The sequence below is a fragment of the Sphingopyxis sp. H050 genome, assembly GCF_001468265.1.
Classification (GTDB): Bacteria; Pseudomonadota; Alphaproteobacteria; order Sphingomonadales; family Sphingomonadaceae; genus Sphingopyxis.
The window spans coordinates 1-57,113 of sequence record NZ_LNRZ01000012.1; the positions used below are offsets into that span (position 1 = coordinate 1).

The following is a 57,113-nucleotide window of genomic DNA, read 5'->3' on the forward strand; positions in this document are numbered from 1 at the left end:
TATCCCCGATCTCGTCCGACACCCGCCACCCCGCTCAAAGAGCGGCAATCATCCCGGCGAATGCCCGGCATGCAAGGCGGCCGTCAGACCCCGCTTACCTCGATTTCGCCCTGCTTGCGCCGGATTAGATGGCCTACGCGCGCCATCACGATTTCGCGCGCATAGACGTCGATTGTTGGGGGTGTCATTTGCAGCTCGCACCGCGGCGGTCCGCGCGATTGGGCGCGGATGGGCAAGCGGTGTTCGCTGTAGTGCCGCGGAGCGGCGATCAGCAACTGTCCGACACGCGGCCGGACCTACATGATGCCTGGCAGGATAATCCCCGAAATGGCCGCCAGTCGCTCCATTCCGTGAGACGGATTATGCCAGAATCTGGGAGCCCCGGCAAGCAGGTCCTGCCCAGCGCCTATAGGCGCGCCGTCGCCTCAAGCTCTGCGATCTTGTCCGAGCAGGCCTGATGGACCACGCGACCGAGCTCCTCCACGCGCTCGCCGAGCCACGCGAGTTCCTCTTCGCTGATCCGATAGTGCTTTGAGTATCTTGCCTTCGTGTACGCTTCTTTCAACTTCTGGAACATCGACCTCTCGCGATGGGTCCCCTCCGGCCAGATGCCGTAAAGCCGTCGATCAAGTCCCTCTGCGAGCGAACGCAGGAAGGCGATGTTATGGTTGTAGGGCGTGTACAACGTCAGAGTGAGCAAAAGGCCCTGGTACAGTCGTTCCGTCGCTTGATGGAGGTCAAAGGCAGCGTATTTAAGCTGATTGTCACCAACGCTCTTTCGAGCGCGCTCGAGAGAATAGTGAGCCGCCGGCATGTACTCGTCGAAATAATCCTTTGCGGCGGCCCACGCTTGGCTTGGCGTTTTCGGCTTCGGGTTGGCCAACTCGCTATCGTCAGCTTCGTAAAGCGCGATCCCATCCTTCGCGACCTCCATAAAGAAAACGCGGCCATGCGAGAGTCCGTCATTCACCTCATGCAGGCTGTGGACGATGAAGTTGACCGGCGTGTGGAGCGTCTTTTCGATCGTGTAGGCACGAATAAGCCGTTCCTCGGCGGTCGCCCAATAAGCGGCGCGGTCGGTCATCTCCTTCTGGCTGACGATGACGAGGATGTCATAGTCGGATTTATACTGGTTCGCCGACAGCGGCGCATCGACCCAGTCGCCTCGCGCGTGGCTACCGAACAGGATGATCTTGAGGATGCGGGCACCCTTGCGCGGCCCGGTCGCATTCTCGGTCGCGCCCCGAAACTCCTCGAAGATCGTCTCGACGATCCGTTCAAGCTCGCGCTGCTTGGCGGCGGGAAGATGGGTGAGATCGGTACGCATGTAGCGGAATCTTCGGGAAGATCGAGCGCTTTGGCAAGAGCTAAAGCCCCATGCCGGGCAACGAGGCCGCCGCTTGCGAGACCGCAGCGCTGATCCCCTTGTCGGCTGCGGGAGCCGCGATGGCTGCCTGTGCCATGGCAGCTTGCGCGACAGGTGCCTGTGAGAGCGCGGTCTGGACGACGCCGGCGCGCTCGTTGATCGCCGAGGTCAGTTTCGCACGATCATCGGTGACGATCGTCGCCGACTCCTTTGCGCGCGAGATGCCGACATAGAAGCTTTTCTGGTCGACCAGATTGGTCGCCTTGCTGTCGGCGTGGATTATGACATAATCGGCGGTGCGTCCCTGCGCGGCAAAAGCGGTATCGACATAAGCGTGGGCGATATGCCGGTCGCGCGCGGCATCGAGGTCGAGCGTCTGCACCTGTCCGCGCGCGCCAAGCACCGTCGCCGTCCGCGCCTGCTCGTCAATTGCGGCAATTTCGCCGCGCGCGCCATTGATCCGCCCAGCCTCGCGATCGTTACGGGTAAAGCGGATGCTGTCCCCAGTCCTGAGGTCCATATTCTGAGGCGCGAACACCTGCGCCTTGCCGGCACCCCATTGGCGAAGCCGCCAGTCGACCTCGCGCCCATCCTCGGACCTGAGCGCAATGGCGGCTTTCGCCCGATCGACGGCTTCGACACGATAGGCTTCGCCCCGCGCGACGCCCTTGTCGGCATAGTCGCGCATGAAGCGCACGACATCGCCCCGGTCATAGCTCAGCGGATCGCGCGCCTCGGCGCAGGTGAGCCCCTTGTTGACGAGACTGTCCACGGCGACGGCGGGACCGGAAAGCGCGCCTGTCCTGACGAGCGCTCCCCTTATGTCGGCTGTCAGCGCATCGCGCCCTTCGCGTGAAGGCTCGATGACAAGCGTTCGCGCCCGCTCAGCCTTGTCGAGCTCGGCATAACGCTCAGCGATGGCGGCGAAGCGATCAGTGCGATCGGCATGTTCGACGATCTGGCCGCCGCCGCGATCGAGCGCGGCGAGCGCCTTCTTCGCATCGCCCTCGATCGACGCAAGCACCGCCTCCTTGGTGGCCGCATTGCTCTGCCGAACTATCTCGCCGAGCGTGGCGGTTTCCATACCGGCGGTCTGGAGCTGCGCAAATGCCGCGCCGGCCTCGACCGATCCGAGCTGCTTCACATCACCCACCAGGATGACGCGGGCATTATGCTGCTCGGCAAGGCCGAACAGCCGCGCGGTATCGCGCGCGGACAACAGCGAAGCTTCATCGACAATCCATGCGACGGGCTGACCGTGCGCCGAATCTTCCGGCACGAGCAAATGGCGCGCCACCGTATCGCCGCGGGCGCCAAGCGCTTCGCCGAGTGTCATAGCCGCCGATGCGGTCGGCGCCAGCGCGACCACCGACACACCCCGCGCTTCGGCCTCGCGCGCGAAGGTGGCGAGTACCGTCGTGGTCTTCGCGGTCCCGGCATAGCCCTGTACTGCGGTGATGCGATTGCGGCTGGTAAGGAGCTGCTCGGTCGCGGCCTTCTGGTCATGGTTCCAGCCAAAGCCGGACCGCTCCGATTGCGCCGCCGCTGCCGCAACCGCCTTGGCGGCGGCAAGCGGCGAGGCGATCGGCGCTAGCGCACTGCGTCCGTGGGTCTCGATCCGAAGCAGCGTCTTCTCGGCCGCGATATTCTGGCGAGTTGTGAACCCGGCAAACGTCGCACCGCGCCGATCGACGAAGGTACGGTCGACCAACTCGCGCTCCTGCGCAGCCCGCCCTATCGCTTCGCCAATCTCGGCATAGCCGACCTTCCCAAGTCCAACCCGCCCTGCTTCTTCGTGGAGCGCCGCGACCGCAAACACCGACTGCCGCTCGCCAAGCTTGTCGGCGGCATGGGCGACGGCGCGATCGGCGATCGATGGATCGGGAAGATGAACGCCGCTCGCGGCCCTAGCCTCGGCCGCGCGCACCAACGCGAGCCGGGCCTCGGCATCGAATCCCGCCCGGTCGGAAGTCTCGCGCCAGTCGGCGACAAGCGCGCCATGGTCGGCTGCAACCTTCGCCTGCCGCGTGTCGAGCGCGGCGACTTGTTTTTCGGCGGCGCTGGCGTCCTCCCGCGTCGTTCCCCGTTCGCCGAGCGCTGCTTCGATCGCCGCGCTTCGCGTACTGAATGCCGCCATGACGTCGGCCGAGACCCCCTTGATCTCGAACATCGACTCCTTGCTCGGTGCAATCTCGTAGCCGAGTTCGCGGACCTTCAAGGCCAGTTCCTGCCGGTAGATGGCGCCGATCTGCTTCTGGAGCTGATAGATGGCGCGCGGTTCCAAGCTCCGCCACGATCCATCCTCACCCTGCGTCGCGTTCATGATGACATTATGGGTATGAAGCTGCGGGTCCTGCGCGCGGCTCGTCCCATGCTGAAAGCTGGCGACGACGAGATTGCCGGTGGCCTCACGCGTCACGTTGCCGCCGTGCCGGACGCGGGTCGCGGCCATATGCGCCTCGACATGCGCGAGCGCGGTCTTCACCGCCTGCCCATGTGCCTCGATCAACCGCCGGTCGCCGGCAACCTCGGCCATGATCGACACCGACTTTGGCGCACTCAGCGTCACATCCCAGCCGGGGCGATGTTCGAGCTGGCCGTCACGAACCGTGCCGAGCTGCTGCCCCGCGACCTTACCGTCGAGCAGTTCCCGAAATCGGTCGCGATCGACATCGCCCGACAGCCCAAGTTCCTCGGCGCCCTTGCCGTGCCATTCGGACGGCGACAGCCCGCCCTCGGCATAATAATCATCGGCCTCATAATAGCTGCTCGCCTGCACCGAACTGGTCAGCGCCGATACCGACGCGACCATCAGATCGGTCCACCATCGCCCGCGGGCGGGGGTGCCGGCGGCTTCTTCCTTGGTTTCGGCTTTTCAGCCGCCGGACGGGCATCGGTGGCAGCATCCTCGGGCTTCTCCGGCGCAGGCGCTTCAATCGATCGGTGCCAGAGGGTCGTATCCGGGTTTGCCGCGACGAAGGCAGGCTGGCGCGGCTCGCCGCGTTTCTCGATATGGTCGGCGGTGAGCACGATGCGCGCGACTGGGAGCCCGTCCGGGAACAGCAAATAGCCCTCATAGCGCGCTAGGCGGAGTTCGCTTTCGAACACGGCGGGCCGGGTTTTGCGCTGGCGGCCGAGCGTCATCCGCGGCTTGTCGTCGCCATCGCCTAGCGCGCCGGTCATGGTCTGGATCTCGACCTCGCAGGTGCCGATCGTGTCGCTCGCCCAGCGGCGGGACTCGCCGTCGCCCATCTGGAGGAACAGCTTGGTGTTGCAGCAGCCGAGCATGGATTCGGCGAGATCGTCGCCGTAGCGATGCCGCATCTGGCCCACGCCCTGAAAGGTCAGCACGACCGCCGCCCCGAACTTGCGGCCCTCGGGCAGAAGGCGGGTGAGATTGTCGACGCGGGGCAGGTCGGCAAGCTCGTCGAGCAGGAACCAGACGCGCCGGTCGGATGACGGAGCGAGGCTGAGCATGGCGCTCGCGGCGCATTCGAGCCAGCAGGCGAGCAAAGGCTTGATTGCCGCAAACTGCTCTTCCTTTCGCGGTACGAAGATCCAGGGCTTGGACCCCTTCGTCTCGTCAAGCCCGGCGATGAAGTCGCGGAACGAAAAGGCCTTCTCGCCTTCTTCGGGCATCCGAAGGAACTGGATCAGGTTCGCGGCCTTCGCGAGCATGAACAGCACGCTGCCGGTAGCGCGGTCAGCGTCGTCGGAGAATGTCCGCGCCGACGACGTGTCCTTGAGCCAGGTCTTCAGCTTGTCCTTGTTCATCTTCTGCAGCGCTTCGAGCAGGTCGGGCAGCGTGCATTTCTTCTCTTTCCAAAGTTCCCGGATCATGTTGGCGACGAGGATGCGGCTGGTTTCCAGCCAGACGTCGTCGTCCTGCTTCCCGGTTTCGGTAACGAGTTGCTGCGCGATGCGATCGGCGTCGGCCGGATGCGCGATCTCGGCGAAGGGGGACCAATAGACAGAGCGGGCATCGAACGGATTGATGATGATGTCGCCGCACTCGGGCCGGAAGTAATGGGCGATGAATTCGCCGCTGGTGTCATAGACTAGGGCCGCCTCGCCGCGCGCCGCGATCCCGTCGAGCAGCTGGCGCAGCACCGTCGTCTTGCCGCTGCCCGTCGTGCCGACCATTGCCATGTGGCGGGTTTCGAGGCGGCGGGGAAAGGGGACGGGACCGATCGCCAGCGGATGCGAACCGGCTTCGGCTCGCGCCAGCTTCACAAGTTCCTTCTCGCTCGTCACCTTGGTGCCGTCAATCACGCGGTCGCGGAGCGCGCGTTCACGCCTGCGCGCGGAGGCATCGCGGAGCAGGAACATGCCCGACAGCCACGCGACAAACCCCAGCACGGCGCCGCGCATGACAAACGACTTGGCAATGCTCGCCCGGGTAACCCAATAAGGATCGGTCGCGACTGTGCGGGCGGGGGTCAGATAGTCCGTCCCTTCATACCGGACCACAATCCCGGGATCGCCGCCGTCGCCTGCAAACCATGACAGCATCTTCGCGTGATAATGGGTGCCGGTGTCCCGAAGGATGCTCGGGTCGAGCATCAGATAGGGTGCCGCCAAACCGCCGAGCGCGATCGATGACAGCATGACGGCAACATGCCGTTTGAACCGCCGCGTCTGGCTGTAGCGAAGATGACGCCGCAGCGTCTCGGCATGAAGCCGGAGATCATGAGGCTCGCTCATGGCCGTTCCTCCGCTGTCGCCCGTTGCCGGTGATAGGCCCGTTTCGTCTCGGCGGTTATGACTTCGTCACTCTTGCCGCCGCCCATTGCCGCGCTGCGCGCATAGCAATAGGCAGCGCAGGCCGTGTGCAAGGTGCGGTCGAGCAGGCGTTCGACATCGGCGAGGCGCGTGCTGATCGACGCTACCTCGGCGATAAGTTCGCGATCGTCTGAACTGCTGACCGTGGGATTTACCTGCCCGTCGATCCCTGTCTTCACGCAGCGGCGGAGCATCGCGTAAACCGTCTTGCCCTGCCGCTCAGCGAGCGCGCGAAGCGCCGTGTCGAGCGCCGCGGGCAGGCGGACGGAATGTTGGACGGTCTTCATCCCACCGCCTCCCTGAGGGTGCGGATCGCACCCTCGAATTTTGGCGGAAAGGCGTCGCTTGGGCGAAGCAACGGCGAAGCGCACTCTAATCGCACTCTCGAAAAGTGGCGGAAAAGCTGGATGCACCCGTGCGTGAGGTGTGTATCCAAATTACGGGTCCGATGCGTAGCATCGCGGCCCTGCAACCTTGCCGCCAAAGCAGTCGTCTCAGACATGATCCGAGCCCTCCTTGTGGGGAGCCGCGATCATGCGATCCTGATCGGAGATGTCGCCCCTTGCCGCGATCATCGTCTTGGCCTTGCGATCGGCAGCCTCGCGATCAAACGCTACTGGCGTCATCGGACATTCGCGCAGACCGTTATCGGCAACCCACGCTTGAATGGCCCGCTCGATCGCCGCCCGCATTTGAAAATGAAGATCGCTGGCCTGATAAGGATCGAGGTGGGCTGTGACGCCGGAGCTGAGAACGAGACCACCCAGCGGGAAAACATGGTTGCCTGCCCACTGGTAGGGACCATCGATCCGGCAGAAGCTGGTTTCGCCGTCATAGAGAGCGAGAGGCGGGCGCTCCGCCCGGTTCCACGGAGCTAGCGCGGAGCGGTAGGTGTCTCCGTCTTCACCATCAGCGATCAGCTTCTCTATGAGCGGAATGACATAGTGTGCGTTGTATCGGTCGACGGCGAAACGCAGCGTGACTTTATGGTCAAAGCGGAAGAAATTGGTGAGCCGGTCAACGGCCTTGCGCAGAATGGACATGCGGCATCCTTTCAACAAAATGGAATGTGTCGGTGGGATGGTGCGCGACGTGTCGCCCTCCGTGGGATCAGGCCTGAGCCTGATTCTGGGTCAGCCGTCTGATCGACGCGGTGGTGATCAGCGTCCGCGTTCCGATCTTGAGGGCATCGACCTGACCGGTCTTGATTAGCTTGTAGATAGTGCTGCGGCCGACGCCGAGTGCCTTGGCCGTGCGGTTAATCGAGTATGCGAGTTCATCCATTGTCGCCTCCGTTGGAGTGCCGCGATGCGGCGGGCGACAGGCTCATTTGCAGCTAAGCGCCGACAATTCCAACAGCTTATGGATGCATCGGAAATCTGCCGTTCGTGGCTGTTCCCCAGTAATTGGCTTCGATCAGAAACCACGCAAATGCGTTATTCCTCGGTAACTCAGGGTTGGATTAAGACGAACGATTTTTCGCGATCGTCTCCAGAATTTGGTTTGCGTAAGGCGCCAGCTGCGTCTCACTGGGCACCTTTAAGCGCCTGCTGCGATACCAATCTTCGAGAAGCCCGATGATTTCCCTCTGATTGCCGCGCTTCGTCGATATGTCGAGCGCCCGCACCTTAGGGTGATCAATCAGCGCGATGATCGCATTGGTGTGATCGTACTGCTTCGGCGCTCCCTTGCGACTCGGTTTGGCCTTGGCGTCAGCGATCAGGTTGTCGGCGTCCGCTTCAAGGAACAATTCGCGGTCGAACCAGAGACCCGCAGGGCCGAAGAGCGCGTTGCGGATCGTGCTGCCCTTGGCCACATGGGCGGCGCGAAGCTTTCCGAAGAAATAGCGATGGTCAACGTAGCGGCGTGCGCCGTTTCGGGTGAGGTAAAAGGCGCGCGGCGACGTTTCGAGTTGAAGGATGGCGAACAGTCGTTCCAGATTGCGGACAGCAGAGTCTCCCGGGTCCGCATAGACAGGATTCTGCGGTGTAGATGCCTGCATCCCGCCGTACTGAAACACGCGCCAGGATGCGCCAACCGCGATCATCAATCCAGAACAGCCCAATCCAATCAGCCTGACTGCATCGGCGCCGGGCGCCTCATCGAAAGTGAGGGCGATTCCAGGAAGAAGTGTAACGGTAGTGGCGAAAGCGGTGGCCGCAAATGAGGTGGACCAGATCCAGTATCGTTTCTGGATGGCGCGCGAGGCATCTGCCGTGATGCGGTCAAGCTCAGCGAGGCCAGTCCGCTCATCGGTGTTGATGAAGCGGGCTGCAACCCTGCGGAGCGGCAAAACTTCCTTTCGGTCCTCCACCGGGCTCTCCTCGGGCAAGAGATAATACTGCCGTGAAGGAGAGCCAATTACAAACACTTGCTCGTAATCAAAATATAACGCCAGACAGCGATGGAGGTCTCGCAGCCGTGGTAGCCCGGTGGTAGCCGGGCGAAAAATGCATCAAACCGCGCAAGACGCGGCGCGGCCTAAATAGCTGAATTTATAGCAAAAACTGGAGCGGGCGAAGGGATTCGAACCCTCGACCCCAACCTTGGCAAGGTTGTGCTCTACCCCTGAGCTACGCCCGCTCTGGCGGCTGGAAACGGGTGGCTCCCAGCGGGTGAGGCGGGCGATTAGCACCGGCTTCTGGAGTCGGCAAGCCCTGTTTGCGATTTTCTGCGAAGGGTTGGCATATCGCCGACAAATCCCACATAAGCAGATATATCCCTATCAAGGAGCTTGAATCCCGTGGCCACGCTCGGTCTGAACCCGCAAGAGAAAGAAGCCGTCGAAGCGTTCCGCCGCGACGTCGTCGAGCCGTCGATGACGAAATTGGTGATTCTCGATTTCTGGGCCGAATGGTGCGGGCCGTGCAAGCAGCTCTCGCCGGTGCTGGAAAAGGTTGCCGACGATTATGCCGACAAGGGCGTCGTGCTCGCGAAGGTCGACGTCGACACGAACCAGTTCATCGCGTCGCAATTCCAGGTGCAATCGATCCCGACCGTCTATGCGATTTTCCAGGGCCAGCCGGTCGCCAACCTGACCAATGCCCGCAGCGAAAGCCAGTTGAAGGCGATTCTCGACCAGCTGCTCGCGCAGCTGCCGGTCGAGAGCGAGGCGCGCGATCTGGCGGCCGAGATCGCGCCGCTGATCGAAATGGGCGAAGGCGTGCTGGCCGAGGGCGACGCTGCGCGTGCGGCCGGTATCTTCAGCCAGATCATCGAGATGGCGCCCGGCAGCGCCGCGGCGCAGAGCGGGCTGATCCGGGCGCTGTTGCTCGCGGGCGATGTCGATGCAGCGCAGGCCGCACTCGACGCGGTGCCCGCGGATATCGCGGATGACGCCGCGATCGCGCAGGCGAAGAGCGCGCTCGCGCTGGCCGCCGATGCGCCCGACCTCAGCGAGCTTGCGGGCTTCGAAGCCGCCGTTGCCGCGAACCCCGACGATCATCAGGCGCGCTTCGATCTTGCCGCGGCGCAGATCGGCGCAGGGCAGCGCGATGCCGCGGCGGACAATCTGCTCCACATCGTCGCGGCCGACCGCGAATGGAACGACGGCGCGGCGCGCGCCAAGCTGTTGTCGCTGTTCGAAGCCGTCGGGCTTGAGGACCCGTGGGTCGCGGCGCAGCGTCGCCGCCTGTCGCTGATCCTGTTCGGCTGATGGGCGAAGCCGCGCCCCTGACGATTCAGCGGATCGCGATCTTTCCGCTGCCCGGTGCGGTGCTGTTTCCGGGGCTGCACCTGCCGCTGCATATCTTCGAGCCGCGCTACAAGGCGATGGTTCAGGAGGTGCTCGCACGCGACCGGCAGATCGGGATGATCCAGCCGCGCCAGCTTCCCGGCGAAGAATTTGTAGAGCCGCCCGCGCTCTATGACATCGGCTGCGTCGGCCGGATCGTCGATGTCGAGGCGCTCGACGAAGGGCGCTTCAACCTTGTCCTCGAGGGCGTCGCGCGCTTTCGCGTCCGCCGCGAACTCGACGTCACGACGCCCTTCCGGCAGGTGGAGGCCGAAATCGAGATCGAGGCCGAAGACGACGCGGTGCTGTCGAGCATCGAGCGCGCCAGCCTCGAGCGCGAAGCGAAGCGCTTTGCGGCGCGCCAGGGCTATGTCGTCGACTGGGATTCGGTCGGCCAGCTCGACGATGCGACGCTGGTCAATGGCATCGCGCAGGTCGCGCCCTTCGATGCCGCGGCGAAGCAGGCGCTGCTCGAGGCGACGCCGATCGACGCCCGCGCCGAGCTGGTCGTCCAGATGATGCAATTCTTCGGCCGCTTTGACGGCGACGACGGGCGCGCGACGCTGCAATAGGAATTGGCAATCGTCAGTGCGGCTTGGCGCCGGCGATGCGCGCCATATCGGCGAAGGCGCGGCGGACGATGTGCCGGTCGGCCTCGCCGAGCCGCTCGATCAACGCTTCGGTGTGCAATAGCTGGCGGCGGATCAGCGCGCCTTCGCCGCGAACTTTCGCCGCCACGCGATCGGGCGCCGCGGAGCCGCGCGGCGTCCGCAGCAGGACCGCCTGCCGGCGCGACGACCAGTCGGCGACAAGCCGATCGGCGACGAGGCTGGCGAGTTCGTCCGACGCCGCCTGCTCGGTCGCTTCCTCGGCCGCCGGATCGGTGAGCCATTCATCGACGCCCTCGTCGGCGAGGGCTTCGTAGGACAGGATCGCCTGTACCTGCCGACGTCCGGCACACCGCTGGTCGCCGTGCAGGCGGAGGCGGAGCGCCTGGAGCTCGGCGCGCAGCTGCCAGTTCACATAGGTGGTGAAGCGCGCCCGCGCCGGATCGTAGCGCTCGGCGGCGCGGTAGAGCGCGACCCAGCAGACCTGCTCGGCGTCCTCGGCGACGTCGGTCAGGCCATAGGCGCGGGTGAAATAGCGGATGCGCGGCGCGGCGAGCGACGCGAGACGCGCAAAGGTGCGATCGACCTTCGCGCGCGCCCGCGCGCCCGGCGCATTTTCGAGCGCGGTGCGCGCCTCGATCAATTCCAGTACGGCGGCTTCGAGAGCATCGGTTTTGGCTGACATGATCGTTCCCCATCACGGCGAGCCACAGCGCCCGCACGCCAAGCGATAGGTCGGCGTTGGTTAGCGGCGCGATGTCCGCGGCCTAAGGGAAAATACCTAGATTTCGGCGCCCGCGAGCAGGCGGGGCAGGTCGCCCGCCTCGCCGCGCGCCTCGTCCATGAAGAAGCGCTTGAGCATCGGCATGTGCTGCACCGCGCCAAGCCCCGCGCGGCGCACGGCCGAGGCGGTGCGCCCCGGGATGCCGAACAGGCGCGTGAGCCCGTCGGTCGCGAGGCTGACCATCAGGCTGTCGAGCCCGCGCCAGCGCTGGTAGCGCGCGAGCAATGCCGCATCGCCGAGGTCGAGCCCGAGACGCGCGCCCTCGACGAGGACTTCGGTAAGCGCCGCGACATCGCGCAGGCCGAGATTGAGCCCCTGCCCCGCGATCGGATGAATGCCGTGCGCCGCGTCGCCGACGAGGACGATGCGGTCGGCGACGATCGTCGCGCTGTGGTGGAAGCCGAGCGGATAGGTCATCCGCGGCGCGACGAGGTCCATCGATCCGAGCAGGTCGCCAGCGCGCTTTTCGAGTTCGGCGGTGAAGCCGCGGTCGCCAAGCTTTGCAAAGCCCGGCCCATCCTTCTCCGACACCGTCCAGACGAATGCCGAGCGGTGACGGCCCTGGTCATCGTCGACAAGCGGCAGCAGCGCGAAGGGGCCCGATGGGAAGAAGATTTCGTGCGCGACGCCGCCGTGCGGCTTCGAATGCGCGACCGCGCCGATCATCGCATGATGATGGTACGACCAGTTGGCGATGCTGAAGCCCGCCGCCTCGCGCGTCGGCGAGCGCCGCCCCTCGGCCACGATCAGCAAGGGCGCCGCGAGTTTCGTGCCGTCGCCGAGCGTCAGCGTGACGCCATGCGGCCCGATGTCGCGGTCCGCGACCTGCGACGGCATGAACAGCCGCACGAGCGGCGCCTCGCCCAGCGCCGCCGCGAGCGCAAGGCGAAGCTGGCGATTTTCGATCATCGTTCCGAGCGCGCGATCCTCGGGCGACGTCACGAAGTCGAGTTCGCCCGCCTTTCCCCCGTCGCTGACCTTGATCGCATGGATCGGGCAGCCGTGCCCGGCGAGGCGGTCGGCGAGGCCCAGCACCTCGAACATCTGCCACGTCGCGCTGGCGATCGCCGAAGCGCGGCCGTCGAAGTCCGGCGCGATCGTCGCGACCGGATCGGCGGGATCGACGATCTGCGACGACAGACCGTGATGCGCGAGCGCCAGCGCGAGCGCCTGGCCGACGAGGCCGCCGCCCGAAATCAGGACATCGCTGCGCAACGTTTCGCTCATGCTGTCGCCCTAGCGCGCGGCGCGCCGGTTGGAAAGGCTGTGCGCAACGCGCGGGGCCGCGCTTGACGGCGAGTCCGGCGCATGCGCATATCGCCGTGGTTAATCACGAGGGACCCCAGAAGACCTATGGCAAGCCGCAAGGCCATCACCGCAAAGGCCGATTGGCGCACCGTTTTCCGCCAGAGCATCGCCCGGTCGCTCGTGATCGCGGCGGCGGTCGTGCTCGCGGCGTTCACGCTGTTTCTGACGTTCGCGCTGCTGACCTATGACAGCACCGACGCGGCGCTCAACACCGCCGCGAACGGCAATGCCGCCAATTGGATGGGCAGCGCCGGGGCGTGGTTCGCCGACCTGGGCCTGTCGATCGGCGGGGCGCCGATCGCGCTGCTCCTGCCGCTGCTCGGCATTTTCGCGTGGCGGCTGTGGACGCGCGAGCCGCAACCCTATTGGGTGCGCCAGCTTGGCTATTCCTTTGCCGGCATCCTGTTCGTCGGGCTGGGCGCCGAACTTTGGGCGCCGGCCAGCGGCGCGACGATGCCCGCGGGCTGGGGCGGGATCATCGCGCTGGTCGTCGGCGGATCGATCACGCCGCTGTTCGAACTGGCGGGCGATCCGGCGTCGGCGCTGATCCGCTTTGCAACGATCCTGTTGCTTATCGGGATCGGACTGTGGCTCGCTGTCCGCGCGCTGCGCCTCGAAAAGGGCTGGGCCTCGCGGCTGAGACTGCCCGCCGCCGAAAGCAGCAGCCGCGTCGTCGAACCGGCGCGCACCGCGCCAGCCGACGCCAAAGGTCCCAATTTGATGGAGCGCGTCATCCGCCCGCGCCCGCGCGCCGAGCCGAGCGACCGCGCGCCGCCCGAAATCGCCGAGCCGGTCCAGCGCTCGGCGCCGTCGAAGCCCCGGGCGAAGCCGCAGAGCGAGCTGTTCACCAACTACCAGCTGCCCTCGATCGACCTGCTCGCCCCCGCACCCGACCGTCCGGCGGGGCAGATCGACAAGGCGGCGCTCGAACGCAATGCGCGCCTGCTCGAATCGGTGCTCGAGGATTTCCAGGTCAAGGGCGTCGTCACTGCGGTGCGCCCCGGCCCCGTCGTCACCATGTACGAGCTCGAACCCGCGCCGGGCACCAAGGCGAGCCGCGTTTCGAACCTGGCCGACGACATCGCGCGCAACATGTCGGCGCTGTCGGCGCGCATCGCGCCGATCCCCGGCCGCACCGTGATCGGCATCGAACTGCCCAATGCGCACCGCGAGGCGGTGGTGCTGCACGAGATCATCGGCAGCGCCCTGTTCCAGGACCAGACCGGGGCGCTGCCGATCATCCTCGGCAAGAATATCAGCGGCGATGCGATGATCGCCGACCTGGCCCCGATGCCGCACCTGCTGATCGCGGGTACGACCGGGTCGGGTAAGTCGGTCGGCCTCAATGCGATGATCCTGTCGCTCCTCTATCGCCTCGGTCCCGACCAGGTGAAGATGATCATGATCGATCCCAAGATGCTGGAACTCAGCGTCTATGACGATATCCCTCACCTGCTGGCGCCCGTCGTGACCGAGCCCAAGAAAGCGATCCGGGCGCTCAAATGGGCGGTCGAGCAGATGGAAGACCGCTACCGAATGATGTCGTCGCTGTCGGTGCGCAACCTTTCCTCGTACAATGACAAGGTGCGCGGCGCGCTCGCCAAGGGCAAGTCCTTGGGCCGCCGCGTCCAGACCGGATATGATCCCGACACCGGCCAGCCGGTCTATGAGGAAGAGACGCTCGATTACGCCCCGCTGCCACAGATCGTCGTCGTGGTCGACGAACTCGCCGACCTGATGATGACCGCGGGCAAGGAGGTCGAGTTCCTGATCCAGCGGCTCGCGCAAAAGGCGCGTGCCGCGGGCATCCACCTGATCCTTGCGACGCAGCGCCCGTCGGTCGACGTCATCACCGGCGTTATCAAGGCGAATTTGCCGACGCGCATCAGCTTCAACGTCACCTCGAAGATCGACAGCCGCACCATTTTGGGCGAGGCCGGCGCCGAGCAGCTGCTGGGCAAGGGCGACATGTTGTACGTGCCGGGCGGCAAGCAGATCACCCGCATCCACGGGCCGTTCGTCTCCGACGACGAGGTCCGCGCGGTCGCCGATCACTGGAAGGGTCAGGGCCGCCCCGATTATATCGAGAGCGTGACCGAAGACCCCGAGGACGGCGGCTTCGCGATGGAGGGCGCGCCCGCGGGCGGCGACAGCGCCGAGGATCGCATGTACGCCAAGGCCTGCCAGATCGTCGTCGAAAGCCAGAAGGCGTCGACCAGCTGGCTCCAGCGCCAGCTGCGCATCGGCTACAACAGCGCCGCGCGCCTGATCGAGCGGATGGAAGAGGAAGGGCTCGTCAGCCCGCCGAACCATGTCGGCCGCCGCGACGTGTTGACCGACCAATATGGCCAGCAGCGGTGACGGAACCCCTGACCGTGTTCGCGACTTGAACAGCGTCTAACGGCCGGGTTCAGCGCGGGTTCAATGCCTGCCTGCCACGACCGAGGCCGACAAATCAGAGTGAGACCCCGATGATCAAGACCAAGCTGACCCGCCTTGCCGCTTTCACGTTCGTTCCGGCCCTCGCCGCGGGCCTGGCGATCGGCGTCCCCGCCGTCGCGCAGTCGGCGAGCGCGCTGGCGTCGGTGCAATCGCACCTCAAGGCGACGAGCTCGATGACCGCCGACTTCGTCCAGACCGATCGCAACGGCCAGCGCCTGTCGGGCAAGCTGACGCTGAAGCGCCCAGGCAAGATCCGCTTCCAGTATCAGAAGGACGTCCCGCTGCTGATCGTCGGCGACGGCAGCCGCCTGACGATGATCGACTATCAGGTGAAGCAGGTGCAGAGCTGGCCGGTGAAGAATTCGCCGCTCGGCGCGCTGCTCGATCCCGATCGCGACCTCAGCAAATATGCGAAGGTGCTGCCGACCGGCAGCAACGACGTGCTGAGCGTCGAGGTGAAGGATCCGAAGCGCCCCGAATATGGCACGATCACGATGGTGTTCATCCGCGACGGGTCGGCGCCGGCCGGGCTGCGTCTGCGCGGCTGGGTCGCGCTCGATTCGCAGAACAACCGCACGCGCATCGACCTCAGCAACCAGAAGTTCAATGTCGCGGTCGCCGATTCGGCGTTCAAATGGACCGATCCGCGTCCGAACCGTCGCGGCCGCGGATAGCGACCTGAACGAAATCGACGCGAGCGCGCAAACTTTTCGCGGCTGCCGCGCTCTTTTTCCGGATCAACCGTCGTCCAGCATCGACGAACTGCATTTTCGCCGCGAAGCCGCCATTTTCCGTTCAGCTTGGCGACAGGGAAAAGCGTCTATTCCGGTTCTCGAAGACGCCAACACGGCCTCCGGTTTCTGGGTTTCCCCCTGTTGCCCCATCCGGATCGCCCGGTGTCTTCATTCAAGAGCGTGACGAACGCTGACCTTGAACCCCCGTTCCACCGCCCCTGGAACGGGGGTTTATGTTTTTGGCGGTGCGCCGTTGCGCACCCTAGCGTGCGCCGATAGAGCCTTGGCATGAGCACCATCAGCATCGCCTCGTGGAACATCAACAGCGTCCGCGCGCGGATCGGCATCGTCGAGCGTTTCCTGCGCGAAGAGGCGCCCGACGTGCTCTGCCTCCAGGAGATCAAGGTCGAATGCGGCCTGTTCCCCAAGGCCATGTTCGAACAGCTTGGCTATACGCACATCGTCACCCACGGCCAGCGCATGCATCACGGCGTCGCGACGATCAGCCGCATCCCGCTGGCCGATGTCCGCAAATATGACTGGCAGGCGAACGGCGAGGCGCGCCATATCGGCGTGACGCTGCCCTCGGGCGTGCGGCTCGACAATGTCTATATTCCCGCCGGCGGCGACATTCCGGACCGCGAGATCAACCCCAAATTCGGGCAGAAGCTCGATTTCTTCGGCCGCATGACCGAATGGTCCGCGGCGCTCGTCGACACGCCGACCATCCTGACCGGCGACTTCAACGTCGCGCCGCTGGAAAGCGACGTCTGGAACCACAAGGCGCTGCTCGACGTCGTCAGCCACACGCCGATCGAGGTCGAGACGCTGGCGCGGCTGCAGGCGGCGTCGAACTGGGTCGACCTCGGCCGCCATTTCATCGAGGCGCCCGCGCCGCTCTTCACCTGGTGGAGCTACCGCGCGAAGGATTGGGAAGCGTCGAACCGCGGCCGCCGCCTCGACCATATGTGGGTGACGCCGGACCTGATGCCGAAAGCGGTCGCGCACCGCATCGTCCAGCCCGCGCGCAGCTGGGAGCGGCCGTCCGACCATATTCCGATCGTAACGGAGTTCGCCTTTTGAGCGACGCCGCCGACCCTGGCGGCGCCCGCCGGGCCGCGCGCGCGATCGATGCGCTGCGCCGCGGCTGGCCGTTCCGCGTGACCGGGGCCGATGGCGCGCTCGACCTGCTCGCGGTCGAAAGCGCGCGCGACGCGGCGCTCGCCGACTTCGGCAGCCACGATGTCCTGCTCTCGGGCGAACGCGCGGTGACGCTGAAGCTGACCAATCAGCGGGTCGCGGCGACGCCGGGGCCGGTACGGCTGGCGAGCGCCGGCGGCACGGTCGCCGCGGCGCTGGCGATCGCCGATCCGGCGCTCGACCTCGCCCATCCGCTGAAAGGGCCATTCCGCACCGTCGCGACCGGCGGCGAGGCGGCCGCCGCAACCGCGATGACAATGGCGCGCCACGCCGGGCTGCTGCCCGCCTTTTTCGTGCGGGATGCTGTCGGCGAGGCCGAGACCGAATGCAGTGTTGAGGACGCCGCCGCGCTGCTCGACCCCGGCCGGCTTGAAATCGCCGCGCACGCGCGCCTGCCCGTCGAGGCGAGCGAGAGCGCCGAAATCGTCGCGTTCCGTTCGCCCGAAGAGGCATCGGACCATGTCGCGCTCGTCATCGGCAAGCGCGACGGCAACCCGCCGGTCGTGCGCCTGCACAGCGAATGCCTGACCGGCGATGTGCTCGGCAGCCTGAAATGCGATTGCGGACCGCAGCTCCACGCCGCGCTGCACGCGATGGCCGATGCACCCTGGGGCGTGCTGCTGTACCTGCGTCAGGAAGGACGCGGGATCGGTCTCGTCAACAAGCTGCGCGCCTATGCGCTGCAGGATCAGGGCTATGACACGGTCGACGCCAACCTGCGGCTCGGCTTTCCGGTCGAGGCGCGCGACTTCGCGATTGCGGGGCGGATGCTCGAATTGCTCAACATTCCGCGCATCCGGTTGATGACGAACAATCCCGAAAAGGTCGCGCGGCTGGAGAAGGAAGGCGTCGAGGTCGTCGAGCGGATCCCGCTCGCGCTGCCGACGAACAAATATAACGAGCAATATCTCGCGACGAAGCGGGACAGGACGGGGCATCAATTGTAACAGCCGCCGCCCCCGCGAAGGCGGGGGCCGCTATCGGCGTTGCTCTAGGCTGCCTGCGGCCCCCGCCTGCGCGGGGGCGACGATCTGTTTAGTGCACGAAACGCGCCACCACATCGCGGTAGCTGCGGCTGACCTTCACCTGCGCGCCCGAGCCGAGCACGAGGAAGCATTCGCCGTTGGTGTGCGGCTTGACCTGCTTCACCTGCGACAGATTGACGATGGTCGAGCGATGCACGCGCTGGAAGTTGCGCGGATCGAGGCGCTTTTCCAGATCCTTCATCGTTTCGCGCAGGATCAGCGAGTTGTCGGCGGTATAGATACACATATAATCGCCCGCGGCGTCGATGCGTTCGATGCTGTCGACGTCGACGCGGAAGATCTGGCCGCGATCCTTGATGTTGATCATCTTTTCATAGCGGTCGGCGGCGTGCGCGTCGGGCTGGATTTCGGCGTCATAATCGTCGGCGGCTTCGGGCGCGACCTCGGCCAGCACCGTCTTCAACCGTTCGACCTCGGCAGCACCGCGCTTTTCCGTGAGCCGCTGGCGGACGCGGTCGAGCGCGTCGGCGAGCCGCTCGGGCTCGACGGGCTTGACCAGATAGTCGACCGCCTGCGCCTCGAACGCGCGGATGGCATGGTCGGAGTAAGCGGTGACGAACACCACCAGCGGCGGCTCGACCTCCATCAGGCCCTGAATGACCGAAAAGCCGTCGAATCCCGGCATCTGGATGTCGAGGAACACGAGGTCGGGCTTGTGCGTCTTGATCTTGCGGATGGCCTCGCGGCCGTTCAGCGCGGTGTCGACAACCTCGACATCCGAATGCGCTTCGAGCCGCAGTTGCAGGCCCTGAGTCGCCAATTTTTCATCATCCACCAGGATGGTTCTGATCGTCATGTGCGTTCGGTTCCAATCGTCATTTGCCCGTCGGGCTGGAACGGAAACTCGATTACCACCGTAAATCCGCCTTCAGCGCCCGTCTGGACGTCGAACCGGTGCTGATCGCCGAAAGCCTGCGCCAGCCGGTCCCTGATGTTGGCTAAACCCACGCCGGTCGATTCCGTTGCAACGCCAGTGGTGGGGTCGGCGCCCTCCCCTGACAATCCCGAGCCGGTATCCGACACGGTAATCCGAACATTTTGACCGGCAAGTTGAGCCGAAATCGTGATGTCGGCGCCCTCTTCCTGCGGGGTGACCGCATATTTGATGGCGTTTTCGATGAGCGGCTGGAGGAGGAGCGACGGCAATCGCGCCCGCGCGCAGCCGGGGTCGATATGGAAATGCGGCCGCAAACGGTCCTCGAAGCGCATCTTTTCGATATCGAGATAGAGCTTCAGCGTCTCGATCTCCTGCGCCAGCGTCACCTGCGCGGTCGGCTCGTTGGCGAGCGTGTAGCGCAGGAAGGCGGACAGGCGCGACAGCATCGCATTGGCGGGTTCGGACTGTTTGAGCAGCACGAGCGTCGAAATGCTGTTCAGCGTGTTGAACAGGAAATGCGGATTGAGCTGGTAGCGCAACATCGCGAGCTGCGCCGAGGCGGCCTGCGCCTCGAGCCGGAGCATGCGGTCCTGCTGTTCTTCGAGCTGGAGGAAATAGTTGATCGCGAAATAGAGCGCCGACCAGGCGCCGAGCGAGGTCGCGTCGATATAGATGGCGCCGAGGAGCAGGCTGGTGAAGCCCGCTTCGCTGAGCGGATTCTGGATCTGCGCGACCCACGCGTCGATGAAGGCCCAGAGCGCCGTCGCGATCGCGGCGAGCCCGAAGCTGACCCCCCACATCAGGATCGGCCGGCGATTGATCAGCGCGCGGTAGCAGACCGACAGGATCAAGGTCAGCGAAAAGCCGGTGATCGCCGAAATCGTCTGCGGGATCAGGAAGGTGAAGGGCTGGCCGTTGGCAAGGCCCGAAACGCCGCGCAGCCCGAGCCACGCCGCCCAGCCGAGCAGCTGGAGGTTCCAGAAGGCGCGCACCTTGTTGCCGAAAAAGGGTTCGGGATTCGAGAATCCGAACAACGGCGGCGAGGAGGGCTGGCTAGAAACGGTCAGCGCCAAGGCGCGGGACGCCAAAAGGCTATTCGGCCGCGACGGGCGCCATGCGCACGCGCGCCTGGCCGAGCGGCTGCAGTTCCGACCGGTGCTTCCACACCAGTTCGCCATAGGTCAGCGTGCGGCCGTCGTGCGCGGTGATCGTCACTGGGCCGATCGGCTGTTCGTCGGTGGTATCGACGAGGACAGGGGTCGACGGCACGCCGGCGCCCCATTTTTCGCCCCACTGGCGCAGCGCGATCATCGCGGGGAGCAGTTCGATGCCCTTTTGCGTCAGCTGATAGCGAACCTTGCGACGATCCTCGGCCATCACTTCGCGCGCCATGATGCCATGGTCGACGAGCCGCGACAGGCGGTTCGACAGGATGTTGCGCGCGATGCTGAGCTCCTGCTGGAACTCCTCGAAATGATGGACGCCGTTGAAGGCGGCGCGAAGGATCATGAACGACCAGCGCTCGCCCATCGCCTCGAGCGCAAGCGGCAGCGCACAATTGTCGCCATAAATGTCGTTCAATGGTTCGCGTAATTTTCCCATAGGCGATGCCCTAACGTAAATTTGCCCTTCGCACAAAAAAATATGCGCGCTTGGTTGCATTTTGCAACCCTCCTCCCAATTTACCGACTGCAACCGCAAAAGGTTGCATCCGGCCCGGCCGACAGGGTGGTTCTCTCCCTTCCCTTGCTCCTTCCGACCGCGCCGCAACAGGCCGCCGCCCGTCTCATTCTCCCGGGGACGGACGGCGGCCTTTTCTCATTGGCGGCGGGCAAGTTTTGCATTGCAATATCGCCGACATGAACGACATTGGATACGATGCTCAGACAGTATGAACTTGTCGAGCGCGTGCGCGCTTACGATCCCGACGTCGACGAGGCGTTGCTGAACCGCGCCTATGTCTTCACGGTCCAGAAGCACGGCAGCCAGAAACGCGCGTCGGGCGACCCCTATTTCAGCCATCCGGTCGAGGTCGCGGGCATTTTGACCGACCTGCACCTCGACAGCGAAACGATCGTCACCGCGCTGCTCCACGACACGCTGGAGGATACGCTGACCACCCCCGAGGAGATCGAGCGATTGTTTGGCGCCGACGTCGGGCGGCTGGTCGATGGCGTGACCAAGCTCAGCAAGATCGAGGCGCAGACCGAGAATGAGCGCGCCGCCGAGAATCTGCGCAAGTTCCTGCTCGCCATGTCGGACGACATCCGCGTGCTGCTGGTCAAGCTCGCCGACCGGCTGCACAATATGCGGACGCTGCACTTCATCAAGAATCCCGACAAGCGCCGCCGCATCGCCAAGGAGACGATGGATATCTATGCGCCGCTCGCCGAGCGGATCGGCATGTATGAATATATGCGCGAGATGCAGCTGCTTGCGTTCCGCGAGCTCGAGCCCGAGGCCTATGCGACGATTACCGGCCGCCTCGCCAAGCTGACCGCGGGCGGCAAGGACAAGGTCGCCGCGATCAGCCGCGAGTTCAAGGAATTGCTCGCCAAGAACGGCATCGAGGCCGAGGTCTCGGGGCGCGAGAAGCATCCCTATTCGATCTGGCGCAAGATGCAGGAGCGGCACGTCAGCTTCGAGCAGGTAACCGACATCATCGCCTTTCGCATCATCACGCCGACCGACGCCGATTGCTACGCCGCGCTGGGCATCCTTCACCGCAAGTGGAAAATGGTCCCCGGCCGCTTCAAGGACTATATCTCGACGCCCAAGCGCAACGGCTACAAGTCGCTGCACACGACGATCATGCATCAGCAAAATATGCGGATCGAAATCCAGATCCGCAGCCTGGGCATGCACCAGCAGTCCGAATTCGGCCTCGCCGCGCACTGGGCGTACAAGCAAGGCGGCACGGTGCCCGACGGACAGGCGGGGTGGATCCGCGACCTGCTCGAAATCCTCGAGCAGACGCACGATCCCGACGAGTTCCTCGAAAACACGCGCATCGCGATGTACCAGGATCGCATCTTCGCTTTCACCCCTAAGGGCAGCCTGCATCAGTTGCCGAAGGGCGCGACGCCGGTCGATTTCGCTTATGCCGTGCACACCAAGCTCGGCGACCGCACCGTCGGCGCCAAGGTCAACGGGCGGCTCGTGCCGCTGCGCACCCAGCTCGCGAACGGCGATACGGTCGAAATCCTATCCTCGGACAAGCAGGTGCCGCAGCCGGCCTGGCTCGGCTTCGCGGTCACCGGCAAGGCGCGCGCGGCGATCCGCCGCCATGTCCGGTCGAAGGAAAAGGTCGAACTCGCCGCTTTGGGCCGCAAGATGTACGACGAGATCGTCGCGCGGCTGCCCAACAAGGTCGGCGACAAGGCCCGCGCCGCGGCGCTGACGCGGCTCAAGCTGGAGGACGATGCCGCGCTCTATGTCGGAATCGCCAAACAGCGTTTCAGCGACAATGCGGTGCTCGAGGCGCTGGTCCCCGGCATCACCGCCGAGATGAAGACCAAGCCGGGCAAGCTGGCGCAAGGCGCAGCGGTCTCGATCGCGGGGCTGACCCCCGGCGTCGCCTATCAGCTCGCCGACTGCTGCCACCCGGTGCCCGGCGACCGCATCGTCGGCCTCGCGCGGCCGGGCGAGGGGATCGAGGTGCATGTCATCGACTGCCCGAAGCTGGCCGACGGGATCGACGCCGACTGGATCGACCTGCGCTGGCAGGAGGATAGCGAGGGCGGCAACGCGCGGCTGTGCGTGGTGATCCTCAACGAGCCCGGCACGCTCGCCGAAATGTCGGGCATCCTCGCCGCCAATTCAGCCAATATCACAAACCTGCGCCTGTCGAACCGCGAAGGCGGCTTCCATACCTATGACGTTGTCGTCGAGGTGCGCGACGTCCAGCACGTCATGCGCATCCTGTCGGCGCTGCGCGCGTCGGACAATGTGGTGCAGGCCGAGCGGCTTTAGTTCGCGTAGAGCAGAGGCGGGCGCCACGCGGCCTGGTCGACCTCGTCGCGGACCTTGTAGACCTGGCCCTTGCTGTTCAGGAACAGCTTCTCCATCTCCGGCCGCGTGAACGGGCGCGAGCCGAGGCGGCCGAAGACGGCGATCTGGCCGCCGCTCTCGTCGACCGCGCGGTCGCGGTCGAGGCCTTTGGACAGCGCAATCGCCGGCGACGGCGTCTTGGCCCAGGCGATCAGTTCGGGCGTCGGTTTCGGCGAGAAGCCGTAGAGGCCCGGGTTGTCGGGGCTGGTCAGCTGGAGCACCTTGATGCCGTTCCGGCCGTCCGCGACATAGGCGAAGAGCGAGGCGTTGGTCGACGCGACGATGACATCCTCGGCGTCATTCAGCTTGCCGTCGAAGGTCAGTCCGGGCCAGACGACGGGCGCGGCAGGGCGCGTCACGTCGACGATCACGAGGCCGTCCTGCTTCGCCGCGACATACATATAGGTGCGCGCAAGATAGATTTTGCGGGCGTTGGCGATACGGACGGTGCCTGCGGGGACCGGCACCGGCTGCGCCATGTTGGTGATGTCGAACAGGCTGACGCCCTCGGCATTGGTGACCCAGAGGTAGCGGAACTGCACCGCGCTGGCGCGCGCATCGCTGAGCGGGAGCTGCGCCGTCACCTTGGGCTCGAGCGGCGTCGACAGGTCGAGCACGGCGAGCCCGGCGTCGGTGGTGATATAGGCATAATTGCCCGCGAGCGTCACATGGCGCGCGCCGGCCAGCACATTGCCCTCGTTCCAGGTCAGCGCCCGGGTCAGCTTGTTGTTGCGGAATTCGCCGTCGGCCATCGTGTCGATGTCGACGAGGATCAGCCCCTCGACGCTGTCGGTGATCACGGCATAGCGATAGAGCGGGTGGAAGGCCTGCTCCTGATTTTCGGGGAAATCCTTCACAATATGGTCGTTGCGCGAGATGCTGATCGGCTGGGTGGTGCCGATCGCCATGCAGGTGGCGTTCGTCGTCTTGACATGCGTGTCGTGGCCCATCGGCGAGAAGGGCGCGCGGACGATCCGTTCGGAGAAGCCCTTGTTGCCGATCGACGCGACGTCATAGACGCGGAAGCCGCCCTTGCCCTCGGCGACGAACATATATTCGCCGCGCTGTTGCAGGCAGTTCACCCGGCCGCTGGTGTCCTGCGCGATGTTCGCGAATTCCTCGAGCGCATATTTTTCGCCCGAGATTTTCTTGTCGAACACCTTGCCGCGCACCCAATTCTTGAGCTCGCGGCCGTTCCGGTTGACGTGCATGTCCCAATAGTCGGGATAGGCATATTTTTGCAGATAGCTGCCGATCACCGCCTGCGGCTCGTCCCATTCGGTGACGCGCGTCGCCTGGAAGCTGTCTTCCTGCCCCGACCAGACGTTGAGCCCGACGAAGTTCACGAAGTTGGTGCCCATCAACATCAGCTGCGACATGATCGCGTTGTTGTCGTCGGCCGCCGACAGGTGGCAGTCGGTGCACTGCTTGGTTTCCTGACGGCGGACGGTGTGCGGGAAGTGCGGCGCGAAGGCCTGGCTCGAAAAGCCCGCCGACGAGATCGGCGGCTGCTGGATATAGATACGCTCGCGGTTGAGGTTGGTCGAGGACAGCACCAGCGCCGAGGTCGATCGCACCGGGGTGATGATCCCGCGCACCTCGCCGTTCGGGCCGGGTTCGCCCGGCTTGGTCGTCATGTGGCGGCCGAGCTGGAACATCTCGTCGCGCGCCACCTGCGGGTTGTAGGTCGCGAAGTTGCGCGTCTCCTCCCCCTCGAAATGGTGCATCTTGGTCTTCCAGTTCGCCTCGATCGGCAAATGACAGCCGCCGCAGCTGGTGGTCCAGGACAGGTGACAGGTGAAGCAGGTCATCTTGTCGTCACCGTGCGCGCGATCCTCCTTCGCGACGCCGGGGCCCCATTCGAACTTGCCGTCGTCGCTCCCCGCGCGCGCCATCAGCTTGGCGCGCGCCGCCTTGGCGTTGAAATGCGGTCCGGGGGTGACGGCCTGTTTGACGAGGCTGACCTGCCATTCGAGCTTCGGATCGACGATCGAGCGTTGGATCAGCCCGGTGACTTCGCCGTCGTCATTATATTGGAATTCGAAGCGGCGGCGGCCGTCGCCGTTGCGCAGCAATGCCAGATTGGTGCCCTGCGGCCGCGCGGCGACGTTCGAGGTGAGGAGGTTCGGCAGGGCGTCGGCGGTGCCGTGGCAATCCTTGCAACTGATCTCGACCGCGTTCGCGACCTCGCCCTGGATATAGCCATTGCCGTGGCTATCCTGCGCAAAATGGCAGTCGGCGCACTGCATGCCCTTTTCGGCGTGAATGTCCATCATATGGACCGCCTTGCCAGGGTTGAGACCCGGCGGCACGAACTTGCCCTCGCGCCCGTCGGCAGTCGCCGTCGTCAGGCAAAGGTCGCGTTCCTTGGGGTCGCTGTAGCGGCTGCAGCTCTTGCGCCATTTTTCAGGATCGTTCGGGTCGACGATGTGCGCCGTGTCGGTGCCATAGGTCGACATATTGCCGTCGGCGTCGAGCAGATTGCCGTTGCGGTCGCGTTTGAAGATGCCGCGGAAGTTCCAGCCATGGCCGTGGTAGTCGGCGAACTGGGTGTTCTGGTTCGTGTCGTTGACGTCATAGACGTCGCGCAGGAACTCGACATCGCCCCACAGCCCGCGCGTCGCCGCCGCCTCGGGGTTGCGTTCGAGGACCTGGTGAACCTCGGCCGCGGTCGGATAATGCTGTTGCTTGAACTTTTTCTGATAGTCGGCGTCGCTCATCCCCGGCGGGCGCGGCGCGGTGTTGTTCGGCCCCGGCCACATCTGCGGCGCGTCGGATTCATAATCCCACATCGTATAGCCGAGGTAGGAATTCAGGAAGATGTTCGGCTGGTGCATGTGGCACGTCATGCACTGCGACGTCGGGATCGCGCGCGTGAAGGCGTGGCCGATCGGATGGCCCGATTCGAGGCGGTCCTTCCTGGGCTTCGCCTGCGTCCCCGCCTTGGCATCGGCGGGATCGACGAGCGCGCCATGCTGGTCGGGATCGGGCGCATGCTTCGCGCCGTCGCCATGATCCGAACCGCCGCCACCGTGGCCATCCCCGCCATGTCCGTGCCCGTCGTCGGCCTTGTACTTGCGGTCCTTGATCGTCGGGTCGACCGTCGCGGTCTCGCCGTCGCGGCCGTAGTCGGCATAGATCAGGCTGTGCCGCGGTTCGCGGTCGTTGGCGTAGATGACGTGGCAGCCCGCGCAGCCCGAATGACGATAGTCGCCCGGCTGGTCGTTGGTGCCCATGAACCACATGAAGGGGTCGTTGAGGCGCGTCTTGTGGATGTTGAGCACGGGAATCGCGACGCGCAGGCCGGTGCCGGGGCCGCGGTTCGACTGTTTGAGGTCCGGGCGGCCGGGTTCTTCGAGCCGCTGGATGCTGCCCGTCGGGTTCGGCAGGCCGATTTCGGCGAACTGGGTGTTGACGTTGCGGCCGCCGCGCTCGAACACGCGGAAGACGTCGCCGGGCGGGATCACGCTCCAGCGCGGTAGCGGATACATTTTGGCCAGCGCGCCGCGCTTGCGTTCGTCCTCGGTCAAAATCTTGTCGAAGCCGAAACTCGGTTTGCATGCCTCGGCCTGTTCTTCCTTGGTCAGCCGCGAGGAGGGCGACAGGATGCAGGCGGGCTCGCCCTTGCGCGTATAGGCCTCACCAAAGATATAATTCTTATAGGGGACGATGCCGTTGTTGTACGCCGCGCCGCCCCACAGCATCGCGCCGGTCGACATCAGCGACCGCTCGGTCGCCTCGATCGTCTCCAGATGGCAGGAGCCGCACGCCTCGCGGGCGACGCGATAGTCGCTGGGGTTCACGAAGCGGATGAATTCGGGCGATTCCTTGTTGAGCAACGTGTAGCTGCGCTCCGGGTTCGCCGGGCTGCCGCCCCATCCGCCGGGCAGGGTCGGCTGCGGATGCGCGACCTTTTTCGCAGCAAGATTGTACGCGCTCTCATAGCCGAGCTCGGGCTTGCCGAACGCCTCGGGCGAGGTCGCATCGCCGCCGTGGCAGTCGGTGCAGCCGAGGCGCACCGCGGGCGTCTTGTGCATCGTCGGCTGGTCGGTCTGGACGTGGCAGCTGTAGCAACCCCGCGACTTCGCGGCCATTTCCTCGACGCTCTGCTCGCGCGGCGCCGGCGGCGTGAAGCGATAGGTGACCTTGACCGGCTTTTCCTCGCCCGAAGCACGCGCAGGCTGCGCGCCGAAGCTCAGCGAGACGGCGAGGAGAGCAAGGAGGGCGAGGAGTTTGCGCATCATCGGCCTAGAAGGTCAGGATCATATTGGCGAGGATCGAGACATAGGCCTTGTTCCCCTGTTTATTGTCGAACAGGTCCTTGAAGCCCTTGCCGGGGACGAGGACCGCGGCGCTGAGGCGGCCGACCATATTCTGGTTCGCCTTGGGCCGGTAGATCGCGGCGACCGACAGGTCGAAGCCGATGTCCTTGGGGATCGAGCCCTCGACGCGCAGCTGTTGCAGCGTCGTCGTATCCTCGAACCAGAGATGGTTGAAATTGGTGCTGACGCGCGTTTCGGGCGACAGGTCGAAATCGGCGCCGGCGCCGAGGAAGATGGTGCCGGGATTGTTGAAATTCGACTGCCCCTCTTCCTTCGATGAGCGCAGCGAATTCAGGATGCCGTTGCGGCCGCTGATCGAGATGACGCGCCCGCCGCCCGCGAAGGGGATGGTCTGGCGGATCCAGTAGCTGGTGTCGGCGCCGCCGAAGATGGGATTTTCGAAGATCGCGTCGAAACCCGCCTCGACATTGTTATAGGGGTCGCTGTCGCCGGTCGCGTAGAGCCCCGACAGGCGGAAGCGCATCCAGTCATAATCATAGCTGAGTTCGGCCGCGGCGAAGCCGGCGCGGATCTTGGCGGGTTTGCTGGTGAAGAAGCTGTTTCGGTCCTCGCCGAGCGCCGCATAGAAGCTGGCGGTAACGTTGATGCGGCCGATACGGCCATCGGCGCTGTAGCCCAGATAGGCGACGTCATATTCGCGTCCGCGCAGATCGCCGATCAGCGCCGGGCGGACCGGGAAGCCGTTGTGGTCGATCTGGATGTCGTTCTTTTCGCGGTTCATATTGTAGGTCACGCTGACTTGGCTGGTCAGCCCGACGAACGGGAAATCCTGGCGATAGAGGTTGGCGGTAAAGATGAAATCGTCGCGCGGCGTCTGGGTGATGTCGTTGAGGCCGCTGTTCGTATCCTTCTCCAGCCGCCAGAAGGCCGCGAGATTATACTGGAAGCGGTTGTTGTCGCGGTTGCCGAAGAAACGGACGCCGAGCTGGCTGTCGTTGAACAGGAAACCGCGGAAATCGCTCTGGAACGGCTGGATGCCGATACGAATCGAGTGAAAGTCGTAGCGGTCGCTGTCGTTGCCGAGATGCTTGTCGACGAACAGTTCCTGCACGCCGAGGAAGCTGTCGTAGCGATGGCTCTTTTTCGACGGGCGCACGTCGAGAACGCGCCGTTCGGGCACGTCGACATAATTTCCCTGCCAGGCAAGCGTGACGCGATATTCGACGTCGGGCGGCTTGAACGCGGTCGAGCCCTTGATCAGCGCCGCGCCGACGATGAAGGTTTGCGCCAGCACGAAGCTGCGGTCCTTGCCGAAGACGTCGAGGCTGCCGGGGCGTTCGGTGGTCTGGACGCCGACCGGGATCGGGAAGGTGCGCGGTTCGAACACCGTGTCGGACACCGCGTTGGCGACGAAGAACCAGTCGTCCCCCTTGATCGGCAGCCATTTGACCTTCTCGGGATCGAGCGCGCGGTCGCCCTTGAGCGTGTTCTGGTGATAGGGGTCGAACCAGCGTTCCTTGACCACTCCTAGCGTCTCGATCAGGCGCCAGCGGTCGGGCACCGGCAGCTGGTCCTCGATTCCCGGAAAAGCCTGTGGCGGTGGGGGCCGAAGGGCGCCTTCATTGTCTTGCGTCAGCTGTTCGGGCAGGTCGGGGGTGTAGCCCGGACGGCGACGGCCCTCGATGATCTGGGTAACGAGGTCATCGTTCACCATCAATTGCCAGTCGACGGGCGGCGGCGGCGGGGTCAGTTCCTCGGCGGGCGGCGCATCGGGCGGCGGCGCCGCAGCGGGCGGCGCATCCACCTGGTCGGCGGGCTGTTCGGCGATGAACGCCCGCATCGTTTCGTCCAGCGTCAGCGGCTCTGCAGCCATCGGCGGCACCGGCGCATCGGCGCCGGGGGCGCCCTGCGCGGCGAGCGTCGCGATGATCGGGAAAAGGCTGACGTCGATGCTCACCGGTTACAGCCCGTCGCAAACATTTTGCTGCGCCGTGTCGAGGAAGGGCGCAAAGGGGCAGCCGATATAGCGGAGGCGAACCGTCGCCCCGCCCGCCAGATTGACGACGACGCGGTCGGACCGGATCGCGGTCGGCGCATTGCCGAGGCCACCGGCCCGCGCCCCGCCATTGTTCGTGCCGAGGAAGCTGATCATGTCGTCCTGATCGATACCGTCGCCCGAAACGCCGAGCGCGCCGATCAGTTGGTTGCCCCGGTAGATGGGGACCGAACCCGGGAAGATCTGGATGCCGTTCTGCAGCCGGTTCTGTCCCGGCTGGACGTCGGGCAGCGTCGTGCAGCGCGCGGGCGTGTCGGGCCCGGCGCCCTGCAAAAAGCCGAGGTGCTGGCCGACATTGCCGATGATCAGCGCCGACTGGATGCCGGTAGAGAAAGGATTGAACTGGCCGATGGGGCGCGACAGCGGGCCGTTGGGGCGCCCGACCTCGCCATCGGGGAAATAGGGACGCGCCAGGTTGCCGATCGCGCGATTGGGATAGGCGACATTGCCGGTCAGCGACGCGGCGTCGCCGAGGAAGGTTCGCATCGCGGGGACGAACTGGCGGATGTCGGCGCTGGCATTGGCGCTGAGCTCCGCCGCGGCCTGCGGACTGGAGAAGAAAGCCGCGGTGCGCGCTTTCTGGAGGCTGACGTCGGTGCCGAAGATCGGCGCGTCGGGTGAGCGGACGATGCCGAGCACCGATCCGTGCGTGTCGACGAGGCTGATCGTCACCTGCGCGCGGCTGTCGAGCGGGCGGCGGATCTGTGCGCGCGCGCGGCTCATCACGGTGAACGCCTCTTCGAGAATGGCGCGCGATTCTGCGGCGGTCAGCGGCGCGCTATTGCTCGATCCGTCGGTGCCGGCGCGGATCGGATAGCGGTTGGTGCCGCTGCCGTTGGTGAGGATGAAGGCATCGCGGTTCGAGAATTCGGCCGCGGTCGAGGCGCGGATCCCCGAGGCCTCGGTGCCATAGGCGGTGCCAGCAGTGATCGCCGCACTCGCATAGCCCGTCACGGCGACGAGATTACCCGCGGTGCCGTTGAGCGAAGCAAAGCCGACGCCGCCGGGGCTCAGGACGCCCGCGAAGGTCGCGTCGGAAAAACGCAGGGTGGTGCCATCGACGCTGATCTTGTCGGCGGTGATCGTCGAGGGCGCCTCGAAACCGCGCGTACCCGCGAGCGCGATGAACTCTTCGGGGTCATTCTCGATGTCGAGGATATTGGTGTCGAGCCCATAGACGCCGTCGCCCATCACCCCGATCCCGCCAACGAGAACGCCATTCTTGTAAAGCGGCAGCCCCCCGGCATCGGCCGCGAGGCCGAGCGGCGAGCGCTTCGGGCCGATGAGCGCGGCACTGCCCGCTGCACCGAAACGCGCCGACAGGTCGCTGCACGGCAGCTGGCTGAACTGCACGCCATAGAGCGGCCCGCTTTCGAGGCCGACCGTCGTGGGCGCGGGCGGGAAATGTTCCTGGACGATCTGGCTGGCGGTGCGCGTCGAGAAGGCGTTGCCGCCGCTCGACAGATAGGCGCCGGTGATCGCCTTGGCGATCGCACCGCCCTCTGCCGGGAAGGTCACATTCTGCGCGTCGATGTTCATCCCGTTCGGCGCGGGGGCCGTCGTCGCGGTCGCGCGCGCGCCGTTCATGCGGAAGACGCCGAGGACGTTGCCGACGCGGTCGGTCACCGCGATCACCGACGGCAGGCTGCGCGCCTGCGCCTCCGAAATCGCATTGGCGAGGATCGTTTGCACTTCGCCGGTCGTCAGCGCTTCGGCGGCGGGCGGCGTGTAAACCGTCGTCGGCGTGGGCGTCGGAGTGGGCGTGGGCGTCGGGGTGGGGGTTCCGCCACCCCCACCCCCGCCGCCGCACGAGGCGAGCACCAGCGAGCTGATCGCGGCGAGGGCCGCCGAGCGGAAGAGATGGGTCTTGCTTCGCATAAGTCCTACCGCAGCGCCCGGATCGAGCGAACCGCACTGCCGAGCGCCGCCTGGAAATCGGTGGGCTTGAAAGCGTTGGGATCGCGCACCGCGGTATAGGCGCGGTCGATGTCGGCGCGGATGCCCGCGGCGGCGCCGACGGTGATCCGTCCCGACGACACCATCGCGTTGAGCAAGGTATCGACGCCCATCACCGCCTGAATCGAGCCCGAATAATCGGTAAGGCGGTCGTTGATCGCCGGCGCCGAAATCGCGTCGACCATCGCAAAGGCATCGGTGCCCGAGAAACTGCGCGAAGCGAAGGTGGCCTTGAGCGCGCTCACCGTCTGGGCGAGCTGCGCCGCCGCCGTCACCGCGCTGGCCCGGTCGACGGTCATCGCCTTGTGGAAGGCGGCCGTTCGCGCCGCAAGCTGATCGGCGAGCGCCGGCGACGCGAGCCGCGCCGCCGCCGAGAGCATGATCAGATTCTCGTCATTGTAAGGCGGGATGCCTTCGGGCCATTTCTCGCCGCCCGCCATGATGCGACCGGGATTGTCGACCCCGGTACGCAGCGGCTTCGCCTGATCGAAAATGCGGCGATGGCAGCTGTGGCAGTCGAGGAAATAGAATTCGGGGAACATCCCCTCGGTCCCGCGCTTCGACTGGAACAGGTCGAGGCTGCGTTCGAGCGCGGTCGCCTGGCCCACCGCCCACATCTGGACATGGTCGGTACGCGCCTTCGGGGCGCCGAACTTGCGCCAGCCATAATCGTCATCCTCGCGGTGATGCGCCTGCAGCGACGAGAAAAGGTCGAGCTCGAACGAGATGCGCGGGTGGCCCGCCGCCATGATGCGGTGGGTGACGAACTGCCCCTCGCCCTTCGATCCGAAGTGGCAATCGACGCAGACTCCGGCACGTACCACCGGATCTTCGAGCTTGCGAAGTCCGGCGCGCAGGTTCGACAGATGCTTGTCGCGCATTTCGCGATCGGGATCGGCGTTGGTGCCGACCCCGGCATAATGGCTGGAAATCCAGCCGCCCGCGGGGCCGTGGCACGATTCGCAGCCGACGCCGTCCTCGAGCGGGGTTACGCGGCCGGGCCCGCCGGTGCTGTGGCAGCCGAGGCACATCGACGCCTTCGACGGGTCGCCGATGCCGAGATTTCTGGCGATGAACTGGCTGCGGCTGTTGGTGAGCACCGCCCAGGCGCGGCTGTGCGCGCCGCCGGGGGTCGAGGGCTCCTGCCATTTCATCAGCTCGTCCTGCAGAACGACGGTGCCGTCGCCCTCCATGCGGCCGTGGCAGGTCGATCCGGCGCAGGAGGCGACGCCGGTATAGCGTCCGGCCTCGCCGCCCTGCGAACGCGCCGGGGGAGCGGCGACGACCGCGGCGATCGCGAGCGCAAGCAACAGCACCGCGAACGCCGCTATGGCCGCCCACGGTCGCTCGCCGCGCCCACGTATCGCGTCGGTCGTCATCCCTATGTCCCCTTTTCCCGCCTGACGCTTTTGCGCCTAGACCGTAACTTACACCACCCCGAACGCCAGCATCGCGTCGGCCACCTTCTTGAAGCCGGCGATGTTCGCGCCCTTCACATAATCGATATAGCCGCCGCCCTGGTCGCCATAGGTCAGGCAGCTCTTGTGGATGCCCGCCATGATGTCCTTGAGCATCTGCTGCAGCTCTTCTTCCTTCCAGCTGCGGCGCTCGCTGTTCTGGCTCATCTCGAGGCCCGAGACGGCAACGCCGCCGGCGTTCGCCGCCTTGCCCGGCGCGAACATCGTCTTGGCATGTTTGAAGGCGTGCACCCCGTCGAGGTTCGTCGGCATGTTCGCCCCTTCGCTGACCGCGATGACGCCGTTGGCGATCAGGGTTTTGGCATCGTCGCCGAGCAGCTCGTTCTGCGTCGCGCAGGGCAGCGCGACATCGCATGGCACGCCCCACGGCGTCTTGCCCGCGGTGAAGCTCGCGCCCTTGAACTCGTCGACATATTCCTCGATCCGGCCGCGGCGGTGCGTCTTGTGCGCCTTCACCCAGTCGATCTTTTCCTGCGTGATGCCGTCGGGATCGTGGATGAAGCCGCCCGAATCCGAAAGCGTCAACACCTTGCCGCCGAGCTGGACGATCTTTTCCGCCGCGTGGGTCGCGACATTGCCCGAGCCCGAGATGACCGCGGTCTTGCCGACGAGATCCTGCCCCTTCACCGCCAGCATGTTCGCGAGGAAATAGACCGCCCCATAGCCCGTCGCCTCGGTACGGATCAGCGAGCCGCCCCATTCGAGGCCCTTGCCGGTCAGAACGCCGGTGAATTCGTTGGTGATGCGTTTGTATTGGCCGAACATGAAGCCGATTTCGCGCCCACCCACGCCGATGTCGCCCGCAGGCACGTCGACGTCGGCGCCAATGTGGCGATAGAGTTCGGTCATGAAGCTCTGGCAGAAGCGCATGATCTCGCGCACGCTCTTGCCCTTCGGGTTGAAGTTCGAGCCGCCCTTGCCGCCGCCCATGGGGAGGCCGGTGAGCGCATTCTTGAACGTCTGTTCGAAGGCGAGGAATTTGAGGACGCTTTCGGTCACGCTGGGGTGAAAGCGGATGCCGCCCTTGTACGGGCCGATGGCGTTGTTGTTCTGGACGCGCCAGCCGCGCTGCACGCGAATATTGCCGTTATCATCCTCCCAGCAGACGCGGAAGGATACGACCCGATCGGGCTCGGCGATGCGGCGCAGGATCTGCTGCTCGTGATATTGTTCCTTGTCGGCGATGAACTCGAAAATGTCCTCCGACACCTCCTGCACCGCCTGGACGAACTCCGGCTGGCCGGGGTTACGTTTCTTTACGCCTTCCATGAACGTCGAAAAATCGACGTGATCCGATACTGCCACTGCACCCCTCCCCTATTGCCTGGGAAAATCGGTGCGACCCCACTGACGATTTTGTCGTTGACCGACCTCGCCCCACAAAGGCTACACCATCGCGACGCAAAGGCAAGACGGCAGGGCAATTTCTTGGCCCCGTACAAGAGGGACAAAGATGAGCGAGAGCAACAAGATGGCCGGGGGGATGACGGCGACTAACCGCGCAATCCTGATCGCGGCCTTCGTCCTGCTGGCGAGCGCGATCGGCTATGCAATCTGGCGGGATTCCGGGAGTTCCGGCGCCGGGCCGGCCGCCGAAAGCGCGGCAGCGCCCGCCGACCAGCTCGCCACGCTGGAGGCGCGGGTGAAAGCCGAACCGAACAGCGCCGAGGCGTGGACGGCGCTCGGCCAGGCGCGATTCGATCTCGGGGATTTTGCCGCCGCGACCGCTGCTTATGAGAAAGCCGTGGCGGTTTCGCCCGAGTCGGCGGGGCTGTGGTCGGCGCTCGGCGAAGCGCGCGTGATGGCGAGCGACCGCGACCCGATGCCCCCGAAGGCGCTCGAAGCCTTTACCAAGGCGATCGCGCTCGACGCGAAAGATCCCCGCGCGCGCTATTTCATGGCGGTGAAAAAGGATATCGGCGGCGATCACAAGGGCGCGATCGAGGACTGGTTCGCGCTGCTCGCCGACACCCCGCAGGGCGCGCCGTGGGAGGCCGATCTGCGCCGCACGATCGAGCAGGTCGGCGCCATCCACAAGATCGACGTCGCGGCGCGCCTTGCGAGGACGCAAGCACGTCCGTTGACGCCCGACGAAATGCCCGTCGCCGCGCGCGCGATCCCGGGACCCAGCCGCGCCGACATGGAAGCCGCGTCGCAACTGCCCAAGGGGCAGCAGGATGCGATGATCCAAGGCATGGTCGACGGGCTGGAGGCCAAGCTGAAGGCGAACCCGTCGGACGTCGACCGCTGGATCATGCTGATGCGCAGCCGGATGACGCTCGGCGAGACCGCGAAAGCCGCACAGGCGCTGAAGGATGGCGTCGCCGCCAACCCGGCGGCGGCGGGGCGGCTGAAGGCGCAGGCGCAGATGCTGGGCGTACCGGGGGCTTAGGACAGCACCGCTTTAATTTATCACGCGAAGCCGCGAAGTCGCGAAGATAGACCTAATCCCGTTTGCCCTGAGCTCGTCGAAGGGCCGTTCTTTCGTTGGCGGCATAAAATAAAAGAGCGGAGCTTCGACAAGCTCAACACGAACGGATTCAAGTTTTCCTTCGCGTCTTCGCGTCTTCGCGTCTTCGCGCGAACCCCTTATCCCGCCATCAGCGCCGCATTGCCGCCCGCTGCCGTAATATCCGTCGAGATCGACTTTTCCTCGGCGAAGCGGTGGAGATAGTGCGGGCCGCCGGCTTTCGGGCCGGTGCCCGACAGGCCGCGGCCGCCGAAGGGCTGCGAGCCGACGATTGCGCCGATCTGGTTGCGGTTGACGTAAACGTTGCCGACCTGCGCGCGCGCCGCGATATGCGCCGCGACCCCGTCGATGCGCGTGTGGACGCCGAGTGTCAGGCCGTAGCCCGAGGCGTTGATCGCATCGATCAGCTGGTCGAGCTCGCCACCCTTCCACGTCGCGACATGCAGCACGGGGCCGAAAATCTCGCGCTTCAAATCGGTGACATGGTCGAGGCGGATGAGCACGGGCGGCACGAAATGGCCGCCCGCCGGCAGGTTCGTCCGGCCCGCTTCGGCGATCACGCGGCCTGCGGCGCGCGCTTCGGCGACATAGGCGGCGATATTCGCCTGTGCTTCGGCATCGATAATCGGGCCGACGTCGGTCGATAGCAGCGCGGGGTCGCCGACGTTGAGTTCAGCCATCGCGCCCGCGACCATTTCGATCATCGTGTCGGCGACATCTTCCTGCACGCAGAGCAGGCGCAGCGCCGAGCAGCGTTGGCCCGCGGACTGGAAGGCCGAGGCGACGGCGTCGCGCGCGACCTGTTCGGGGAGTGCGGTCGAATCGACGATCATCGCGTTGGCGCCGCCGGTTTCGGCGATCAATGTCGCGATCGGGCCGTCGCGCCCGGCGAGGCTGCGGTTGATCATCCGCGCGACCTCGGTCGAGCCGGTGAAGGCGACGCCGATGATGTCGTCATGGCCGGTGAGCGCCGCGCCAACGGTTTCGCCGCGGCCGGGGAGATAGTGCAGCACGTCGCCGGGGACGCCCGCTTCGAGCAACAGCTCGACCGCGGCATGGGCGATCAGCGGGGTCTGCTCGGCGGGCTTGGCGAGGACGCTGTTGCCCGCCGCAAGCGCCGCCGAGACCTGGCCCAGGAAGATCGCGAGCGGGAAGTTCCACGGGCTGATCGCGACGAAGACGCCCTTGCCCTCGAGGATCAGCTCGTTGCGCTCGCCGGTCGGCCCGGGAAGCGCGACGGGATAGGTGAAATCCGCGCGCGCCTGCGCGGCGTAATAGCGCAGGAAATCGACCGCCTCGCGCACTTCGGCGACCGCGTCGACGAGCGTCTTGCCGGCTTCGTCGATCGCAAGGCCGAGAAAGAGCGCGTCGCGTTCCTCGAGCAGGTCGGCGGCGCGTTCGAGGCGTTCGGCGCGGAAACTCCCGCCGGCGAGGCTCCAGTCGCCGTGCGCCTGCCGCGCCGCAGCGACCGCGGCGTCGACCGTCGCGCGATCAGCCTCGATCACCTGTCCGACGACTGCTCCCGTCGCGGGGTTGCGCACCGGCTCGGCTGTGCCGCCCTGCGCCACCCCGCCGACGATCGGCGCCGCGACATAGCCCGCGCGGCGCGCCTTGGCGATCGAGGCGGTGAGCGCCTCGGGCACGCCGGGTTCGCCGAGGTCGTAGCCGCGCGAGTTGCGGCGCAGCGGATCGAAGAGGGTGAGGCCGGTCGGAATCGTCGATGGCTTGCTCGCGATGCTGCGCGGGTCGACCGCGAGCTGTTCGGGGGTGACGTCGGGGTCCGAGAATTGGTGCACGAAGCTGGAGTTCGCGCCATTTTCGAGCAGTCGGCGGACCAGATAGGCGAGCAGGTCGCGGTGCGTGCCGACCGGGGCATAGACGCGCACCGGCCGCGGCGGCGGATACAGCGCCATGATCGCGTCGTGCGCGCCCTCGCCCATGCCGTGCAGCCGCTGCAGCTCGTAATCGGCGCCGGCGAACAGCTCGGTGACGAAGGCGAGCGTCATCGCATTGTGGCTGGCAAAGGCCGGGAAGATGCAGTCCTGCGCGTCGCGGAGGATCTGCGCGCACTGCATGTAATTGAGATCGGTGTGGTTCTTCGCGGTGAAGACCGGAAAGTCGCCGAGGCCCATCGTCTGTGCGCGCTTGATCTCGGTGTCCCAATAGGCGCCCTTGACGAGGCGCATCGACAGCTTGACGCCGCGCGCCCGCGCCCTTGCGGCGACCCAGCGGATCGCCTCCGGCGCGCGCTTCTGATACGCCTGGATCACGATGCCGAGCCCGGTCCAGCCGTCGGCGATCCCGGCGTCGATCAGCGCCGCGAACACGTCCATATGCGGTTCAAGCCGGTCGCTCTCCTCGGCATCGATCATCAGCGGGATGTTCACGTCGCGCGCCGCGCGGGCGAGCGTGATGACGCTGGGGATCAACTCTTCCCGAACGCGGTCGGCCTGCAGATATTCGTAGCGCGGGTGGAGCGCCGAGAGCTTGATCGAGATGCCGTGGTTCGCATGCGGATCGCCCGCCTTCGCCTTCTTGCCGATCCGCGCGATGGCATTGGCATAGCTGTCGTAATAGCGCCGCGCATCGCGGGCGGTCCGCGCGGCCTCGCCGAGCATGTCGAAGCTCGCGAGTTCGCTCTTTTGCTTGTCGGCGCGCTTGACCGCAGCGTCGATCGTCTCGCCCATCACGAACTGCTGGCCGAGCAGCTTCATCGCCGCAAGCGCCGCCTGGCGGATCACCGGCTCGCCCGAGCGGCGGATCATCGATTTCAGCAGCGACAGCGGGTTCGCCTTGCTGCCCATCGCATCGAGCATCAGCGTCGCCGAACCGAGCGACAGCCCGCGCGCCGACAGCGCGACGATCAGCGGGCTGTCCTCATCCTCGCCGTCCTTCCAGTGGCGTCCGGCGATCTTGTCGCGGATCAGCGCATTCGCGGTCGCGCTGTCGGGAACCCGGAGCAGCGCCTCGGCAAGACACATCAGCACGACGCCTTCCTCGGTCGAGAGGCGGTAGCGGTTCATCAGCTGCGCGACGAGCGTCTCGCGATCGCCCTCGGCCTTCGCCTTGCGGATCAGCGCGAGCCCGCGCGCCGTCGTCGCCGCGACGGTCGCGGGCGAACGGGCGAGCTCGGCGCGCAGATCGGCGACGATATCGGTTTCGGAACGGCGGGCGAGGGTGCGAAGCGCGGCGCGGTCGTTGGGCTGGGTCATGGTAGCTCCCATAGCATATCGGCGTCAGCCGATCCGACCTGATTTGACGCCGAAGACATATGTTTTGACTGAATTCTGGAAAAATATTAGGCCGAGTATATGAAAAACAGCACTAGCACAGTCGATCTGGATGACTTCGATCGCAAGATCCTCGCGATCCTCGGCCGCGACGGGCGGATCACCTATACCGACCTCGCGCAACAGGTCGGGCTGTCAAAGACGCCGTGCCAGCAGCGCGTGAAACGGCTGGTCGAGAAGGGGCTGATCACCGGCTTTCGCGCGATCGTCGATCCAGCCAAGGTCGGCCTCGACCATGTCGCCTTTACCGAGGTCAAATTGTCCGACACGCGGGAGGACGCGCTGCGGCAGTTCAACGCCGCGGTGCGGCAGATTCCCGAGGTCGAGGAATGCCATATGATCGCAAGCAGCTTCGACTATCTGCTGAAGGTGCGTACCCCGGACATCCGCCGCTACCGCATCGTGCTGGGCGAGAAGATTTCGAGCCTGCCGCATGTCGCGAGCACATCGACCTTCGTGGCGATGGAGACGATTTTGGAGTCGGCGCGCTAGAATATTTCACGCGGAGGCGCGAAGGCGCGAAGCCACAAAAAGGACTGTCCCTCATCCGCTTATGCTGAGCTTGTCCAAGCACCGCTCTTATTTTTGACGCAGAAAGAAAGAAGAGCCCCCTTCGACTACCTTGCAGGCGCTCAGGACAGGCTTCGACAAGCTCAGGGCAACGGAGATGGGAAACTCTTCGCGCCTTTGCGCCTTTGCGTGAAACAAACCGGCGTGACTTTGCGCCAATGCGCTACCTGAACTGCTCGCGCAAGAAATCGACCGACCGACCGGCATCCTCTAGCCGCGCGGCGCCGAGCAGGCGGTTCCAATAGGTCTCCGACCCGTCAGCCATCCGCCATTCGTGAAGACGGCGCGTGTAGAGCTGGAGGTCATATTCCTCGCTGATCCCGATCGCGCCGTGGACCGCGTGCGCGGTTGCGGCGAGGCGCGCGGCGGCGGCGCTGGTGACCGACTTGGCGGTTGCGACGGCGACAAGGCTGGGCGGCAGGCCGCCCGCGCAGCCGAGCTGCGCCGCGATGCGGCATGCGACCATATCCTCGGCCATCACCGCCATCTGCTGCTGGAGCGCCTGCTGCTTGCCGACCGGCTTGCCGAACTGGACGCGTTCATTGGCGTAGGCGGTGGTCATCGTGGTGAGGCGATCGGCTGCGCCCGCGATGAGCGCGGCGCGGAGGATCGCGGCGATAGCGCGCAGGCCACCTGCAGGCGCCCCGGCTACGGGTTCGCCGAGGGCGGGGTTCAGGCGCAGCGCGGTGCTGCCGAACACCCCGGTCGGCGCGCCATCGGCGACAACCAGATAGAGCCGGCCGTCCTTTTCGATCAGCACATGGTCCGCGACGCGACCGAAGGGCACGACGACCTCTCCGCCGGCGCTCGCCGTTGCCAGCGCGATCGGGCCATCGGGCGCGTCGGCCAGCAACGCGCGCGCGATCATCGTTTCGCCGACGGGGAGCGGCGCAGCGTGGCGGCCGAGCGCCTGCCACAGCGCGCCGACTTCGGCGAGCGGCAGGCCTGCGCCGCCGCGCTCCTCGGACACGAGCGCGTCGAGGAAGCCCGATTCGGCGACGCCGTTCCACAACGTGTCGCCGGGTTCGCCCGCCTCGATCGCGCGCACCGTCACGGGCGGCGACAGCGCCTCGAGCATCCGTTCGAAAGGGTCCAGAAATTCGCTCATCACCGTAACCCCATGCCACGTGCGATGATGCCGCGCAGGATTTCGCGCGTTCCGCCGCGCAGCGAGAAGCTCGGCGCCACATGAGTGACGTAGAGCAGGGTGCGATAAAGCTCGGCATCGACCGGTTCGTCGGGATAGGCCGCAAGGTCGTCGCCGATCGTGAGCGGTAGCTGCTGCTCGAAGGCGGTGCCGAGGTCCTTGACCAGCGACGCCTCGGTCACCGGGCTCTCGCCCGCCGCGAGCCGCGCGGTGCAGGCGATCGACATCGCGCGCAGCACGCCGAGGCGCGCGGTGAAGTCGCCGACCAGCGCGAGCGTCGCCGGATCGTCGCGGCCGGCCGCCTGCAGATGCCGGATCCAGGCGTCGAGCAGCACGACGCTCGAATAGATGCGCTCGGGCCCGCTGCGCTCGAAGGCGAGTTCGGCGGTGACCTGTTTCCAGCCCTCGCCCTCCGCGCCGATCAAGGCATCGGGGGGAAGATCGACATTGTCGAAGAAGACTTCGGCGAAATGCGCATCGCCCGACAGGTCGCGGATCGGCCGGATGGTGACGCCCGGAGCCTTGAGGTCGATGATCAACTGCGACAGGCCGGCGTGACGGTCCTCGGCGCTGCCCGAGGTGCGAAGCAGCGCGATCATATAGTCGCAGTGGGGGGCGCCGCTGGTCCAGATCTTCTGCCCGTTGACGCGCCAGCCGGTTGCCGTCCGCTCCGCACGGGTGCGGACGCTGGCGAGGTCGGAACCCGATCCCGGCTCGCTCATCCCGATGCAGAAGAAGATTTCGCCCTTTGCGATGCGCGGCAGATAGGCTTCGCGCTGCGCGTCGTTGCCGAAATTGAGGATCAGCGGCGCGCTCTGCCGGTCGGCGATCCAGTGCGCCGCGACCGGCGCGCCGACCGCCAGCAATTCCTCGACGACGACGAAGCGCGCGAACGGCCCGCGCTCGTGCCCGCCATAGCGTTTGGGGAGGGTCAGGCCGAGGAACCCGGCTTCGCCCAGGCGCCAGCTAAACGCCGGGTCATAGCCCTGCCACGAGCGGGCGCGGCGATCGGCGGCCGCCGCGGCGGCGGCTTCGTCCGCAATGGCGCGGATCGCGGGCCGGATCGCCTCGTCGGCGTCCGGCAGGCTGGCGAGGCTGAGCGTATCGAACACCGGCATCCTTCCCCATCATCTTGTACCAAAGCCGCTATTGCGCCTTGGCGGGCGCGACAAGCTGCTTTTTGTGAGAGCCGCGGCGGGAAGGATTGACCGGGGCCGCGCGAGACGGCAAAGGCGGCGAAGCCGTGCGGGTGTAGCTCAATGGTAGAGCAGAAGCTTCCCAAGCTTACGACGAGGGTTCGATTCCCTTCACCCGCTCCAGCTTTCGCACCGCGGAATTACGGTGCTGCCTGTCCGGGCCGAACCTACCCCTCGACCGCCGCCTCGACCTTCACCGACTGGTCGATCAACCGGATCTCGCGATAGGCGGTGAGGAAGGCGATGTCGGCGGCGTCGCGGCCGACGCAGATGCGCGCCGCCTCGGTCGGCTTGCTCATCCCCGTCGCGTCCACCATGTGCCAGTCGCCGTCCAGATAAACTTCGGCGATGGCATGAAAATCCTGCGGCTTCACGCCGAGCGCATAGACGCTCGCCATGCGCGCGGGGATATGCGCGGCGCGCGCCAGCGCGATCATCACATGCGCATAGTCGCGGCAGACGCCGCGCCGCTCGACGAAGCTTTCGAGCGCGCCGGTGTCGACGGTGCTGGCGCCCGCGACATAGGTGAAGCGGCTCTCGATCCAGTCGCGCATCCGCGCGATTTTCTCGCCGCCTTCGAGCTCGCCGAAGCGGCGCTCGACGAAGGCGTGGAACTTGTTCGACGGGCAATAGCGCGATTCGTTGAGATAGGGGACCGCCGCGGCGGGCAAGCGGTGGAGCGGCACGCCGGCCAGCGTGGCGATGTCGACCGCCGGCCGATCGATCGCGACGCGCGCGCGATAGTCGACGCGCAGCGTCCCCGACCCTTGCAGCCAGATCGGTTCGCACGTCCCGTCGGCGGCCGGAACGCGCGCCACATATCCGGGATCGCCAAGATCGAGCGACGTCTGTTCGACATGCTGCCCATGCGCGTTCGCCGCCTCGATTTGCAACATCAGGTCGACGGGTTCGGGCAGCCGATAATTTAGGGCAGCGGAAATTTCGAGTTTCATCTATCGCCAACGCACAGAAGGGGGATCGGTGCCGCTAATGACAGTCGGGGGAAATAACAAGTGACGCCCGCGCGCACGATACCGTTCATCGTCGTCACCATCTTCATCGACGCGATCGGTTTCGGCATCATCATGCCGGTGCTGCCGCAACTCGTCATGGAGGTGGGCCGGATCGACCTGCCGCAGGCAATCGAGATCGGCGCCTGGATCGGGCTGGTCATGGCGGTCGCGACCTTCCTCGCCTCGCCGGTGCTCGGCAATCTGTCGGACCGTTTTGGGCGGCGCCGCGTATTGCTTCTCTCGCTGGGCGGGCTGACCGCCGACTATGTCCTGCTGACGGTTGTGAACACCTTGCCCTGGCTGTTCGTCGCCCGCGCGATCTCGGGGATTTTCGGCGGGAGCTATGCGGCGGCGCAGGCCGCCATCGCGGACGTGACAAAGCCCGAGGATCGCGCGCGCAATTTCGGTTTCGTCGGCGCGGCGTTCGGGGTCGGCTTCGTCGTCGGCCCGGCGATCGGCGGCTTCCTGGGCGAGGTCAGTCCTCGCGCGCCCTTTGTCGCGGCCGCGATTCTTGCTGCGGCGAACATGCTCTATGGCCTGATCGTCTTTCCCGAGACGCTGCCCGCCGCGCGCCGCCGCCCGTTCGACTGGCGCCGCGCGAACCCGCTTGGTGCGCTGAAGACAATGCGCAGCCTGCCCGGTATGGGCGGCGTCGCGGGGGTGCTGGTGCTGTGGCAGATCGCGAGCCTCGTCTATCCGATGACGTGGAGCTTTTATTGCATCGCGCAGCTTGGCTGGACCCCGGGGATGATCGGGGCAAGCCTCGCCGCGGTCGGCGTGGCGATCGCCGTCGGGCAGGCATTCGTCGTCGGCCCCGCGGTCGCGCGCTTTGGCGAGCGCGATGCGGCGACGCTCGGCATCCTGATCGCGGTTATGGTCTATGTCGGTTATGCCTTCACGACCTCAACGCTCGGCGCCTTCCTCCTGCTGATCCCGGTTGCGTTGCAGGCGCCGGTGCAGCCGTCGCTGATGGCGATGATGTCGCGCCGCGCGACGCCCGAGACGCAGGGCGAGGTGCAGGGGATTTCGGCGATGGCGATGGGGCTTGGCCAGCTGGCGGCGCCGGTCCTGCTCACCGGAACGATGGCTCATTTTACCGCGAAGACTGCGCCGGTGCATTTTCCCGGCGCGGCGTTCATCGTCGCCGCGATCTTTGGCCTACTCGCGGTCGCAATGCTGCGGCGGTTGCCGCCCGCCGAGCAGTCGGCCGGTCAGATCCCGCCGTCGGTCACCGCATAGCCCGCGGCCTCAAGGCCCGCCGTCAGCATCCGGGCGCACGCCGCGACCGCTTCGCCATCGGTCGAGCGGACGACGAAGTTCGCGCCGACTTTGCCGTCGCGGAAGAAAGGATAGCTGCCGATCGCGACGCCGGGATGATCCTTCTCGCCCTGGCGGAGCAGGTCGGCGACCTCGCTTTCGGGCGCCCAGGCGCCGATCGTCTGCGCGACGAGCGGCGCGCCACCCTCAAGCTGGCCGGTCAGCGCGTCGAGCATGCCTGCGGTGATGTGCGGCACACCGGCCATGATGAAGAGATTGCCGAGGCGGATGCCCGGCGCGCCCGACATGCGGTTCGGGATCAGGTCGGCGCCGTCGGGCACGCGCGCCATGCGCAGCCGCGCCTCGGTCAACTCGATGCCGCGCCCGCTGTAATAGCGTTCGAGAATCGCGCGCGCCTCCGGGTGAATGACGACCCCGACGCCCAGCGCCTTCGCGACCGCATCGACGGTGATGTCGTCGTGCGTCGGGCCGATGCCGCCGGTGGTGAAAACATAATCGTAGCGCGCGCGGATCGCGTTCAGTGCATCGACGATCTCCTCCTCGACGTCAGGGACGATGCGCACTTCGCGGAGGCGTATCCCCTGCACGTCGAGCCAGGTCGCGATCTGCGACACGTTTTTGTCCTGTGTTCGGCCGGAGAGAATCTCGTCGCCGATCACCAGCACGGCGGCGGTCCAGATGCGTTCGTCGCTCATCGCTTTGCCTTAGCCCGCTGGCATGACAAAACAAGCCCGGTGGCGCATGCACCATGTTCCTGATATGTTCGCATTCGACTCGAAATCGAAGGGAGAGACGCGATGGCCGACGAGCTGATTTTCTATACCAACCCCATGTCGCGCGGGCAGATCGTCCGCTGGATGCTTGAAGAGGTTGGCGCGCCCTATGAGACGAATATCCTTGGCTATGGCACGTCGATGAAGGACGACGCCTATCTGGCGATCAACCCGATGGGGAAGGTTCCGGCGATCGTCCATGATGGCAAGGTCGTGACCGAATGCGCGGCGATCTGCGCCTATCTGGCCGACGCCTTTCCGTCGGCGGGGCTGGCGCCCGCGGCGGCCGACCGCGCCGATTACTACCGCTGGATGTTCTTCGCCGCAGGACCGGTCGAGCAGGCGATCACCGCGAAGCATTTCGGGATCGAACCCGACGCCGACCAGCAGCGCTCGGCGGGTTTCGGGACACTCGAGCACGCGCTCGACGCGCTCGAAAGCGCGGTGGCGGGCAAGGCCTTTGTCGCGGGCGACCGCTTCAGCGCCGCCGACGTCTATGTCGGCAGCCAGGTCGATTGGGGACTGCAATTCGGGACCATCCCATCGCGACCGGCGTTCGAGGCCTATGCGGCTGGGCTGCGCGAGCGCGCGGGGTACAAGGCGGCGAAGGCGATCGACAATGCGCTGATCGCCGAAATGCAGGCGGCGAGTCCGGCCTAAGGCAGCGCCTTCAGCAGATCGATCGCGAGCGGAGCGAGGCGCTTGATCTGCGGGTCCTGCGTCTCGGCCGCGCTGATATAGATTGCGCTCGCGAAGGCGGTCGTGTTGTGGATGGCCGCCAAGCCTGCGTCGCCAGCATAAGCATCCTTCCAGCGCGCGCCCGTATCCGGATGGAGCGTCTTGAACCACGCCGCCCACGCGGCATCGTCGATGTCAGGGCGCTTGGCGAGGAAGAGCACGGGCCGCGCAAGGCGCGCCGATTCGCCGTGGTGGTAATAGGGTGACGCCGCCGGCGCGACCTGCGACGCGATGGCGCCGAGCAACAGGTCGGCGTCTGCCTGCGTCAAGCGCGGGTTGAGTGCGAGCTGGAGCGCGAGGTCCGATCCATGCGCAACACCGTGCCGCCAGCCTTCGCCCGGCACGACGCCGCGATAGTCGGTCACGCCGCGCAGATAGGCCGCGCCGGTCCGGGCAAGCGTGTGCAGTTCGGCGTCGGTCATCCAGGCCCCGATCCGGTCGGCGCGCGCGACCTCTGACAGCACCAGCGCGGCGAACGGTCGGCGAAAGCCCGCGGCATCCTCCGGCGCCGCGACCATTCCGGTCAGCTGCGCCAATGCGTGGCGCATTTGGGCAGCAGACAGGTGGCGGCCGCGCAGCCCTTCGGACCAGAGCGTGAAGGCAAAGCCGTCGCGCACCGCTGGATCAGGATCGCCGAGACACGCCGCCAACGCCTCCAGATCGCCAAGGCGCGCCTTCGCGAAAAATGGGATGGCATAGGCCTTCAGATCGCCGTCGGCGGGCCGCGCCACCACGCAGATCGGCGCGGCCTCGGCGGCGGCGGGCGACGCGGTCAGCATGATCACCGCGACAATTATCCCGGCATCACGCATGCGTGGCCCCTCCCCATAAAAAGAGCCCGGCGAATTGCTCCGCCGGGCTCCTGTTTGTCGTTCCTTGTCCGTCCGCTTATTCGCGGTTGCCCAGCAGGTTGAGCAGGAAGGTGAACATGTTGACGAAGTCGAGGTAGAGCGTCAGCGCGCCCATCACCACCGACTTGCCGACAAAGTCGGTCCCGCGGACATAGAAGTACATGCTCTTGATCTTCTGCGTGTCATAGGCGGTGAGGCCTGCGAACAGCAGCACGCCGATGACGCTGATCGCGAGGCTGAGCGCGCTCGACTGCAGGAACAGGTTGATCAGCATCGCGACGAGGATGCCGACGACACCCATGATCAGGAAGGTGCCGAATCCCGACAAATCCTTCTTGGTCGTGTAGCCGTAGAGGCTAAGCCCGATGAACGCCGCCGCGGTGGCGAAGAAAGTCGTCGCGATCGAGGTGCCCGTGAAGGCGATGAAGATCGTCGACATCGACAGACCCATCACCGCGGCATAGACCCAGAACAGCGCCTGCGCGGCGCCGGTCGACAGCTTGTTGATCCCGAAGCTCAGCACCAGCACGAAAGCCAGCGGCGCGAGCGCCACCACCCACATCAGCGGGCTGCCGACCATCGAGGCGGTGAAGCCCGAGTTATACGCCAGCATCGCGACGATGCCGGTCAGCAGCACGCCCGAGCCCATATAGTTGTAAACAGACAGCATGTACGACCGCAGGCCGGCATCGACGGCCTGATCCATCGCGCTCGCGCTGCCTGGGAAGCCGGACGCCGCCATATTGGGGTCGTTCCAATTAGCCATTTTCATCTCCATCACCGGCCAGACGATACCGGCCGTAGCGATAATATCGGGATATTCGCGCTTTGTTTCAAGCGAAACCGGAAAAGGCCGATTGATATGCCGTGGCGCGGGTCCGTGAAATGCCTATGCTGCCCTCGCCATGTCCACGCACCGCCTGTTCGTCGCCCTGCGCCCGCCGTTCGCCATTCGCGAGCGGCTGATCGCGGCGATGCACGGCATATCGGGCGCGCGCTGGCAGGATGACGAACAGCTTCACCTGACATTGCGCTTCATCGGCGAGGTCGATCACCACCGCGCCGAGGACATCGCCGCCGCGCTCGGCAGCCTTCATGCGCCGGCGATTGCGGCGCGAGTCGCCGGGGTCAGCCTGTTCGAGCACAAAGGTCAGCCGCATATGGTGTGGGCGGGGGTCGAGCCGGTCGAGCCGCTCGCAGCGCTGCACCGCAAGGTCGACCAGCTGCTTCGCCGCGTCGGCTTGGCGCCCGAAACACGGGCGTTCGTGCCGCATATCACGATGGCGCGGCTCAACCGCGGTTCGGGGCCGGTCGCGGCGTTCCTCGCGCTGAACAGCGATCTCGCCAGCCCGCCTTTCACCTTCGGCCATGTCACCCTCTATGAAAGCGAGATGGGGCATGGCGGTTCGCGCTATCATCCCGTCGCGCGCTATCCCCTCGCCGAAGCCACGAGCGCCGCGGCAACCGCGCCGACATCGTCCCACGTCGCGCCGAAGCCTTCATCGGCGCCGTAATAGGGGTCGGTGACGCTTTCGCCTTCGCGGCCGGGCACGAGATCGAGCATCAGCTTCAGGTCCGCGGTCGCGTCGGGCGGGCGGATCGCCAGCGCGTCGCGCAGGTTGGTCTCGTCGGCAGCGAGGATCAGGTCGAAGTCGGTGAAGTCGCTGCGCCGCAGCTGGCGCGCGCGGAGGTCCGATATGTCGGCGCCGCGACGCCGCGCCTCCGCTTGGGCGCGGGGGTCGGGTGCGTGGCCGACGTGCCAGTCGCCGGTGCCCGCCGAATCGAGCCGCGCGTCGATGCCGGCTTCGGCGAAGGCCGCGCGCGCCGCACCCTCCGCCAGCGGCGAGCGGCAGATGTTGCCGAGGCAGAGGAAGAGGATCGCAATTTGGCTATCTTCGCGCATATCGCCTCCCTCATGCCCAAAGGTGAACCGACTTTCAACTTGCGCCGCCCGGCGGCTCTGCTAGCGATGGCGTATAACGATAACGGGTCAGGGAGAGGGTTGCCAGATGGCCGATAGCGCGCGCGAGACGTCCATAGTCGCCGAGCCGAAGGCGACGGGGTATAGCTGGTACGTGCTGTTCGTGCTGGTCGTCGTCTATATCCTCAATTTCATCGACCGGCAGATCCTGAGCATCCTGGCAGTCGATATCAAGGCCGACCTCGGCCTGACCGACAGCGACCTCGGCTTCCTGGGCGGCGCGGCCTTTGCGGTCTTCTATGCGCTGTTCGGCATCCCGCTCGGCCGGCTCGCCGACAATTGGAACCGCAAGAAGCTGCTGGCGATCGGATTGACCCTGTGGTCCGCCATGACCGCGCTGTCGGGCTTCGCGCAAACGCAGCTGACGCTGACGCTCGCCCGCATGGGCGTCGGCGTCGGCGAAGCGACCGCCAGCCCGACCGCCTATTCGCTGATTTCGGACTATTTCCCCAAACGCCAGCGCGCCACCGCGCTCGCCATCTATTCGTCGGGGCTCTATATCGGGGGCGGGGTGTCGCTGCTGATCGGCGCGAAGATCGGGCAGGTGTGGAACCAGACCTGGCCCGATGGCGGCCCGCTCGGCCTCGTCGGCTGGCAGGGCGCATTCCTCGCGGTGGGCATACCTGGCCTGCTGATCGCGCTGTGGGTCTCGACGCTGCGCGAACCCGCGCGCGGTGCGATGGACGGCGTTCCCAGCCCCGTTTCCCCCACCCCTTTCCGCAGCTTCGTGGGCGACCTGTCGAGTATCGTCCCGCCCTTCACCCTGCTCGGCGCGTGGGAGCGCGGGCCGGTGGCGCTCGCGATCAACCTGGCGGTCGCGGCGCTCGCCGCCGCCGCCGCGTGGCTGATGATCGGCCTGACCGGCAACCTGCCGCAATGGTCGGCGATCGCCTTTGGCTATTATGCGGTCTTTTCCTGGGCCTGCACGCTGAAGGCGCGCGATCCCGCGACCTTTCGCCTGATCTGGGGCACGCCCGCCTTCATTTGCACGACCTTGGGATATAGTTTGGTGTCGCTGGTCGCCTGGGCGCTGGGCTTCTGGTCGGCGCCCTATGCCGAGACCGTGCTGCACCTGCCCAAGCAGCAGCTGGCGTTCGTGCTAGGCGCCAATGGCGCGCTGGCCGGTTTCTTGGGCGTGATCATCGGCGGCCGGGTGGCCGACGCCTTGCGGGCGCGCCATCCGGCGGGCCGCATCGGGGTGATCATGTTCGGCGTCGTCGCGCCGATCGTGCCGATCTGGATCGGCTATACCACCGACAATGGCACGCTTTTCTATGCGATGAACTTCCTCGCCGGGATGTTCGGCGCCGCGGCGCTGGGCGCGGCCGCGGCGACCACGCAGGACCTGGTGCTGCCGCGAATGCGCGGCACCGCGACGGCGGCCTTCTTCCTCGGGACGACGCTGGTCGGCCTCGCCTTCGGCCCCTATATGGTCGGGCAGATCTCGGACCTCGCCGGCACGGTCGTCGACGGCAAGCCGGTCGGCGACCTGCGCACGGGTATCTTGTCGCTGATCGCCGTCGCACCGATCGCGCTCGGCCTTCTCATCTACGCCTATCGCACGGTGCCGCGCGCCGAGGCGACCCTCGGCGAGCGCGCGCGGGTTTGAGGACCTAGCGACGCGGCCTTGGGGCGAAGTATGGCCCGAATATTGTCGTCATGCTGAACGTGTTTCAGCATCGATAGGCTGCGCCCGGATTTGACGGTCCGCCAGAGGAAACGGCGGTCCATGGATCCGGAAACATGCTCAGGATGACGATGTCATAGGAGGCTATCCTGCCGCGGGCAGCTCGATCACGCCGCACGCGACGCGCGCGCCGCTGTTGCCGCTGGGGTCGGTCTTGAGGTCGTCGGGACCGGCGTGGATGATGAAGGCGGCGCCGTCGGCGTCGATCAGCCCGCCCTCGCCCGAGAGGCGCGTGCCGACGAGCTGGAGCGTCGCGCGGCCGATCGCGTCGGGCTCGATGACCAGATTGGGCAGATCGCCATGATGCGCGCCCAGCGGATTCTCGCGGCCGTGCTGGGCGTTCGTCGGGTTCCAGTGCGGACCCGCGCTGGTGAAATCGGGCGCGTCGCAGCGGCCGACGGCGTGGACATGCATCCCGTACGTGCCCGGCGCGAAGCCGCGCGCAACGAGTTCGACGCGCAGCCCCGTCGTGGTCTTGTAGAAATCGGCACGGCCGCGGTCGGCGCCGCGCGCGTCATAGAGCTGCGCCGAGGCGTCGGCGGCGGGCAGTTTCTTCGCCGATCCGCCGCCGCCCATGCTGGCGCAGCCGCCGAGCGCGAGGGTGCCGAGGGCGACGAGGCCGAGAGCGATGCGCGTGTTCATGGTGTCTTCTCCATCCGGTTCAGGGTCATAACGCCATCGGCGCCGATTTCGATCCGGCGCGATGATGCCGTCGGTTCGCCGGGGTTCCAAGCCCGGCGTGCAAGAAAATTTGGACGGCGCCGCCGCGCGCCCTATCGTGACGCCCCGTCGCAGGACATCCGCATCGCTTTGGGAGGCCCGGCCATGACGCCAATCATCACCGCTTTCGAGGCCTCGCCCGACGAGGGACAGGGGCTGGCGCGCGACATGCCGGTGCGCTGGGCGTTCGAGGAAGTCGGCCAGGCCTATGACGTGCGGCTCGTCTCGTTCGCGGCGATGAAAGAAGCGGCGCACCGGGCGCGGCAGCCGTTCGGGCAGATCCCGACCTATGAGGAGGATGGGCTGGTGCTGTTCGAATCGGGGGCGATCGTGCTGCACATCGCGAACCGCCGGCCGGGTCTGCTGCCCGAAAATGCCGACGCCCGCGCCCGCGCGATCGCGTGGATGTTTTCGGCGCTGAGCAGCGTCGAGCCGGTGGTGGTCGAGCGCGAGATCGCCTTTTTCACCGAGCGCGACAAACCCTGGTACGCCGAGCGGGTGCCGATGATCGAAGCGCGTATCCGCGCGCGGCTCGGCGAATTGTCGCGCTATCTGGGCGACGCCGAGTGGCTCGACGGCGCTTTCGGCGCGGGCGACCTGATGATGGTGACGGTGCTGCGGCGGCTCAGCGACACCGACCTGCTCGAGGCGTTTTCGAACCTCGCGGCTTATGTGGCCCGCGGTGAAGCGCGACCGGCGTTCAGGCGGGCGTTCGAGGCGCAGCATCGGGTGTTTCTGGCGGCTTCGGGGAAGGCGTGAGGCCTGCTTTTGGGGTGGTTAGCTGCCGTTCCTTTATCCGTCATCCCGGCGAAGGCCGGGATCTCGCCGGTGCGTAAACCCGAGAGGGTGAGATCCCGGCCTTCGCCGGGATGACGATGATATAAATTCCTCCCTGTCGCGAAGCGATGGGGAGGGGGAGTGGTGGTGGAGCCGCGACGCTGCGCCAACGCCCCTCCGTCAGCGCTGCGCCAAAGGCGCAGTTTATCCTGGGCGCCTGCGAGGCAATCGAAGCGCGCTGCCACCTCCCATGGCTGCGCCACAGGGACGATCGATGTCCACAGGCCCTTCGGGACAAATTATCGCCATAAGAAAAGGGCCGCGGATTGCTCCGCGGCCCTGTCCTGTACGCGTTTTCCGATCAGCGATCAGAAGACGCGGGCATATTGTTCGTTGCCGACGAAGCCGAGCTTGCCGACGCCGCTACGCTTGACCACCGCCATCACATTGTCGACGACGAAATAGCGCGCATAGGGGTCCGGCTGGACCTGCAGTTCGGGTTCGACCGGCAGCGCCTTGGTCTGTTCCAGATATTGCGCGAGCTGCGCGAGGTCGACCGGCGTGCCATTCCAGGTGATCGTCCCCGCGGGGTCGATCATCACCTTGTTCTTTTCCGGATCGACGTTGTTCTTTGCGTCGGTCGGAACCGGCAGGTCGATCTTCACCGCGTGGGTCTGGACCGGGATGGTGATGATGAACATGATGAGGAGCACGAGCATGACGTCGATGAGCGGCGTCGTGTTCATGTCCATCATCGGTTCGTTCTCGTCCCGATCTCCAACGGCCATGGACATAGGATTATTCCTTCATTCCTGAGCGGACCGCCTTAGAGGCGGCCCAGCGTGCCCGAGCCAGGAGCGGGTTCCGAAATGAACCCGATCTTCTGGAAGCCGGCATATTGCATCGTGTAGATCACGCCGCCGATGCACTGGTACGGCGTGTTGATGTCGCCGCGGATGTGCACTTCGGGGAAGTTATCTTCGGTGATATTCTGGATACCGCCGATGTCTTCGATAAGCTGTTCCAGCTTTTTCTGACCGCGCTCGAGAAGCTGGCGCGAATCGACCGGGGTCTGGCCCCAATAGACTTCGCAACCCGTGCTTTCGGGGTTGGGTTCGCCGTCGCCATCGGTGTCCGACGAGCGGACCGACAGAAGCACGTTTTCGGGCTTCGTCGTCGTCGGCTCGAACACCACGCTCGGCAGCTTGAGGTTCACCGTCTCCAACACCACGGGGACCGTGATGAGAAAGATGATGAGCAACACAAGCATGATGTCCACGAGCGGGGTCGTGTTGATCTCGGACATCGGGGCATCTTCGCCCTTTGCGCCTGAACTCATCGCCATAGGATTAGCATCCTGTCACTAAATTAGCGTCATGGAACGGGACGGTGCGCCGATAAGCGAACGTCCCGTCCAGCGAACCCCCGCACCGTGCCGGCACGGGGGGCCGCAAGACCTTACTTCTTCGGCGCAGCAACCGGAGCGGCGGCCTTGGCCGGCGCCGCGGTCACGACCGGCTTCACCTGGCCACCCGACATGATCGAGCCGAGCACGTCGTTCGAGAAGGTCGACAGGCGGCGGGCGATCGCCTTGTTGCGGCTCTGCAGCCAGTTGAACGCGAGCACCGCGGGAACCGCCACGATCAGACCGATGGCGGTCATGATGAGCGCTTCACCGACCGGACCGGCGACGGTGTCGATCGAGGCCTGGCCCGACGCGCCGATCTTCACGAGGGCGCGAAGAATACCGATAACGGTCCCGAACAGGCCGACGAACGGCGCCGTCGAACCGACGGTCGCGAGGAAGGCGAGGCCGCCGTTGAGCTTCGAGTTGATGTGGTTCTGCGAACGCTCGAGCGTGCCGTGCATCCAGTCGTGCGCTTCGACGGGGTCGGTCAGCTTGTTATGCTCTTCGTTGGCGCGCAGGCCGTCTTCGACGACCTGGCGATAGGCGCTGTTCTTTTCGAGCTTGGCCGCACCGTCGGCGAGCGTCGGGGCGCGCCAGAAATTGGCGTCGACCGCCTTGCCTTGGTTGATGACCTTATTCTGTTCGAACAGCTTGGTGAACAGGATGTAGAGCGTGCCGATGAACATGATCAGCAGGACGAGGAACGTCACCTGCGACACGATGCCGCCTTCGCACAGCGCGGGGACGAGACCATAGGGGTTCGTGCCCTCTTCCTTGACGCACATCGAAGCGGGCATCAGGCTGAGACCACCTTCGCCGTGGGCGGCTGCCGGCGCCGCAGCGGCGGCATTTGCGATCAGATTAAACATGCTGGTTATTCCCTCTCAAAAATCGAAATAGAAAAACTGTGGAATTGCCGGGGATCGCCGCGCCTTAGCGCGGAATCTGCCAGCGAATGCGGTTGCTGTACGTACCACCCGTGGGGTTGCCGGCGCGATCCTTGCCCGGATTGAAGCGACCACGGCGCGTGATCAGCTTGCAGGTTTCGGCGTCGAGGTCGGCATGACCCGAAGACGAGGTGACGTCGCACGACGTGATGCGGCCGTCGGCGCCATAGGTGACGCGGAAGCCCGTCGTCCCTTCGCGCTCTTCGCGCATGGCGCGGGCCGGATAGTCGTCGTTCGTCGCCCAGCGGCCGGGATTGCCCTTCGGCGTGCCGGCGGCGCTCAGATCGGGTGCCGGCGGTGCTGCCGGAGCCGCTGGCGGAATGTAAACAGGCGGCGGCGGGGTCGGCGGCGCTTCGCGGACCGACTGGATCGCAGGCGCGGAAACCGGCGGCGGGAACGGCGACGGCGGCGTCACGACCGGCGGCGGCGGCGGCAGCTTGTTGTCCGGCGGCGGCGGCGGAGGCGGTTCCTCCGGCGGCGGCGGCTCTTCGACGTCCACCACGTCCAGTTTTTCGGCAAGCTTCTTGACGATACTGATATTCAGGCCGTTCACCAGGCCGTAGCCCAGAACTGCCGTGAAAAGACCAACCAAGACAACTGCCACTACCCTATTTTTAGGGTCGACATTATCACCATAAGCCATTCAGGGACGACGCTCCTTGCTAGATCATCCTGACACCAAATCCATGACCGACGGGTTCGGTTGCCAAATGCCCGGATGATTTCCGATGCGCTTTCACAGACCCGGCGGCGTCGCAACCGGCTTTATTATGGTCTTGCCGGACGCTTCGTCGCACGTCCTATCGCGGTGGCGGCACATTCGCAAACCCTTTATCAGCGGTTAATGTCCGCTTCCCCATGACGGGGTTTTGGCGCCTGTCCGGCGCATTTGTACAAGGAAGGTGGTTCGATCATGCGTGCGCTTATCCCGGCTACGGCCCTCGCCCTTGCTGGCCTAAGCATCGGTATTTCCAGCGTTTCCGCGATGCAGGCGCCGACACCGGTGGCGACGCCCTCGCCCTACAGCTACGCCGATATCGCCGATCTGGCGACGATCGCGCCGATGGCGATCCACGCCCGCATCTACAAGACGGCGGCGCTCAAGCCGGAGCAGGCGCCGGGGCTCAAGGCGGGGCAGGCGCGACTCTATGTCGAGGCCGACGTCGTCGGGCTGATTCGCGGCCAGGGGCCGCTGGCGGCGCGGATCAACTATCTCGTCGACCTGCCGCTAGATGCAAAGGGCAAGGCGCCGAAGCTCAAGAAAAAGACGCCGGTGCTGATCTTCGCGCGGCCCGTCGCCGGGACCGCGGCGGGCACGAACAGCACCGCGAGCGTGCGACTCGTCGCGCCCGATGCGCAGCTGCCGTGGGATCCCGCGACCGACGCGCGGCTGCGCGCGATCCTGACCGAACTGGTCAAGCCCGGCGCCCCGCCCGCGATCACCGGCATCGCCAACGGCTTCCATGTCCCCGGAACCTTGCCGGGCGAGGGCGAGACGCAATTGTTCCTCGACACCAGGACCGGCGAGCCGGTGTCGCTGACCATCCTGACCGCGGCCGACGGGACGCGGCGCTGGGCCGCGGCCTTCGGCGAGATCGTCGACGGGTCGGCGGCGGTGCCGGCGCGCGACACGCTCGCCTGGTATCGCCTTGCCTGCGGCCTGCCGCGCACGCTGCCGCTTGCGAAGCTGGGCGGGACGGCGCCCGAGGATCGCAAGAAGGCGGCGTCGGACTATGGCGTCGTGCTCGGCGCGCTCGGCGAGTGCACGCGGACGCGGACGCCGCCGGCGGGATAAAGGCGCGCGGCTCTTGTTTCGTCGCGAAAAGCCGATAGGGGCGCAGGCGACCCGATATAGAGGAGTGCCTGCATGTCGCCTTCCCCCGCCCCTGCCGCGCCCCGCCCGCCGCTGCGCGTCGCGCTTGCCGGGATCGGCGTCGTGGGCGGCGGCGTCGTCAAGCTGCTCGAAGCCAATCGCGACCTGATCGCGCGGCGCGCCGGGCGCGCGGTTGAGATAGTCGCGCTGTCGGCGCGCGACCGGCACAAGGACCGCGGCGTCGACCTGTCGCGCTATCGCTGGGAAGACGATCTCGGCGCGCTCGTCGCGGCGGACGACGTCGATGTCGTCGTCGAGATGATCGGCGGCGCCGACGGCATGGCGCTGACGCTGGCGCGGCAGGCGCTTACCGCGGGCAAGGCGCTGGTGACCGCGAACAAGGCGATGATCGCGCACCACGGGCTGGACCTCGCGCGGCTGGCCGAGGAAAAGGACACGCCGATGAAATATGAGGCCGCGGTCGCGGGCGGCATTCCGGTGATCAAGGCGATCCGCGAGGGCGCGTCGGCGAACCAGATCGCGCGCGTCTATGGCATCCTGAACGGCACCTGCAATTATATCCTGACGCAGATGGAGCGGAACGGCGCGAGCTTCGCCGACGCGCTCGCCGCGGCGCAGGCCGAGGGCTATGCCGAGGCCGACCCGACCTTCGACGTCGACGGGATCGACGCGGCGCACAAGCTGTCGATCCTCGCCGCGCTGTGCTTCGGCACCCGGCTGGATATCGACGCGGTGACGGCGAACGGCATCCGGAACCTGATCGCCGCCGACATCCGCGAGGCCGAGGCGCTGGGCCACCGCGTCCGCCTGATCGGGATGGCCGAGCGCGACGAAAGCGGGCTGTACCAGCATGTCCAGCCGTGCCTGGTGCCCGCCGACCATCCGCTCGCCTATGTGCCCGGCGCGCTCAACGCCGTCGTCGCCGAGGGCAATTTCGTCGGCCGCCTGTTCTTCGAAGGCGCGGGCGCGGGCGCGGGGCCGACCGCCTCGGCGATAGTCGCCGACATCATCGACATCGCGCGCGACGAATATGGCCCCGCCTTCGCGATGCCCGTCGACAGCCTCGACGCCGCGCCGGCGGCCGATGCGGGCGCGCGGATCGGCAAACATTATGTCCGCCTGATCGTCGAGGACCGCATCGGCGTGCTCGCCGAGATCGCGACCGCGATGCGCGATGCCGGCGTGTCGATCGAGAGCTTCATCCAGCGCGGGACCGAGAAGGAGGATGGCGTCGTGATCGCGATCGTCACCCACGAGGGCCCGGCGCGCGCGATCGGCGCCGCGCTCGCGAGCCTTTCGGCGTCGGACCATGTCGTCGGCGCGCCGATGCATATGCCGATCCTGGCGCTTTAAAAGCCACGCTTGAAATCGCGATTCGCGCTGTTACCCCTGCGGACAGGGGAACAGGGGGATCGCATGACCATCGAGATCAGACGCGGGCTCGCCGAAGCGCGGGCACTGGCGGGCGAGCATAAGGGCGCGCTCGCCGCCTATGTCGGGATGGGGGTGGTGCTGCCCTATCTGCTGCTGTCCAGCGAGCCGATCTTCAATCTGCGCACCGTGATGGCGATGATCACCTCGCCGTACAGCGCCTATGTCAGCGGCTCGGTCGCGGGGCCGCTGTACCTGCTGGGCATCGTCGCGGTCATCGTCGCGGGGGCGATGCTCGCGGCGTGGAATGCGGTGCTGGCCGAAATTCGCGAAGGCTATGTCTCCGAGATCATGTACGG

At 66.0% G+C, this 57,113-nt stretch carries 47 protein-coding genes and 2 tRNA genes (1 of these 49 running past the window's edge); 18 read left to right on the top strand and 31 right to left on the bottom strand.

The features are described 5' to 3' along the window. Positions 1 to 406 precede the first annotated feature (406 nt). The 8 genes from ATE67_RS19050 to ATE67_RS19085 form a co-directional block, all read right to left on the bottom strand. A complete protein-coding gene (locus ATE67_RS19050; RefSeq protein WP_058818222.1) occupies positions 407 to 1,327 on the bottom strand; it encodes a HEPN domain-containing protein in 921 nt (306 codons plus the stop codon). A 40-nt stretch (positions 1,328 to 1,367) separates the two neighbouring features. After that, the gene (mobF, locus tag ATE67_RS19055; protein WP_058818223.1) at positions 1,368 to 4,178 is read right to left on the bottom strand and encodes a MobF family relaxase; all 2,811 of its coding nucleotides are present in this window, start codon (positions 4,176 to 4,178) and stop codon (positions 1,368 to 1,370) included. Then, on the bottom strand, positions 4,178 to 6,070 hold the full coding sequence (locus tag ATE67_RS19060; RefSeq protein ID WP_058818224.1) for a type IV secretion system DNA-binding domain-containing protein: 1,893 nt from the start codon (positions 6,068 to 6,070) through the stop codon (positions 4,178 to 4,180). The genes mobF and ATE67_RS19060 overlap by 1 nt, the downstream gene beginning before the upstream one ends. Continuing rightward, entirely contained in the window at positions 6,067 to 6,435 is a 369-nt protein-coding gene (locus ATE67_RS19065) for a hypothetical protein (RefSeq protein WP_058818225.1), read from the bottom strand. Before ATE67_RS19065 ends, ATE67_RS19060 begins: the two co-directional genes overlap by 4 nt. 207 nt (positions 6,436 to 6,642) lie before the next feature. Further along, positions 6,643 to 7,191, bottom strand: a complete 549-nt coding sequence (locus tag ATE67_RS19070; RefSeq protein WP_058818226.1) for a hypothetical protein — start codon at positions 7,189 to 7,191, stop codon at positions 6,643 to 6,645. A 67-nt stretch (positions 7,192 to 7,258) separates the two neighbouring features. Further along, the gene (locus ATE67_RS19075; RefSeq protein ID WP_058818227.1) at positions 7,259 to 7,432 is read right to left on the bottom strand and encodes a helix-turn-helix domain-containing protein; all 174 of its coding nucleotides are present in this window, start codon (positions 7,430 to 7,432) and stop codon (positions 7,259 to 7,261) included. Positions 7,433 to 7,610: 178 nt separating this feature from the next. Next, a complete protein-coding gene (locus tag ATE67_RS19080) occupies positions 7,611 to 8,462 on the bottom strand; it encodes a hypothetical protein (RefSeq protein ID WP_156417114.1) in 852 nt (283 codons plus the stop codon). 194 nt (positions 8,463 to 8,656) lie between these two features. Next, positions 8,657 to 8,731: transfer RNA gene (locus tag ATE67_RS19085), tRNA-Gly, on the bottom strand. Positions 8,732 to 8,891: 160 nt separating this feature from the next. Here ATE67_RS19085 and ATE67_RS19090 point away from each other — a divergent pair. Beyond that, on the top strand, positions 8,892 to 9,803 hold the full coding sequence (locus ATE67_RS19090; protein WP_058818229.1) for a tetratricopeptide repeat protein: 912 nt from the start codon (positions 8,892 to 8,894) through the stop codon (positions 9,801 to 9,803). Further along, positions 9,803 to 10,453 carry an LON peptidase substrate-binding domain-containing protein gene (locus ATE67_RS19095; RefSeq protein ID WP_058818230.1) on the top strand — a complete coding sequence of 217 codons (651 nt, stop codon included), beginning with the start codon at positions 9,803 to 9,805 and terminating at the stop codon, positions 10,451 to 10,453. The genes ATE67_RS19090 and ATE67_RS19095 overlap by 1 nt, the downstream gene beginning before the upstream one ends. A gap of 13 nt (positions 10,454 to 10,466) precedes the next feature. Here the strand turns inward: ATE67_RS19095 and ATE67_RS19100 are convergent, their stop codons facing one another. Beyond that, the gene (locus ATE67_RS19100) at positions 10,467 to 11,174 is read right to left on the bottom strand and encodes a sigma factor (protein WP_058818231.1); all 708 of its coding nucleotides are present in this window, start codon (positions 11,172 to 11,174) and stop codon (positions 10,467 to 10,469) included. Positions 11,175 to 11,270: 96 nt separating this feature from the next. Next, complete coding sequence (locus ATE67_RS19105) at positions 11,271 to 12,500, bottom strand: FAD-dependent monooxygenase (protein WP_058818232.1); 1,230 nt, start codon at positions 12,498 to 12,500, stop codon at positions 11,271 to 11,273. 126 nt (positions 12,501 to 12,626) lie between these two features. Between ATE67_RS19105 and ATE67_RS19110 the strand changes: the two genes are divergently transcribed. The 4 genes from ATE67_RS19110 to ribA all read left to right on the top strand — a co-directional run bounded on the left by ATE67_RS19110 (position 12,627) and on the right by ribA (position 17,904). Beyond that, positions 12,627 to 14,942: an FtsK/SpoIIIE family DNA translocase gene (locus ATE67_RS19110; protein ID WP_058818233.1), complete on the top strand. Its 2,316-nt coding sequence runs from the start codon at positions 12,627 to 12,629 to the stop codon at positions 14,940 to 14,942. 110 nt (positions 14,943 to 15,052) lie between these two features. Further along, entirely contained in the window at positions 15,053 to 15,697 is a 645-nt protein-coding gene (locus ATE67_RS19115; RefSeq protein WP_058818234.1) for a LolA family protein, read from the top strand. A gap of 348 nt (positions 15,698 to 16,045) precedes the next feature. Next, positions 16,046 to 16,840 carry an exodeoxyribonuclease III gene (locus tag ATE67_RS19120; RefSeq protein ID WP_058818235.1) on the top strand — a complete coding sequence of 265 codons (795 nt, stop codon included), beginning with the start codon at positions 16,046 to 16,048 and terminating at the stop codon, positions 16,838 to 16,840. Next, positions 16,837 to 17,904: a GTP cyclohydrolase II gene (gene ribA, locus ATE67_RS19125; protein ID WP_058818236.1), complete on the top strand. Its 1,068-nt coding sequence runs from the start codon at positions 16,837 to 16,839 to the stop codon at positions 17,902 to 17,904. Before ATE67_RS19120 ends, ribA begins: the two co-directional genes overlap by 4 nt. Positions 17,905 to 17,992: 88 nt before the next feature. Here ribA and ATE67_RS19130 read toward each other — a convergent pair whose 3' ends face one another. Genes ATE67_RS19130 through ATE67_RS19140 form a run of 3 tightly spaced genes read right to left on the bottom strand, consistent with a single transcriptional unit; the run spans position 17,993 to position 20,482 of the window. Next, positions 17,993 to 18,799, bottom strand: a complete 807-nt coding sequence (locus tag ATE67_RS19130; RefSeq protein WP_058818237.1) for a LytR/AlgR family response regulator transcription factor — start codon at positions 18,797 to 18,799, stop codon at positions 17,993 to 17,995. Next, positions 18,796 to 19,914: a sensor histidine kinase gene (locus ATE67_RS19135; RefSeq protein WP_058818238.1), complete on the bottom strand. Its 1,119-nt coding sequence runs from the start codon at positions 19,912 to 19,914 to the stop codon at positions 18,796 to 18,798. The genes ATE67_RS19130 and ATE67_RS19135 overlap by 4 nt, the downstream gene beginning before the upstream one ends. 58 nt (positions 19,915 to 19,972) lie before the next feature. Next, positions 19,973 to 20,482, bottom strand: a complete 510-nt coding sequence (locus ATE67_RS19140) for a winged helix-turn-helix transcriptional regulator (RefSeq protein ID WP_058818239.1) — start codon at positions 20,480 to 20,482, stop codon at positions 19,973 to 19,975. A gap of 276 nt (positions 20,483 to 20,758) precedes the next feature. Here ATE67_RS19140 and ATE67_RS19145 point away from each other — a divergent pair, with 276 nt between their 5' ends. Next, entirely contained in the window at positions 20,759 to 22,852 is a 2,094-nt protein-coding gene (locus ATE67_RS19145) for a RelA/SpoT family protein (RefSeq protein ID WP_058818282.1), read from the top strand. Here ATE67_RS19145 and ATE67_RS19150 read toward each other — a convergent pair. The 5 genes from ATE67_RS19150 to gdhA form a co-directional block, all read right to left on the bottom strand. After that, entirely contained in the window at positions 22,849 to 27,174 is a 4,326-nt protein-coding gene (locus tag ATE67_RS19150; RefSeq protein WP_058818240.1) for a hypothetical protein, read from the bottom strand. The genes ATE67_RS19145 and ATE67_RS19150 overlap by 4 nt on opposite strands. 4 nt (positions 27,175 to 27,178) lie before the next feature. Next, positions 27,179 to 28,927 carry a hypothetical protein gene (locus ATE67_RS19155; RefSeq protein WP_231728240.1) on the bottom strand — a complete coding sequence of 583 codons (1,749 nt, stop codon included), beginning with the start codon at positions 28,925 to 28,927 and terminating at the stop codon, positions 27,179 to 27,181. Positions 28,928 to 29,173: 246 nt separating this feature from the next. Next, entirely contained in the window at positions 29,174 to 31,147 is a 1,974-nt protein-coding gene (locus ATE67_RS19160; RefSeq protein WP_058818241.1) for a heme-binding protein, read from the bottom strand. A gap of 5 nt (positions 31,148 to 31,152) precedes the next feature. Then, positions 31,153 to 32,604: a multiheme c-type cytochrome gene (locus tag ATE67_RS19165; RefSeq protein WP_058818242.1), complete on the bottom strand. Its 1,452-nt coding sequence runs from the start codon at positions 32,602 to 32,604 to the stop codon at positions 31,153 to 31,155. Positions 32,605 to 32,652: 48 nt separating this feature from the next. After that, positions 32,653 to 34,008 (bottom strand): NADP-specific glutamate dehydrogenase, encoded by a 1,356-nt coding sequence (gene gdhA, locus ATE67_RS19170; protein WP_058818243.1) that lies wholly within the window; start codon positions 34,006 to 34,008, stop codon positions 32,653 to 32,655. 148 nt (positions 34,009 to 34,156) lie between these two features. On the opposite strand from gdhA, the gene ATE67_RS19175 reads away from it, so the two are divergent. After that, positions 34,157 to 35,095, top strand: coding sequence for a tetratricopeptide repeat protein (locus ATE67_RS19175; protein WP_058818244.1), 939 nt, complete (start codon positions 34,157 to 34,159; stop codon positions 35,093 to 35,095). Positions 35,096 to 35,292: 197 nt separating this feature from the next. Here ATE67_RS19175 and putA read toward each other — a convergent pair whose 3' ends face one another. Then, a complete protein-coding gene (gene putA / locus ATE67_RS19180; protein WP_058818245.1) occupies positions 35,293 to 38,385 on the bottom strand; it encodes a bifunctional proline dehydrogenase/L-glutamate gamma-semialdehyde dehydrogenase PutA in 3,093 nt (1,030 codons plus the stop codon). A gap of 99 nt (positions 38,386 to 38,484) precedes the next feature. Between putA and ATE67_RS19185 the strand changes: the two genes are divergently transcribed. Continuing rightward, entirely contained in the window at positions 38,485 to 38,955 is a 471-nt protein-coding gene (locus tag ATE67_RS19185) for an Lrp/AsnC family transcriptional regulator (RefSeq protein ID WP_058818246.1), read from the top strand. Between the two features lie 241 nt (positions 38,956 to 39,196). On the opposite strand, the gene ATE67_RS19190 is transcribed toward ATE67_RS19185, so the two are convergent. Together ATE67_RS19190 and ATE67_RS19195 are read right to left on the bottom strand one after the other, a co-directional pair. Next, a complete protein-coding gene (locus ATE67_RS19190) occupies positions 39,197 to 40,141 on the bottom strand; it encodes an acyl-CoA dehydrogenase family protein (RefSeq protein WP_058818247.1) in 945 nt (314 codons plus the stop codon). After that, positions 40,141 to 41,292 (bottom strand): acyl-CoA dehydrogenase family protein, encoded by a 1,152-nt coding sequence (locus tag ATE67_RS19195; protein WP_231728235.1) that lies wholly within the window; start codon positions 41,290 to 41,292, stop codon positions 40,141 to 40,143. Before ATE67_RS19195 ends, ATE67_RS19190 begins: the two co-directional genes overlap by 1 nt. Positions 41,293 to 41,425: 133 nt before the next feature. On the opposite strand from ATE67_RS19195, the gene ATE67_RS19200 reads away from it, so the two are divergent. Beyond that, positions 41,426 to 41,499 (top strand) — tRNA-Gly (locus ATE67_RS19200). Between the two features lie 44 nt (positions 41,500 to 41,543). Here the strand turns inward: ATE67_RS19200 and ATE67_RS19205 are convergent. After that, entirely contained in the window at positions 41,544 to 42,329 is a 786-nt protein-coding gene (locus ATE67_RS19205; RefSeq protein ID WP_058818249.1) for a transglutaminase-like domain-containing protein, read from the bottom strand. Positions 42,330 to 42,389: 60 nt separating this feature from the next. Between ATE67_RS19205 and ATE67_RS19210 the strand changes: the two genes are divergently transcribed. Then, complete coding sequence (locus tag ATE67_RS19210; RefSeq protein WP_058818250.1) at positions 42,390 to 43,628, top strand: TCR/Tet family MFS transporter; 1,239 nt, start codon at positions 42,390 to 42,392, stop codon at positions 43,626 to 43,628. Here ATE67_RS19210 and ATE67_RS19215 read toward each other — a convergent pair. Beyond that, positions 43,601 to 44,362, bottom strand: a complete 762-nt coding sequence (locus tag ATE67_RS19215) for a competence/damage-inducible protein A (RefSeq protein WP_058818251.1) — start codon at positions 44,360 to 44,362, stop codon at positions 43,601 to 43,603. The genes ATE67_RS19210 and ATE67_RS19215 overlap by 28 nt on opposite strands. A 102-nt stretch (positions 44,363 to 44,464) precedes the next feature. Here ATE67_RS19215 and ATE67_RS19220 point away from each other — a divergent pair, with 102 nt between their 5' ends. Beyond that, complete coding sequence (locus ATE67_RS19220) at positions 44,465 to 45,100, top strand: glutathione S-transferase family protein (RefSeq protein WP_058818252.1); 636 nt, start codon at positions 44,465 to 44,467, stop codon at positions 45,098 to 45,100. Here ATE67_RS19220 and ATE67_RS19225 read toward each other — a convergent pair. Together ATE67_RS19225 and ATE67_RS19230 are read right to left on the bottom strand one after the other, a co-directional pair. Beyond that, positions 45,097 to 45,990: a DUF2785 domain-containing protein gene (locus tag ATE67_RS19225; RefSeq protein ID WP_058818253.1), complete on the bottom strand. Its 894-nt coding sequence runs from the start codon at positions 45,988 to 45,990 to the stop codon at positions 45,097 to 45,099. The two genes, ATE67_RS19220 and ATE67_RS19225, sit on opposite strands and share 4 nt — an antisense overlap. A 76-nt stretch (positions 45,991 to 46,066) precedes the next feature. Continuing rightward, on the bottom strand, positions 46,067 to 46,795 hold the full coding sequence (locus ATE67_RS19230) for a Bax inhibitor-1/YccA family protein (protein ID WP_058818254.1): 729 nt from the start codon (positions 46,793 to 46,795) through the stop codon (positions 46,067 to 46,069). A 139-nt stretch (positions 46,796 to 46,934) separates the two neighbouring features. Between ATE67_RS19230 and thpR the strand changes: the two genes are divergently transcribed. Then, positions 46,935 to 47,543, top strand: a complete 609-nt coding sequence (gene thpR / locus ATE67_RS19235; RefSeq protein WP_058818255.1) for an RNA 2',3'-cyclic phosphodiesterase — start codon at positions 46,935 to 46,937, stop codon at positions 47,541 to 47,543. Here the strand turns inward: thpR and ATE67_RS19240 are convergent. Then, complete coding sequence (locus ATE67_RS19240; RefSeq protein ID WP_058818256.1) at positions 47,459 to 47,932, bottom strand: low molecular weight protein-tyrosine-phosphatase; 474 nt, start codon at positions 47,930 to 47,932, stop codon at positions 47,459 to 47,461. The genes thpR and ATE67_RS19240 overlap by 85 nt on opposite strands. 106 nt (positions 47,933 to 48,038) lie before the next feature. On the opposite strand from ATE67_RS19240, the gene ATE67_RS19245 reads away from it, so the two are divergent. Beyond that, positions 48,039 to 49,619, top strand: a complete 1,581-nt coding sequence (locus ATE67_RS19245) for a spinster family MFS transporter (protein ID WP_058818257.1) — start codon at positions 48,039 to 48,041, stop codon at positions 49,617 to 49,619. A gap of 162 nt (positions 49,620 to 49,781) precedes the next feature. Here the strand turns inward: ATE67_RS19245 and ATE67_RS19250 are convergent, their stop codons facing one another. After that, positions 49,782 to 50,339, bottom strand: a complete 558-nt coding sequence (locus tag ATE67_RS19250; protein WP_058818258.1) for a superoxide dismutase family protein — start codon at positions 50,337 to 50,339, stop codon at positions 49,782 to 49,784. A gap of 183 nt (positions 50,340 to 50,522) precedes the next feature. Between ATE67_RS19250 and ATE67_RS19255 the strand changes: the two genes are divergently transcribed. After that, positions 50,523 to 51,176, top strand: a complete 654-nt coding sequence (locus ATE67_RS19255) for a glutathione S-transferase family protein (RefSeq protein ID WP_058818259.1) — start codon at positions 50,523 to 50,525, stop codon at positions 51,174 to 51,176. A gap of 386 nt (positions 51,177 to 51,562) precedes the next feature. Here the strand turns inward: ATE67_RS19255 and ATE67_RS19260 are convergent, their stop codons facing one another. The 4 genes from ATE67_RS19260 to ATE67_RS19275 form a co-directional block, all read right to left on the bottom strand. Next, on the bottom strand, positions 51,563 to 51,988 hold the full coding sequence (locus ATE67_RS19260; RefSeq protein WP_058818260.1) for an ExbD/TolR family protein: 426 nt from the start codon (positions 51,986 to 51,988) through the stop codon (positions 51,563 to 51,565). 32 nt (positions 51,989 to 52,020) lie between these two features. Beyond that, a complete protein-coding gene (locus ATE67_RS19265; protein WP_058818261.1) occupies positions 52,021 to 52,539 on the bottom strand; it encodes an ExbD/TolR family protein in 519 nt (172 codons plus the stop codon). Positions 52,540 to 52,652: 113 nt separating this feature from the next. Further along, a complete protein-coding gene (locus ATE67_RS19270) occupies positions 52,653 to 53,471 on the bottom strand; it encodes a MotA/TolQ/ExbB proton channel family protein (RefSeq protein WP_197411999.1) in 819 nt (272 codons plus the stop codon). A 64-nt stretch (positions 53,472 to 53,535) separates the two neighbouring features. After that, on the bottom strand, positions 53,536 to 54,192 hold the full coding sequence (locus tag ATE67_RS19275) for an energy transducer TonB (protein ID WP_058818262.1): 657 nt from the start codon (positions 54,190 to 54,192) through the stop codon (positions 53,536 to 53,538). Positions 54,193 to 54,462: 270 nt separating this feature from the next. Here ATE67_RS19275 and ATE67_RS19280 point away from each other — a divergent pair, with 270 nt between their 5' ends. From ATE67_RS19280 to ATE67_RS19290, 3 genes are all read left to right on the top strand, one after another. Further along, the gene (locus ATE67_RS19280) at positions 54,463 to 55,344 is read left to right on the top strand and encodes a hypothetical protein (protein WP_082660513.1); all 882 of its coding nucleotides are present in this window, start codon (positions 54,463 to 54,465) and stop codon (positions 55,342 to 55,344) included. Positions 55,345 to 55,416: 72 nt separating this feature from the next. After that, a complete protein-coding gene (locus ATE67_RS19285) occupies positions 55,417 to 56,736 on the top strand; it encodes a homoserine dehydrogenase (RefSeq protein ID WP_058818264.1) in 1,320 nt (439 codons plus the stop codon). 63 nt (positions 56,737 to 56,799) lie between these two features. After that, positions 56,800 to 57,113, top strand: the start of a protein-coding gene (locus ATE67_RS19290; protein ID WP_058818265.1) for a hypothetical protein. It continues 523 nt past the right edge of the window; the window shows 314 of its 837 coding nt (coding positions 1–314); its start codon is at positions 56,800 to 56,802; its stop codon lies off the right edge, out of view.

Excerpts from the sequence above, each read along its gene's own strand:
- ATE67_RS19160 (WP_058818241.1), bottom strand. The coding sequence starts at position 31,147 with ATGCGAAGCAAGACCCATCTCTTCCGCTCGGCGGCCCTCGCCGCGATC.
- ATE67_RS19285 (WP_058818264.1), top strand. The coding sequence starts at position 55,417 with ATGTCGCCTTCCCCCGCCCCTGCCGCGCCCCGCCCGCCGCTGCGCGTC.
- ATE67_RS19175 (WP_058818244.1), top strand. The coding sequence starts at position 34,157 with ATGAGCGAGAGCAACAAGATGGCCGGGGGGATGACGGCGACTAACCGC.
- ATE67_RS19130 (WP_058818237.1), bottom strand. The coding sequence starts at position 18,799 with ATGACGATCAGAACCATCCTGGTGGATGATGAAAAATTGGCGACTCAG.
- ATE67_RS19060 (WP_058818224.1), bottom strand. The coding sequence starts at position 6,070 with ATGAGCGAGCCTCATGATCTCCGGCTTCATGCCGAGACGCTGCGGCGT.
- ATE67_RS19050 (WP_058818222.1), bottom strand. The coding sequence starts at position 1,327 with ATGCGTACCGATCTCACCCATCTTCCCGCCGCCAAGCAGCGCGAGCTT.
- ATE67_RS19145 (WP_058818282.1), top strand. The coding sequence starts at position 20,759 with ATGCTCAGACAGTATGAACTTGTCGAGCGCGTGCGCGCTTACGATCCC.
- ATE67_RS19150 (WP_058818240.1), bottom strand. The coding sequence starts at position 27,174 with ATGATGCGCAAACTCCTCGCCCTCCTTGCTCTCCTCGCCGTCTCGCTG.
- ATE67_RS19260 (WP_058818260.1), bottom strand. The coding sequence starts at position 51,988 with ATGTCCATGGCCGTTGGAGATCGGGACGAGAACGAACCGATGATGGAC.
- ATE67_RS19075 (WP_058818227.1), bottom strand. The coding sequence starts at position 7,432 with ATGGATGAACTCGCATACTCGATTAACCGCACGGCCAAGGCACTCGGC.
- ATE67_RS19245 (WP_058818257.1), top strand. The coding sequence starts at position 48,039 with ATGGCCGATAGCGCGCGCGAGACGTCCATAGTCGCCGAGCCGAAGGCG.
- ATE67_RS19215 (WP_058818251.1), bottom strand. The coding sequence starts at position 44,362 with ATGAGCGACGAACGCATCTGGACCGCCGCCGTGCTGGTGATCGGCGAC.
- mobF (WP_058818223.1), bottom strand. The coding sequence starts at position 4,178 with ATGGTCGCGTCGGTATCGGCGCTGACCAGTTCGGTGCAGGCGAGCAGC.
- ATE67_RS19155 (WP_231728240.1), bottom strand. The coding sequence starts at position 28,927 with ATGGTGAACGATGACCTCGTTACCCAGATCATCGAGGGCCGTCGCCGT.
- ATE67_RS19265 (WP_058818261.1), bottom strand. The coding sequence starts at position 52,539 with ATGGCGATGAGTTCAGGCGCAAAGGGCGAAGATGCCCCGATGTCCGAG.
- ATE67_RS19280 (WP_082660513.1), top strand. The coding sequence starts at position 54,463 with ATGCGTGCGCTTATCCCGGCTACGGCCCTCGCCCTTGCTGGCCTAAGC.
- ATE67_RS19115 (WP_058818234.1), top strand. The coding sequence starts at position 15,053 with ATGATCAAGACCAAGCTGACCCGCCTTGCCGCTTTCACGTTCGTTCCG.
- ATE67_RS19065 (WP_058818225.1), bottom strand. The coding sequence starts at position 6,435 with ATGAAGACCGTCCAACATTCCGTCCGCCTGCCCGCGGCGCTCGACACG.
- ATE67_RS19190 (WP_058818247.1), bottom strand. The coding sequence starts at position 40,141 with ATGAGCGAATTTCTGGACCCTTTCGAACGGATGCTCGAGGCGCTGTCG.
- ATE67_RS19095 (WP_058818230.1), top strand. The coding sequence starts at position 9,803 with ATGGGCGAAGCCGCGCCCCTGACGATTCAGCGGATCGCGATCTTTCCG.
- ATE67_RS19275 (WP_058818262.1), bottom strand. The coding sequence starts at position 54,192 with ATGGCTTATGGTGATAATGTCGACCCTAAAAATAGGGTAGTGGCAGTT.
- ATE67_RS19250 (WP_058818258.1), bottom strand. The coding sequence starts at position 50,339 with ATGAACACGCGCATCGCTCTCGGCCTCGTCGCCCTCGGCACCCTCGCG.
- ATE67_RS19230 (WP_058818254.1), bottom strand. The coding sequence starts at position 46,795 with ATGGCTAATTGGAACGACCCCAATATGGCGGCGTCCGGCTTCCCAGGC.
- ATE67_RS19165 (WP_058818242.1), bottom strand. The coding sequence starts at position 32,604 with ATGACGACCGACGCGATACGTGGGCGCGGCGAGCGACCGTGGGCGGCC.
- ATE67_RS19100 (WP_058818231.1), bottom strand. The coding sequence starts at position 11,174 with ATGTCAGCCAAAACCGATGCTCTCGAAGCCGCCGTACTGGAATTGATC.
- ATE67_RS19220 (WP_058818252.1), top strand. The coding sequence starts at position 44,465 with ATGGCCGACGAGCTGATTTTCTATACCAACCCCATGTCGCGCGGGCAG.
- ATE67_RS19140 (WP_058818239.1), bottom strand. The coding sequence starts at position 20,482 with ATGGGAAAATTACGCGAACCATTGAACGACATTTATGGCGACAATTGT.
- ATE67_RS19120 (WP_058818235.1), top strand. The coding sequence starts at position 16,046 with ATGAGCACCATCAGCATCGCCTCGTGGAACATCAACAGCGTCCGCGCG.
- ATE67_RS19270 (WP_197411999.1), bottom strand. The coding sequence starts at position 53,471 with ATGTTTAATCTGATCGCAAATGCCGCCGCTGCGGCGCCGGCAGCCGCC.
- ATE67_RS19240 (WP_058818256.1), bottom strand. The coding sequence starts at position 47,932 with ATGCGCGAAGATAGCCAAATTGCGATCCTCTTCCTCTGCCTCGGCAAC.
- ATE67_RS19185 (WP_058818246.1), top strand. The coding sequence starts at position 38,485 with ATGAAAAACAGCACTAGCACAGTCGATCTGGATGACTTCGATCGCAAG.
- thpR (WP_058818255.1), top strand. The coding sequence starts at position 46,935 with ATGTCCACGCACCGCCTGTTCGTCGCCCTGCGCCCGCCGTTCGCCATT.
- putA (WP_058818245.1), bottom strand. The coding sequence starts at position 38,385 with ATGACCCAGCCCAACGACCGCGCCGCGCTTCGCACCCTCGCCCGCCGT.
- ATE67_RS19225 (WP_058818253.1), bottom strand. The coding sequence starts at position 45,990 with ATGCGTGATGCCGGGATAATTGTCGCGGTGATCATGCTGACCGCGTCG.
- ATE67_RS19070 (WP_058818226.1), bottom strand. The coding sequence starts at position 7,191 with ATGTCCATTCTGCGCAAGGCCGTTGACCGGCTCACCAATTTCTTCCGC.
- ATE67_RS19255 (WP_058818259.1), top strand. The coding sequence starts at position 50,523 with ATGACGCCAATCATCACCGCTTTCGAGGCCTCGCCCGACGAGGGACAG.
- ATE67_RS19105 (WP_058818232.1), bottom strand. The coding sequence starts at position 12,500 with ATGAGCGAAACGTTGCGCAGCGATGTCCTGATTTCGGGCGGCGGCCTC.
- ATE67_RS19110 (WP_058818233.1), top strand. The coding sequence starts at position 12,627 with ATGGCAAGCCGCAAGGCCATCACCGCAAAGGCCGATTGGCGCACCGTT.
- ATE67_RS19205 (WP_058818249.1), bottom strand. The coding sequence starts at position 42,329 with ATGAAACTCGAAATTTCCGCTGCCCTAAATTATCGGCTGCCCGAACCC.